60 protein-coding genes and 1 pseudogene (1 of these 61 only partly in view) are annotated in these 55,245 nt (G+C 58.9%); 42 read left to right on the forward strand and 19 right to left on the reverse strand.

The features are described 5' to 3' along the window. Positions 1–233 precede the first annotated feature (233 nt). Together BN1128_RS13015 and BN1128_RS13020 are read left to right on the forward strand one after the other, a co-directional pair. Positions 234–647, forward strand: a complete 414-nt coding sequence (locus BN1128_RS13015; protein ID WP_065403763.1) for an SMR family transporter — start codon at positions 234–236, stop codon at positions 645–647. Continuing rightward, on the forward strand, positions 635–955 hold the full coding sequence (locus BN1128_RS13020) for an SMR family transporter (protein ID WP_042869414.1): 321 nt from the start codon (positions 635–637) through the stop codon (positions 953–955). Before BN1128_RS13015 ends, BN1128_RS13020 begins: the two co-directional genes overlap by 13 nt. A gap of 82 nt (positions 956–1,037) precedes the next feature. Here the strand turns inward: BN1128_RS13020 and gloA2 are convergent, their stop codons facing one another. From gloA2 to hrpB, 3 genes are all read right to left on the reverse strand, one after another. Next, positions 1,038–1,439 carry an SMU1112c/YaeR family gloxylase I-like metalloprotein gene (gloA2, locus tag BN1128_RS13025; protein WP_042869416.1) on the reverse strand — a complete coding sequence of 134 codons (402 nt, stop codon included), beginning with the start codon at positions 1,437–1,439 and terminating at the stop codon, positions 1,038–1,040. A gap of 45 nt (positions 1,440–1,484) precedes the next feature. After that, positions 1,485–3,800, reverse strand: a complete 2,316-nt coding sequence (gene mrcB / locus BN1128_RS13030) for a penicillin-binding protein 1B (RefSeq protein ID WP_042869417.1) — start codon at positions 3,798–3,800, stop codon at positions 1,485–1,487. 147 nt (positions 3,801–3,947) lie between these two features. Further along, positions 3,948–6,407 carry an ATP-dependent helicase HrpB gene (gene hrpB / locus BN1128_RS13035; protein ID WP_042869419.1) on the reverse strand — a complete coding sequence of 820 codons (2,460 nt, stop codon included), beginning with the start codon at positions 6,405–6,407 and terminating at the stop codon, positions 3,948–3,950. 156 nt (positions 6,408–6,563) lie between these two features. On the opposite strand from hrpB, the gene thpR reads away from it, so the two are divergent. The 10 genes from thpR to BN1128_RS13085 all read left to right on the forward strand — a co-directional run bounded on the left by thpR (position 6,564) and on the right by BN1128_RS13085 (position 15,314). Then, positions 6,564–7,091, forward strand: coding sequence for an RNA 2',3'-cyclic phosphodiesterase (gene thpR / locus BN1128_RS13040; RefSeq protein ID WP_042869421.1), 528 nt, complete (start codon positions 6,564–6,566; stop codon positions 7,089–7,091). 46 nt (positions 7,092–7,137) lie between these two features. Beyond that, a complete protein-coding gene (gene sfsA / locus BN1128_RS13045; protein ID WP_042869423.1) occupies positions 7,138–7,881 on the forward strand; it encodes a DNA/RNA nuclease SfsA in 744 nt (247 codons plus the stop codon). 119 nt (positions 7,882–8,000) lie between these two features. Beyond that, positions 8,001–8,450, forward strand: a complete 450-nt coding sequence (dksA, locus tag BN1128_RS13050; RefSeq protein WP_033137830.1) for an RNA polymerase-binding protein DksA — start codon at positions 8,001–8,003, stop codon at positions 8,448–8,450. A gap of 113 nt (positions 8,451–8,563) precedes the next feature. After that, positions 8,564–9,499, forward strand: coding sequence for a tRNA glutamyl-Q(34) synthetase GluQRS (gene gluQRS, locus BN1128_RS13055; RefSeq protein WP_042869427.1), 936 nt, complete (start codon positions 8,564–8,566; stop codon positions 9,497–9,499). Positions 9,500–9,632: 133 nt separating this feature from the next. Beyond that, entirely contained in the window at positions 9,633–11,108 is a 1,476-nt protein-coding gene (gene pcnB / locus BN1128_RS13060) for a polynucleotide adenylyltransferase PcnB (RefSeq protein ID WP_042869538.1), read from the forward strand. A gap of 11 nt (positions 11,109–11,119) precedes the next feature. Beyond that, positions 11,120–11,626: a 2-amino-4-hydroxy-6-hydroxymethyldihydropteridine diphosphokinase gene (folK, locus tag BN1128_RS13065; protein WP_042869540.1), complete on the forward strand. Its 507-nt coding sequence runs from the start codon at positions 11,120–11,122 to the stop codon at positions 11,624–11,626. Between the two features lie 63 nt (positions 11,627–11,689). After that, positions 11,690–12,484: a 3-methyl-2-oxobutanoate hydroxymethyltransferase gene (panB, locus tag BN1128_RS13070; RefSeq protein ID WP_042869429.1), complete on the forward strand. Its 795-nt coding sequence runs from the start codon at positions 11,690–11,692 to the stop codon at positions 12,482–12,484. Between the two features lie 106 nt (positions 12,485–12,590). Then, positions 12,591–13,448: a pantoate--beta-alanine ligase gene (gene panC, locus BN1128_RS13075; RefSeq protein WP_042869431.1), complete on the forward strand. Its 858-nt coding sequence runs from the start codon at positions 12,591–12,593 to the stop codon at positions 13,446–13,448. Between the two features lie 24 nt (positions 13,449–13,472). After that, positions 13,473–13,823: a putative quinol monooxygenase gene (locus BN1128_RS13080; RefSeq protein ID WP_042869432.1), complete on the forward strand. Its 351-nt coding sequence runs from the start codon at positions 13,473–13,475 to the stop codon at positions 13,821–13,823. A 144-nt stretch (positions 13,824–13,967) separates the two neighbouring features. Continuing rightward, the gene (locus tag BN1128_RS13085) at positions 13,968–15,314 is read left to right on the forward strand and encodes a cation:dicarboxylate symporter family transporter (protein WP_042869434.1); all 1,347 of its coding nucleotides are present in this window, start codon (positions 13,968–13,970) and stop codon (positions 15,312–15,314) included. A 107-nt stretch (positions 15,315–15,421) separates the two neighbouring features. Here BN1128_RS13085 and BN1128_RS13090 read toward each other — a convergent pair whose 3' ends face one another. From BN1128_RS13090 to BN1128_RS13100, 3 genes are all read right to left on the reverse strand, one after another. Beyond that, complete coding sequence (locus BN1128_RS13090) at positions 15,422–15,949, reverse strand: rhodanese-like domain-containing protein (protein ID WP_042869436.1); 528 nt, start codon at positions 15,947–15,949, stop codon at positions 15,422–15,424. Positions 15,950–15,953: 4 nt separating this feature from the next. Then, positions 15,954–16,373, reverse strand: a complete 420-nt coding sequence (locus BN1128_RS13095) for a MauE/DoxX family redox-associated membrane protein (RefSeq protein WP_042869438.1) — start codon at positions 16,371–16,373, stop codon at positions 15,954–15,956. 121 nt (positions 16,374–16,494) lie between these two features. Further along, entirely contained in the window at positions 16,495–16,902 is a 408-nt protein-coding gene (locus BN1128_RS13100) for a type III secretion system chaperone family protein (RefSeq protein ID WP_042869440.1), read from the reverse strand. A 245-nt stretch (positions 16,903–17,147) separates the two neighbouring features. On the opposite strand from BN1128_RS13100, the gene BN1128_RS13105 reads away from it, so the two are divergent. Continuing rightward, positions 17,148–19,250, forward strand: a complete 2,103-nt coding sequence (locus tag BN1128_RS13105) for a hypothetical protein (protein ID WP_042869442.1) — start codon at positions 17,148–17,150, stop codon at positions 19,248–19,250. 109 nt (positions 19,251–19,359) lie between these two features. On the opposite strand, the gene BN1128_RS13110 is transcribed toward BN1128_RS13105, so the two are convergent. From BN1128_RS13110 to hpt, 3 genes are all read right to left on the reverse strand, one after another. Continuing rightward, a complete protein-coding gene (locus tag BN1128_RS13110) occupies positions 19,360–20,133 on the reverse strand; it encodes an ABC transporter permease (RefSeq protein ID WP_042869444.1) in 774 nt (257 codons plus the stop codon). Continuing rightward, positions 20,130–21,047, reverse strand: coding sequence for an ABC transporter ATP-binding protein (locus BN1128_RS13115; protein WP_042869446.1), 918 nt, complete (start codon positions 21,045–21,047; stop codon positions 20,130–20,132). Before BN1128_RS13115 ends, BN1128_RS13110 begins: the two co-directional genes overlap by 4 nt. Before the next feature lie 112 nt (positions 21,048–21,159). Beyond that, on the reverse strand, positions 21,160–21,690 hold the full coding sequence (gene hpt / locus BN1128_RS13120) for a hypoxanthine phosphoribosyltransferase (RefSeq protein ID WP_042869448.1): 531 nt from the start codon (positions 21,688–21,690) through the stop codon (positions 21,160–21,162). Between the two features lie 200 nt (positions 21,691–21,890). Here hpt and BN1128_RS13125 point away from each other — a divergent pair, with 200 nt between their 5' ends. Continuing rightward, positions 21,891–22,505 (forward strand): TetR/AcrR family transcriptional regulator, encoded by a 615-nt coding sequence (locus BN1128_RS13125; RefSeq protein WP_042869451.1) that lies wholly within the window; start codon positions 21,891–21,893, stop codon positions 22,503–22,505. Between the two features lie 120 nt (positions 22,506–22,625). Here the strand turns inward: BN1128_RS13125 and BN1128_RS13130 are convergent, their stop codons facing one another. Beyond that, positions 22,626–23,237, reverse strand: coding sequence for a flavin prenyltransferase UbiX (locus BN1128_RS13130; protein ID WP_042869453.1), 612 nt, complete (start codon positions 23,235–23,237; stop codon positions 22,626–22,628). Further along, complete coding sequence (gene mpl / locus BN1128_RS13135; protein ID WP_042869455.1) at positions 23,234–24,604, reverse strand: UDP-N-acetylmuramate:L-alanyl-gamma-D-glutamyl-meso-diaminopimelate ligase; 1,371 nt, start codon at positions 24,602–24,604, stop codon at positions 23,234–23,236. The genes BN1128_RS13130 and mpl overlap by 4 nt, the downstream gene beginning before the upstream one ends. Before the next feature lie 234 nt (positions 24,605–24,838). On the opposite strand from mpl, the gene ppa reads away from it, so the two are divergent. Then, positions 24,839–25,369 (forward strand): inorganic diphosphatase, encoded by a 531-nt coding sequence (gene ppa, locus BN1128_RS13140; protein ID WP_042869457.1) that lies wholly within the window; start codon positions 24,839–24,841, stop codon positions 25,367–25,369. A gap of 24 nt (positions 25,370–25,393) precedes the next feature. Here the strand turns inward: ppa and BN1128_RS13145 are convergent, their stop codons facing one another. Then, positions 25,394–25,756, reverse strand: a complete 363-nt coding sequence (locus BN1128_RS13145) for a hypothetical protein (protein ID WP_209428570.1) — start codon at positions 25,754–25,756, stop codon at positions 25,394–25,396. 124 nt (positions 25,757–25,880) lie between these two features. On the opposite strand from BN1128_RS13145, the gene BN1128_RS13150 reads away from it, so the two are divergent. The 11 genes from BN1128_RS13150 to BN1128_RS26050 all read left to right on the forward strand — a co-directional run bounded on the left by BN1128_RS13150 (position 25,881) and on the right by BN1128_RS26050 (position 35,982). Next, a complete protein-coding gene (locus BN1128_RS13150) occupies positions 25,881–26,759 on the forward strand; it encodes a hypothetical protein (RefSeq protein WP_042869461.1) in 879 nt (292 codons plus the stop codon). A gap of 264 nt (positions 26,760–27,023) precedes the next feature. Continuing rightward, positions 27,024–27,566, forward strand: coding sequence for a YtfJ family protein (locus tag BN1128_RS13155; RefSeq protein ID WP_042037275.1), 543 nt, complete (start codon positions 27,024–27,026; stop codon positions 27,564–27,566). 44 nt (positions 27,567–27,610) lie between these two features. Further along, on the forward strand, positions 27,611–27,901 hold the full coding sequence (locus BN1128_RS13160; RefSeq protein ID WP_042869464.1) for a hypothetical protein: 291 nt from the start codon (positions 27,611–27,613) through the stop codon (positions 27,899–27,901). Between the two features lie 36 nt (positions 27,902–27,937). Next, the gene (locus tag BN1128_RS13165; protein ID WP_042869466.1) at positions 27,938–28,540 is read left to right on the forward strand and encodes a DUF2796 domain-containing protein; all 603 of its coding nucleotides are present in this window, start codon (positions 27,938–27,940) and stop codon (positions 28,538–28,540) included. 4 nt (positions 28,541–28,544) lie between these two features. Then, positions 28,545–29,234 carry an ABC transporter ATP-binding protein gene (locus BN1128_RS13170; protein WP_042869467.1) on the forward strand — a complete coding sequence of 230 codons (690 nt, stop codon included), beginning with the start codon at positions 28,545–28,547 and terminating at the stop codon, positions 29,232–29,234. A gap of 76 nt (positions 29,235–29,310) precedes the next feature. Beyond that, positions 29,311–30,558, forward strand: a complete 1,248-nt coding sequence (locus BN1128_RS13175) for an ABC transporter permease (RefSeq protein WP_042869469.1) — start codon at positions 29,311–29,313, stop codon at positions 30,556–30,558. 32 nt (positions 30,559–30,590) lie between these two features. Beyond that, positions 30,591–31,070, forward strand: a complete 480-nt coding sequence (locus BN1128_RS13180; protein ID WP_042869471.1) for a DUF3299 domain-containing protein — start codon at positions 30,591–30,593, stop codon at positions 31,068–31,070. A gap of 290 nt (positions 31,071–31,360) precedes the next feature. Continuing rightward, positions 31,361–32,215 (forward strand): TIGR03899 family protein, encoded by an 855-nt coding sequence (locus BN1128_RS13185; protein WP_042869472.1) that lies wholly within the window; start codon positions 31,361–31,363, stop codon positions 32,213–32,215. 296 nt (positions 32,216–32,511) lie between these two features. Continuing rightward, complete coding sequence (locus BN1128_RS13190; protein ID WP_042869474.1) at positions 32,512–34,149, forward strand: methyl-accepting chemotaxis protein; 1,638 nt, start codon at positions 32,512–32,514, stop codon at positions 34,147–34,149. A 546-nt stretch (positions 34,150–34,695) separates the two neighbouring features. Continuing rightward, complete coding sequence (locus tag BN1128_RS24130; protein ID WP_156140317.1) at positions 34,696–35,691, forward strand: hypothetical protein; 996 nt, start codon at positions 34,696–34,698, stop codon at positions 35,689–35,691. 108 nt (positions 35,692–35,799) lie between these two features. After that, positions 35,800–35,982, forward strand: a complete 183-nt coding sequence (locus BN1128_RS26050) for a hypothetical protein (protein WP_209428569.1) — start codon at positions 35,800–35,802, stop codon at positions 35,980–35,982. A 444-nt stretch (positions 35,983–36,426) separates the two neighbouring features. On the opposite strand, the pseudogene BN1128_RS26240 reads toward BN1128_RS26050, so the two are convergent. Continuing rightward, a pseudogene (locus BN1128_RS26240) lies at positions 36,427–36,561 on the reverse strand (alpha-amylase family glycosyl hydrolase); the annotation flags it as partial. A gap of 285 nt (positions 36,562–36,846) precedes the next feature. Here BN1128_RS26240 and BN1128_RS13205 point away from each other — a divergent pair. Beyond that, positions 36,847–37,341 (forward strand): AbaSI family restriction endonuclease, encoded by a 495-nt coding sequence (locus BN1128_RS13205; protein ID WP_042869476.1) that lies wholly within the window; start codon positions 36,847–36,849, stop codon positions 37,339–37,341. Between the two features lie 402 nt (positions 37,342–37,743). Here the strand turns inward: BN1128_RS13205 and cysC are convergent, their stop codons facing one another. The 4 genes from cysC to cysG form a co-directional block, all read right to left on the reverse strand. Further along, entirely contained in the window at positions 37,744–38,328 is a 585-nt protein-coding gene (cysC, locus tag BN1128_RS13210; RefSeq protein ID WP_042869478.1) for an adenylyl-sulfate kinase, read from the reverse strand. Between the two features lie 116 nt (positions 38,329–38,444). After that, a complete protein-coding gene (gene cysN, locus BN1128_RS13215; protein ID WP_042869479.1) occupies positions 38,445–39,887 on the reverse strand; it encodes a sulfate adenylyltransferase subunit CysN in 1,443 nt (480 codons plus the stop codon). A gap of 11 nt (positions 39,888–39,898) precedes the next feature. Next, a complete protein-coding gene (gene cysD, locus BN1128_RS13220) occupies positions 39,899–40,843 on the reverse strand; it encodes a sulfate adenylyltransferase subunit CysD (RefSeq protein ID WP_257982474.1) in 945 nt (314 codons plus the stop codon). A gap of 68 nt (positions 40,844–40,911) precedes the next feature. Continuing rightward, positions 40,912–42,348, reverse strand: a complete 1,437-nt coding sequence (gene cysG, locus BN1128_RS13225; protein ID WP_082030416.1) for a siroheme synthase CysG — start codon at positions 42,346–42,348, stop codon at positions 40,912–40,914. A gap of 197 nt (positions 42,349–42,545) precedes the next feature. Between cysG and BN1128_RS13230 the strand changes: the two genes are divergently transcribed. Both BN1128_RS13230 and BN1128_RS13235 read left to right on the forward strand, forming a co-directional pair. Continuing rightward, complete coding sequence (locus tag BN1128_RS13230) at positions 42,546–43,469, forward strand: SPFH domain-containing protein (RefSeq protein ID WP_042869486.1); 924 nt, start codon at positions 42,546–42,548, stop codon at positions 43,467–43,469. After that, positions 43,466–43,921, forward strand: coding sequence for an NfeD family protein (locus BN1128_RS13235; RefSeq protein ID WP_042869488.1), 456 nt, complete (start codon positions 43,466–43,468; stop codon positions 43,919–43,921). Before BN1128_RS13230 ends, BN1128_RS13235 begins: the two co-directional genes overlap by 4 nt. Before the next feature lie 82 nt (positions 43,922–44,003). Here the strand turns inward: BN1128_RS13235 and BN1128_RS13240 are convergent, their stop codons facing one another. Beyond that, complete coding sequence (locus tag BN1128_RS13240) at positions 44,004–44,414, reverse strand: CBS domain-containing protein (RefSeq protein ID WP_042869490.1); 411 nt, start codon at positions 44,412–44,414, stop codon at positions 44,004–44,006. A 153-nt stretch (positions 44,415–44,567) separates the two neighbouring features. Between BN1128_RS13240 and BN1128_RS13245 the strand changes: the two genes are divergently transcribed. The 13 genes from BN1128_RS13245 to BN1128_RS13300 all read left to right on the forward strand — a co-directional run bounded on the left by BN1128_RS13245 (position 44,568) and on the right by BN1128_RS13300 (position 55,140). Further along, a complete protein-coding gene (locus BN1128_RS13245) occupies positions 44,568–46,478 on the forward strand; it encodes an ABC transporter ATP-binding protein (protein ID WP_042869493.1) in 1,911 nt (636 codons plus the stop codon). Beyond that, positions 46,471–46,932, forward strand: coding sequence for a DUF2390 domain-containing protein (locus tag BN1128_RS13250; RefSeq protein WP_042869494.1), 462 nt, complete (start codon positions 46,471–46,473; stop codon positions 46,930–46,932). The genes BN1128_RS13245 and BN1128_RS13250 overlap by 8 nt, the downstream gene beginning before the upstream one ends. Next, positions 46,926–47,795, forward strand: coding sequence for a 23S rRNA (adenine(2030)-N(6))-methyltransferase RlmJ (locus tag BN1128_RS13255; protein ID WP_042869496.1), 870 nt, complete (start codon positions 46,926–46,928; stop codon positions 47,793–47,795). The genes BN1128_RS13250 and BN1128_RS13255 overlap by 7 nt, the downstream gene beginning before the upstream one ends. A 227-nt stretch (positions 47,796–48,022) precedes the next feature. Further along, complete coding sequence (locus BN1128_RS13260; protein WP_042869498.1) at positions 48,023–48,385, forward strand: DUF2061 domain-containing protein; 363 nt, start codon at positions 48,023–48,025, stop codon at positions 48,383–48,385. 124 nt (positions 48,386–48,509) lie between these two features. After that, entirely contained in the window at positions 48,510–49,109 is a 600-nt protein-coding gene (locus tag BN1128_RS13265; RefSeq protein WP_042869500.1) for an MliC family protein, read from the forward strand. A 573-nt stretch (positions 49,110–49,682) separates the two neighbouring features. Beyond that, on the forward strand, positions 49,683–50,039 hold the full coding sequence (locus BN1128_RS25430) for a hypothetical protein (RefSeq protein ID WP_156140319.1): 357 nt from the start codon (positions 49,683–49,685) through the stop codon (positions 50,037–50,039). A gap of 503 nt (positions 50,040–50,542) precedes the next feature. Then, positions 50,543–50,923, forward strand: a complete 381-nt coding sequence (locus BN1128_RS24705; protein ID WP_082030417.1) for a DUF6896 domain-containing protein — start codon at positions 50,543–50,545, stop codon at positions 50,921–50,923. A gap of 86 nt (positions 50,924–51,009) precedes the next feature. Further along, positions 51,010–51,693 carry a DUF1963 domain-containing protein gene (locus tag BN1128_RS13270; protein WP_082030418.1) on the forward strand — a complete coding sequence of 228 codons (684 nt, stop codon included), beginning with the start codon at positions 51,010–51,012 and terminating at the stop codon, positions 51,691–51,693. Between the two features lie 102 nt (positions 51,694–51,795). Continuing rightward, complete coding sequence (locus BN1128_RS13275) at positions 51,796–52,116, forward strand: hypothetical protein (protein ID WP_042869501.1); 321 nt, start codon at positions 51,796–51,798, stop codon at positions 52,114–52,116. 269 nt (positions 52,117–52,385) lie between these two features. Continuing rightward, entirely contained in the window at positions 52,386–52,688 is a 303-nt protein-coding gene (locus tag BN1128_RS13280) for a hypothetical protein (protein WP_042869504.1), read from the forward strand. 415 nt (positions 52,689–53,103) lie between these two features. Beyond that, complete coding sequence (locus tag BN1128_RS13285) at positions 53,104–53,499, forward strand: ribonuclease E inhibitor RraB (protein WP_042869506.1); 396 nt, start codon at positions 53,104–53,106, stop codon at positions 53,497–53,499. A 525-nt stretch (positions 53,500–54,024) separates the two neighbouring features. Further along, positions 54,025–54,402, forward strand: coding sequence for a MerR family transcriptional regulator (locus BN1128_RS13295; RefSeq protein ID WP_042869510.1), 378 nt, complete (start codon positions 54,025–54,027; stop codon positions 54,400–54,402). Between the two features lie 135 nt (positions 54,403–54,537). Continuing rightward, positions 54,538–55,140 (forward strand): NAD(P)H-dependent oxidoreductase, encoded by a 603-nt coding sequence (locus BN1128_RS13300; protein WP_042869512.1) that lies wholly within the window; start codon positions 54,538–54,540, stop codon positions 55,138–55,140. Positions 55,141–55,185: 45 nt separating this feature from the next. Here the strand turns inward: BN1128_RS13300 and putP are convergent, their stop codons facing one another. After that, positions 55,186–55,245, reverse strand: the 3' end of a protein-coding gene (putP, locus tag BN1128_RS13305; RefSeq protein WP_042869514.1) for a sodium/proline symporter PutP. It continues 1,458 nt past the right edge of the window; the window shows 60 of its 1,518 coding nt (coding positions 1,459–1,518); the start codon falls outside the window, past its right edge; it ends in the stop codon at positions 55,186–55,188.

The following is a 55,245-nucleotide window of genomic DNA, read 5'->3' on the forward strand; positions in this document are numbered from 1 at the left end:
CAATACGGCGCGCCGTATTGGCGATGGAGCCGCTGCTGGCGGACTCGACAAAGAGTTGTATCTGATAAAGCTTCATGACCGGGGCCGATGACGGAGGATCCTATATTCACATTACCTCGCCCCTCCTCGGCAAGGCAAACCTTCAGCATCTGAATAGTCGACGCTCAGCGATTGCTGCACCCGGTCGCACTGCGGCTATCATCTTCCTCGTCGTAGCCACAGAAGGAAATTTTATGTTATTCAGTCGCATGCTCTTAGCTCGCATGTTTTTGACCGGCGCCATCCTGACCGAGGTGGCTGGCACCTCCAGCATGGCCCTGATCCCGGAAAACGAGGCCGGATGGCTCAACTATCTGCCGATGTGGATCCTCATCTCTTTCTCGTATCTGCTGCTGGCCAAAGCCGCCAAAACAATCTCCATTGGTATTGCGTTTGCACTGTGGGAAGGCTTGGGGATCGGCCTGATCACCCTGGTCTCCATCCTGTTTCTGGGTTACGACATAGGCACCCAGGAGCTGATAGGTCTGGTGCTGGCAATAGTGGGTATTGTTATGGTGACAATGGGTGAAACCCACGATGAGCCGGTTGCCCGCCCACGTGGCACGGCCAACCTGAGCAAGATAGAGGAGGCCACATGCACCCGTTGATTATCGTGCTCGGCGCGGCCTTGCTGGATATAGGCGCCAACATGGCGATCAACCGCTCGGTGGGTTTCCGCTACAAGGGCTGGGGTTTTCTCGGCATCCTGCTGGTGCTTTGCGCCTTTACCCTGCTCTCGGAAGCCGTGAGCACCGGCAAGATTGACCTGGCTGTCGCCTATGCCACCTGGGGTGCCATCGGCATTCTCGGTACCGCGCTCGGTGGCCTGCTGCTGTTTGGCGAGCGCCTCAAGCCCATCGGCTGGGTCGGCATGGTGGTGATGGCCGTTGCGGTGGCGCTGCTGACCACGGCTTGATCCCCTCCTCTCACACAATAAAAAAAGCCGCCCGGTTCGCCGGGCGGCTTTTTTGCGAATGGCAACAGGCTGCCAAGCTGAGTTAACGGGCCGTTTCGTACAGCTCCAGCGGCAGACCATCGGGGTCGGCGAAGAAGGTGAAGCGCTTGCCGGTCAGTTCATCCACCCGCACCGGCTCCACCTCAATCTGATGGATCTGCAGATGCCGGATGACGCGGTCGAGCTCGCTGACCCGGAAGGCCAGGTGGCGCAGACCGCAGGCCTCCGGTCTCGAGGGACGCGCGGGAGGTGCCGGGAAGCTGAACAGCTCCAGCTGGCTGCCATCGGGCAGGCCCAGATCCAGCTTCCAGGATTGACGTGCCTCGCGCAGGGTTTCAGCAATGATGGGCAGTCCCAGCACCTGGTGATAGAAGTGGCGCGAGCGGTCATAGTCGCTGGCGATGATGGCCACATGATGGATGGCGTCAAACAATGGGAAAGTCATATGCACTCCACGCAAACGGGCAGCCAGGGCTGCCCGTTTCGTCTATCAGTTGAAGAAGCCGCCGAACCAGTCATCCAGCGCGCTGCGCGGTGAAGGGCTGCCACAGCTCATGGGCTCAGCCAGCCCGGCCAGTTTGGCCGGCACCTGCAGGCTGCCCGGACAGTCGCTGACCACGCGGGATCCGCTGGCGCGGGAAAAGTTGGCCCAGCTCACCCCTTGCGGCATCTTCAGCGCCAGGCTGTTGACGCCGCGCTGGCTCATGTAGCCACTGAACAACTGCAAGGCGCCGCTGGACCCCGTCAGCCCTGCGGACGTGTTGTCGTCACGGCCCACCCAGATACTGACCAGCTCGTTGTTGTCCAGTCCGGCAAACCAGGAGTCGCGCAGCTCGTTGGTGGTGCCCGTCTTGGCCGCCATGGTGGCGCCGGGGAACTTGGCATTCAGCGCGCGGGCCGTGCCCTGGCTCACCGTCTTGGTCATGGCAAACAGGGTCAGCCAGCTGGCTTGCTCGTCGGTGACCCGCTTGGCGGTCTGATCATGCTGATAGAGAGTGCTGCCATCGCTGTTGACCACGGCGCGGATCGCCGACAGCGGCTGGGTCAGCCCCTGGTTGGCGATGGGCAGGTACATCTGGTTCACCTCCATGGGAGACAGGGCCACGGCCCCCAGCACCAGCGACGGATAGGGCTGGATCTCCTGCTCGACCCCCAGCTTGTGCAAGGTATCCACCACCTTGTCCAGCCCCACCTGCAGACCCAGATTGACGGTCGGCACGTTGAGGGAGCTGGCCAGCGCATCCATCAGCGGTACGCTCTGGCGGAACTTTCGATCATAGTTCTGCGGCGTCCAGATCTGGCCATCCTTGCCACGGATGCGGATCGGCTGATCCTTGAGCGGGCTCGCCAGGGTCAGGCCGTTGGAGAGGCCGGTCAGGTAGACGGCCGGCTTGACCAGGGAACCAATCTGGCGACGGGCATCCAGCGCCCGGTTGAAGCCGGCGTAGCGGGGATCCCGCCCCCCCACCAGCGCAACCACTTCGCCCTTGTGCCAGTCGGAGACCACCATGGCCGCTTCCAGCCTCTTCTTGCCGCGCTGCTTCTCGATGAGCGTCAGGCCCGATGCCACCGCCTGCTCGGCGGCGTGCTGGGCGATGGGATCCAAGCTGGTGAAGATCTTGAGACCGGACTGCTTGAGCAGATCGGCACCGAAACGGCTCTGGATCTCGCGCTTGAGCAGCCCCATGAAGGCCGGGGTGCGGCCATAGCTCATCTGGCCACGGGTGATGATGCCAAGCGGCTGCTTGCTGGCGAGTTCGTACTCGGCCGGCTGCAGGCTGCCGTGATCCATCAGCAGCTTGAGCACCAGATCACGCCGGGTCTTGGCCCGCTCGGGGAAGCGCCAGGGATCGTAATAGGAAGGTCCCTTCACCAATCCCACCAGCAAAGCCACCTGATCGATATCCAGCTCGTTGACCGGAATGCCGAAGTAGAAATAGGAGGCGAGCCCGAAACCGTACACCCCTTGCGAGAAGTTCTGCCCCAGATAGACCTCGTTGAGGTAGGCCTCCAGGATCTCGTCCTTGCTGTAGCGATAGTCGATCAGCACCGCCATGTAGGCTTCCTGCAGCTTGCGCCACAGGCTGCGTTCGCGGGTCAGGAAGAAGTTCTTGGCCAACTGCTGAGTGAGGGTACTGCCCCCCTGCACGGTGCGACCGGCCAGCACGTTGGCCGCCATGGCGCGCAGTATGGCCACCGGCGAAACGCCGCCGTGCTGGTAGAAGTCGCGATCTTCGGTGGTGAGCAGGGTCACCAGCAGGCTGTCGGGCACCTCGGCGATGCGCACCAGCAGGCGATCCTCCCGATCCTCGGTGTTGAGGCGGTCGAGCAGCACAGGGTCCATCTGGGCGTAGCCAAGCTGGCGCTGGTTCTCCAGCGACTGGATCCCCTCCAGCCGCGCGCCGTTGAAGGTAAGGCGCAGGCCGCGGGCACCGTCGGCGCCATCGTGGAAGGCGAACGGGCGGCGGATCAACTCGATGCGGTTGCCGTTGATCGCATACTCGCCCGGCGTGTGAGGCTGGCGCACCTGCTTGTAGCTCAGCATGTTGAGCTCACGCAGCATCTGGGTCTGGGAGAGGCGCTGACTGGGGTAGAGCTCCAGCGGACGGCTGTAGACCATCACCGGCAGTTGCCACTTCTCGCCATCGAAGCGCTCGCGCACCTTGGTATCCAGGTAGATGCCAAACACCACCATGAAGGCGGCCACCACCAGGGAGAGCTTGAAGCCAAGCCAGAACAGCTTGCGCCAGATGGTGCGTTTGGGCGCCACCTTCTTGGGTGCGCGCTTGCGTCGTTGCGTTGCCATGAATCCTCTTTGCTATTCGTTATGTCGCCATCGCGGGCGTAATCATTATCTCATTGGTCTTGGCGAGCGCCGCAGGCTGATTAACCGCGCAGCGCCCTAGTCGAACGGTCGTGATCCACAGGTTCGCTCAGGCTGCGCCAATCACAGCTAGATGCCCATCTTCTTCTTGGTCACCCGGGTCGGCATCGCCTCCAGCGGGTTGTCCGGCCAGTAGTGACGGGGATAACGCCCCTTCATCTCTTTTTTTACCAGCTCGTAGGAACCGGCCCAGAAGGCGGCGAGATCGGCGGTGATCTGCAGCGGCCGCTGGGCCGGCGAGAGCAGCTCCACCACCAGCGCTACCCGGCCGTCGGCCACGCACGGGGTCGTGCCTTGCCCGAACATCTCCTGAATGCGCACCGGGATCACAGGTGCCTGACCCGGCTGATAGCGAATGCGCACCCGGCTGCCGGTCGGCGCCGTGAAGTGGCTCGGCAACGCCTCGTCCAGCCGTTTTGGCAGCGGCCAAGGCAGGGATTGACGCAGGATGTCGTTGAGGTTGAGCCGCTTCAGCTGCTCCAGCCGGGTCATGCCGCTCAGGGCAGGCAACAACCACTCTTCCAGCCGAGCCAGCAGACTTTCGTCGTCCATGGCGGGCCAGCCGTCATCTGGCAACCAGTCGCGGGCACAGCGCAGACGGGCCAGCAGCCCTTCGCTGTGCTCATCCCAGGGCAGCACATGCAACCCCTTGCGGCGGATCCCCTGCAGCAGACAGCGCCCCTTCTGCTCATCGGAGAGCTCGGTCAGCGGCCGCTGGCTCAGCACCAGCTCGCCGATCACCTGCTGGCGCTCGGCCCGCACCCGCTCCTCCCGCTCGTCCCAGTCGAACCACTGGCGCTCGCTTACCAGCTCCGGCAGCTGGCGCGCCAGCTCGTCCAACTCGACCGGTTCGGCGATGAAGATGCGACTGCCACGATCGTTTTGCCCCATCTCGATGGCAATCAGGGCCCCTTGCCCCTGGCATGGGTGACCTTCTACCAGATCGCAGCTCACCCCACCACTGAGTTGATAACGGCTGCCACTGCGCAACTTGCCGATCCTGTCCGGCCAGGCGAGGGCGCACAGCAGTCCCAGCCACTGCCCCTGTGCCTGACGTTGTGACGCGCCAGACCTGACACCGAGGCGCTCGAACCAGCGGGCCGCCCCCTGCCGCAGGGCGCCAAGCCGGCGGTGAAACAGCACGGAGAGACGTTCAGATCCTCGCAGATCTTCTTCCAGCAGCGCCACCAGGAAAGCGGCATCGGCGACAATCCCTGTCAGACCCTCGGCCTCCAGCGCGCGGGCCCGCAGCAGCATGCGCGCCAGCCGAGGGTGAGTGCCGAAGGCCGCCATGGCACGGCCAGCAGGGGTAAGTTGTTGCTCACCTTCGGGCGTCATGGCGCCCAGGCTGACCAGCAGCCGCTGGGCGCTGGCCACGGCGGCGGCGGGGGGCATGTCCAGCAGTGGCAGGCTCTCCACTTTGGCGCCCCACTGGGCGGCGTCCAGCAGCAGGCCGGTCAGCTCCTGCGTCAGTATGTCCGGCGGGCTCTGCTCGGCGAGACGCTCCTGCACCTCGCCGCTCCAAAGCCGGTAGCAGACGCCGGGACCGAGCCGGCCAGCGCGGCCCGCCCGCTGGGTAGCGGAAGCCCTGGCGATCTGGCGGGTCTCCAGCCGGGTGACGCCGCTTTTCAGATCAAAGCTGGCGCGCCGCTCCAGCCCGCTGTCGATGACCATGTGTATACCCTCTATGGTGAGGGAGGTCTCGGCCACATTGGTGGTGAGCACCAGCTTACGGTGGCCCGCAGGCGCCGGCTCGATGGCGGCCTGCTGCGCCGCTATGTCGAGACGGCCATAGAGCGGTGCGAGGCGCACGTCATCCGGCAACCGTCCCTCCAGCCACAGGGCAAGCCGCTCTATCTCCCCCTGCCCCGGCAGGAACACTAGGGCGCTGCCGACATGGCTGGCCAGCGCCTCCAGCACGACGGCGCCAACTTGCGGCTCCAGCCACTGCTGGCGATTGATGGGGCGATAGTGATAGTCGATGGGAAAGCCGCGCCCCTCGGAACGAATGACCGGGGCGTCCGGCAACAGGGCCTCGAGCGCCATGCCATCCAGGGTGGCGGACATGATGAGCAGCTTGAGATCGTCCCGCAACCCCTGCTGGCTCTCGATGGCAAAGGCCAGGGCGGTATCGGCGTGCAGGCTGCGCTCGTGGAACTCATCGAAGATGACGAGCGACACGCCCGCCAGCTCGGGATCCTGCTGCAGCATCCGGGTCAGCACCCCCTCGGTGACGATCTCGAGTCGGGTCCGGGCACTGGTGCGACTCTCACCCCTTACCCGCAGGCCGATGCGCTCGCCCACCGGCTCCCCCAGCTGTCGGGCCAGAAAACCCGCTATGTTGCGCGCCGCCAGACGCCGAGGCTCCAGCATGATGATGCGACCTGGCAGCCGATTCTGGCGGACCAGCTCCAGCGGCAGCAGGGTCGACTTGCCCGCGCCGGGCGGCGCCTGCAGGATCACGCTGGCATGACTGTCGATGGCGGCAAACAGCGCCGGCAACACGGACACTATGGGGAGTTGGGACAAAGCGACGAGCACCTTCTGTGATGACCTTAAAAACGGCGCCCATTCTGCCATAGCATCCGCCACCACCGTGAGCAGATGTCGCCAGCGAGACATGACCGCCACAGCTGCCATAGAATGGGGGCCATGTTATGAGCGTAAAAAGGCATCCTCACCAACATGGCCAAACTTTTCTTTGCCCTGCCTCTGCAACAGCTCGCCGCCGAGCTGATCGACTGGCGAGATCAACGCCCCTGGCCCGGCCAGCCGGTCCCCGCAGCGAACCTCCACCTGACGCTGGCCTTTCTCGGTGAAGCAGATCAGGTCACCACAGCCCGCCTGATAGCCGCCGCCGAGCGGCAGCACTGTCCGCCGCTGACCATCAGGCTGGATGAGACCGGCTGGTTCAGCCGTGCCAAGGCGGCCTGGGTGGGGCCGGGTGACTGGCCGAACGAGCTGAACGTACTGGCCAGGGCACTGCGTCGCCACGGCGAGAAGCTGGGGCTTGGCAACGGCGAGCAGGGCTATCGTCCCCACGTCACCCTGTCGCGCAAGGCGAGCGAGGCGCCCGACAGCTTGCCGGCGCCGGATTTTTTGCTGCATGCGGACCACTTCTGCCTCTATCAGTCGGTCACGACGCCGGACGGGGTTCGCTATGAACCGCTCGCCTGCTGGCCCCTGCGCGCCAGAGAGAAGATGGCATCGTGACAGTCTATCGCCCTCGCTTCCTGCCTATAAAAGAGAGAACAGCACCATGATTTTCGATCCCCCCCTGCAGTCCGGGCAGCTCATATCCCGCTACAAGCGCTTCCTGACCGATGTGCGGCTCGACAATGGCGAGGTGATCACCATTCACTGCGCCAATACCGGCGCCATGACCGGCTGCGCCGAGCCGGGCACCCGGGTCTGGTACTCCACCTCCGACAACCCCAAACGCAAGCTGCCCCACAGTTGGGAAATTGCCGAGAGCCCGGCGGGTCACTTCATCTGCGTCAACACGGCGCGTGCCAACCAGATCGCCCGCGAGCTGATCGAACAGGGGGCGCTGGCCCCGCTCGCCGGCTACGCCAGGCTGCGCACAGAAGTGAAATACGGCGAAGAGAACAGTCGCATCGATCTGCTGCTGGAGGATGACCACAGGCCCTCATGCTACATAGAAGTGAAATCCGTGACCCTGCTCGATGAGCGCGAGCAAGCCGGCATGGGCTACTTTCCCGACGCAGTCACCAGTCGTGGCGCCAAGCATTTGCGTGAATTGATGGCCATGAAGGCGGCAGGGCACAGAGCCGTGCTGCTATTTATGGTTTTGCACTCCGGAATAGTGAGAATGCGCCCTGCAGCACACATAGATCCGCACTATAGTCTGCTTATTGAGCAAGCGATTGCGGCAGGGGTTGAAATTTTATGCTATCGACCCCATGTTGGGGTGCAGAGCATGGTGGCCCAAGATTTTATCCCGTTTGAATCTTGTCACCTGCTACCCGAGGGCAGCGAATAAATGTTGGGATGGGTAACATAATTGGTACGGCTTGTTTGCCTACGCGTTACCCTTCTGCTATAGATGTCGCCCTCAATTTATGGATGGCACGGGTAGCGTGCTGAATTAGGAGACAGGGCATGCCAACAGGCGAAAACAGGAAATCTCTGGGCCCCCTGGCCATTGCGGGTGTGGCGCCTTACCAGGAAAAACCGGGTGAGGAGTACATGAATGACCAACAAAAGGCACATTTTCGCAAGATCCTGGGAGCCTGGCGCAACCAACTGATGCAGGAAGTTGACCGCACCGTTGACCACATGAAGGATGAGGCAGCCAACTTTCCGGATCCCGTGGATCGCGCCGCGCAAGAAGAAGAGTTCGCTCTTGAATTGCGTACCCGCGACCGTGAACGCAAGCTGATCAAGAAGATCGAGAAGACCTTGGTGCTGCTTGAAGACGATGACTTCGGTTACTGCGAGCATTGCGGTATCGAGATCGGTATCCGTCGTCTGGAAGCCCGTCCGACAGCCGACCTCTGTGTCGACTGCAAGACACTCGCTGAAATCAAGGAAAAACAGATGGCCGGTTGATACCGACCACTGGCATAACTGAAAAAAGGGAGCTCGCGGGCTCCCTTTTTTATTGAGCTTTTGGTCTGGGCGTCCCAGAATGCAGCCTCAATGAATCGCTTGCCCTGATTGCCATGCCCGTGAATACAGTCCCGTCGCCCCAGACTCGCTCCTATACAGGTCGCTTTGCCCCCTCCCCGTCAGGCCCGCTCCATTTTGGCTCCCTGATTGCGGCGCTCGGCAGTTTCTTGCAGGCCAGGGCGCAACAGGGACGTTGGCTGGTGCGGATCGAAGACATAGATCCGCCACGGGAGATGGCCGGTGCCGCCCCGCTCATACTGCAGACATTGGCGGCCCATGGCCTGGAGTGGGATGGGGAAGTGATGTACCAGAGCCGGCGTCATGGTCGTTATGACGAGATCATCGGGCAGCTCTATCAGGCTGGCGATCTCTACTGGTGCCGCTGTACCCGGCGCGAGATCATGGCGGGCGGCGGCTTGTACCACGGCCACTGTCGCGATCTTGGGCTCGGAGCCGAGGGATGCGCCGCCCGGCTGCGCCAGCACCATCCGGTCTACCATTTCGAGGATGGGTTGCAGGGCCACATTGCGGTTCCTGCGGCGCTGGCCGAAGAGGACTTCATCATACGCCGCCGGGATGGCCTCTACGCCTATAACCTAGCGGTGGTGGTGGACGACATGGACAGCGGCATCACAGAAATAGTGCGGGGTGCCGATCTGCTGGAGCCCACGGTGCGCCAGGTTGCCCTCTACCAGACGCTGGGGGCCAGCGTCCCCGCCTGGGTGCATCTGCCACTGGCGGTGCTGGCGGATGGCCACAAACTGTCTAAGCAGAACCATGCGCCGGCACTGACGCTGGACGAAGTCAGGCCGGCCCTGTGGCAGGCGTTGCACTTTCTCGGTCAATGTCCGCCCCCCGAGCTGATGGCGAGCCGCATTGACGAGATCATCGGCTGGGGCATTGCCCACTGGCGGCTCGACCGGGTTCCATCCAGAGAGAAGATCAGCCTGGAACAGGGATCACCGGGCTTTGCATTGAGTCAGGCCTGAGCGCGCTGACATGGAGAACACAATTTTTGTTTAGCCAAGCCTGAACTTTTTGAATGAACCACATCGTTTTTCATTTGGTCAGGCCTGAGCTATGATAGGCCGCTATTTTTTGGCCTCCCGTCAATTTGAAGTCATGAAGAGGTGTACCATTTTTTCCCAGATCGCAAACTTTTGCCGCAAGGTGCTCGGCAAGGAAGACGGCGAGCAGTCGGTGGAGTCTCCCATCCCAGCCCACGTAACCGGGCAACGCCGTACCTTAAGCCGTGACCAGCACCCCATCTCGCGCAAAGAGATCAGCGAGAATGCGCTCAAGGTGCTCTATCGCCTGAACAAGGGTGGCTATGATGCCTACCTGGTCGGCGGGGGTGTCCGGGATATACTGCTCGGGAAGACGCCAAAGGATTTCGACATCGCTACCAACGCGACGCCGGAGCAGATCAAGGCGCTGTTCAGCAACTGCCGCCTGATTGGCCGCCGCTTCCGCCTGGCCCACATCGTCTTTGGTCGTGACGTGATCGAAGTGGCCACCTTCCGGGGTCACCACCATCAGGTCAATACCAGCAAGCATGTGTCGGCCCAGTCTGATGAAGGCATGCTGCTGCGCGACAACGTCTACGGCACCATCGAAGAGGATGCCGAGCGTCGCGATTTCACCGTCAACGCCCTCTACTACAGTGCCAGGGATTTCACCCTGCACGATTTCGAGGGTGGCATCGAGGATCTCGCCCAGCGCAAGCTGGAGCTGATTGGCGACCCCGAGACCCGCTATCGCGAGGATCCGGTGCGCATGCTGCGCGCCGTGCGTTTCGCCGCCAAGCTGGACATGACCATAAGCCCGCGCAGTGCCGCCCCCATCAAGGAGCTGGCATCCCTGCTGCAGGACATCCCCGCCGCCCGCCTGTTTGAGGAGACCCTCAAGCTGTTCCTGGCTGGCGATGGCCTCGCGACCTACAAGCTGATGCGCGAATACGGGCTGTTCCAGCCGCTGTTCCCGCAGGTGGCCGCCCTGTTCACACCCCACGGTACCTCGCCGTTCGAGCAGTTCATCGAACTGGCGCTGCTCGATACCGACACCCGGGTGCGGGCAGACAAGCGGGTCACCCCGGCCTTCCTCTACGCCACTCTGCTGTGGGGTTGTGTCGAAGCCCGCGCCCGCGTGCTGGAAAACGAGAGCGGCCTGCCCTGGCACGACGCCTTCATGCTGGCCATCAACGAGGTGCTGGACAACCAGGTGCGGATCATCGCCGTACCGCGCCGTTTCACCACAGATGTGCGCGATATCTGGGCCCTGCAACAGCGACTGACCCGCCGTCAGGGTCGTCACCCAGAGCGGGCCATGGAGCACCCGAAATTCCGCGCAGCCTACGACTTCCTGTTGCTGCGCAACCGGGTCGAGCGCGGCCTCGGCGAGCTCGCCAGCTGGTGGGAGCGCTATGTGGAGTCCAATCCGGACGTGCGCCCGCAACTGCAACGGGAAGCGACCCGCCGCCCTGCTAGCAGCGAGCATGCCCAAGCCGGTGAACCCCGCAGCGGTGACGGCGAGAAACGTGATAGCAACAGTCGCAGCCGTCGTCGCCCGCGCCGTCGCAAACCGAAAACGGCGCAGTGACCACCAACGTCATGACGGAGGTCTTCGTTGCCATCGGCTCCAATCTGGCTGACCCGCTCGGCCAGGCTCGCCGCGCCGTCGTCGCACTGGCGGCGCTGCCGGAGTCCGAGTTGCAGCAGGCCTCCTCGTTTTACAGCAGCCGCCCCATGGGCCCTGCGGATCAGCCGGACTACGTCAATGTCGTGGTGCTGCTGAACACCCGGCTCGGCCCCTTGGCCTTGCTGGATCAACTGCAAAAAATCGAGCTGGAACAGGGACGTGTGCGCAAGGATGAACGTTGGGGCCCCAGAACCCTGGATCTCGATCTGCTACTCTATGGCGATCGGATCATCGGGCATGAGCGTCTCGTCGTTCCCCATTACGGCATGAAGGAGCGGGAGTTCGTGCTGCTGCCCCTTGCCGAGATTGCGCCCGCTCTGGTGCTGCCCTGCGGCACCCCGCTCGCACAACTGGTTGCCCGCTGCCCGCACAATGATCTTGCCATCATTGCTCCCGTGGCAGAACTTGGGAAACCCTGATGAGCAGAGCCATCAACGCCCTTGTGATCCTCACGGACACACGCGGCGAGTAGGAGCAACGTTATGAGCAAGATCACCACCGCCAGCCTGCTGAAGATGAAGCAGGAAGGGCAACGCATCACCGCCATCACCGCCTATGATGCCAGCTTCGCCAAGCTGTTCGACGACGAGGGCGCCCATGTGCTGCTCATCGGCGATTCGCTGGGCATGGTGCTGCAAGGGGGCCAGGACACGCTGGCGGTCAGCATGGATGAGATGGTCTATCACACCCGTTGTGTGGTGCGCGGCACCACCAATGCGCTGGTGGTGACCGACATGCCGTTCATGAGCTATGCCACCCCGGAACAGACCTACCAGAACGCCGCCCGGCTGATGGCCGCCGGTGCCCGCATGGTGAAGATGGAAGGAGGCGACTGGCTGTGTGACAGCATTCGCCACCTGACTCGCAATGGCGTGCCTGTCTGTGGCCACCTCGGCCTCACCCCGCAATCCGTTCATGTGTTTGGCGGTTTCAAGGTGCAGGGGCGCGACGAGTTCCAGGCCCAGGAGATCTACCGCCAGGCACTCTGCCTGCAGGAAGCCGGCATCCAGATGCTGGTGCTCGAGTGCGTGCCGGTCGCCCTGGCCGAGCGCATCACCAAGGCGCTGCGCATCCCGGTGATCGGCATAGGTGCCGGTCCCGCCACCGATGGCCAGATCCTGGTGATGCACGATGCCTTCGGCATCACCTCAGGTTACGTGCCCAAGTTCACCAAGAACTTCCTGGCCGAAACCGGTGACATGCATGCCGCCATCCGGCTCTATGTGCAACAGGTGAGCGAGGGCACCTTCCCCGGCCCCGAACACTGCTTCAACTGATCCGGCGGTATGGATGAGAACGGGGGCCCAGGCCCCCGTTTCGCCACCCCTTTCCCGCCGATGCAACCCGTTTTCTCTCTTTGATATTTCCGAAGGTGAACTGCCGATGTTGGTCGTTAACAATCCTGCCGCTCTGCGTGAACAGATCGGCCAATGGCGCCGTGAAGGGCGTACCATCGCATTCGTGCCCACCATGGGCAACCTGCATCAGGGTCACCTGACCCTGGTGAAAGAGGCGCACAGCCACGCCGATAAGGTGGTGGTCAGCATCTTCGTCAACCCGATGCAGTTCGACAAGGCCGAGGATCTCGTCAACTACCCGCGCACCCTGAAGCAGGATTGCGCTGCGCTGGAAGCAGCTGGCGTCGATCTGGTGTTCACCCCGACCCCGGAGATCATGTATCCGCAAGGGCTGGCCAGCCAGACCTTCGTCGAGGTGCCGGGCCTCTCCGGCCTGCTGGAAGGGGCGCTGCGCCCGGGTCATTTCCGTGGCGTCAGCACAGTTGTCACCAAGCTGTTCAATCTGGTACAGCCGGATGTGGCCTGTTTCGGCCAGAAGGATTACCAGCAGTTGGCGCTCATTCGCAAGATGGTGGCCGACATGGCCATGCCCATCGAGATCGTCGGCGTGCCCACGGTGCGGGCCGAGGACGGGCTGGCACTGTCGTCGCGCAACGGCTACCTGACTGCCGCCGAGCGGGCGCTGGCCCCCGAGCTGGCACGCACCATGAACTGGCTCGCCGGACAGATTGAAGCGGGGGATCACCACCTGCCCTCCCTGGTGGCACAGGCCAGCCAGCGCCTCGACAACGCAGGTTTCCGTACCGATGCCATCGACATCGTTGATGCCGCCACCCTCGAATCCGCCACTGACGAGAGCGCGCAGCTGGTGATCCTGATGGCCGCCTATCTCGGCAAGGCCCGCCTCATCGACAACCGAGTGGTCACGCTTCAGCAAGCCTGAATCAGCCACAACCAGGAGAGTCTCATGTCCAAGAAGGTTTATTGCATCGCCCAGTTCCTGCCGAAACCCGGTCAGGAGCAGGCCCTGTTTCAGGTGCTGCAGGCCCTCGAGCCCAATACCCTGCGCGAAGATGGCTGTCTGCAATATCGGGTGACCCGCCACATCGCCAGCCCCTTCGCCGAGGGGGAGAGTTTCCCTATCGTCTTCAACGAAATCTGGTGTGACATGGCCAGCTTCGAGGCCCACTGCCAGCGCGCCGAGATCACCGCGTTCTTCGAGCGTTACTGCCTGGCGGAAGATGGTTTGGCCGCCAAGTGGAACGTCTGCGTCTATAGTGACGAACCCGAACAGTACGACGCTCCCGTAAAGAAGTAATTCCCCCGGTTACCAGCGGACGCCCCATCGGGCGTCCGTTGCTTTTTCACGCCTGCAATTCGGCGTATTCCCCCGCGACCCTGCTCGCACCCTCTGTTTTCTCTCTCCACAATCGGCCCTGATGGCCGCTACAGGTGTTTATTTATGTTTACCTTGTTTGCTTCGTTGCTCTTCTGTCTGCTCTGTTTCGCCCTGACCCGGCTGCCCGCCACTGTGCCGTTGTCGCGCAAGGTGCTCGCTGGTCTGCTGCTTGGCGCCCTGTTCGGGCTGGCTCTGCAACTGGGGTGGGGCGCCGATGATGCCGGTGTCCAGCAGACTCTGGAGTGGGTCAATATCGTTGGTGGCGGCTATGTCAGCCTGCTCAAGGTGGTGATGATGCCGCTGGTGTTTACCTCCATTCTCTCCGCCATCAACAAGCTGGAGCAGGCCCAGTCCCTCGGCAAGATCAGCGCCGTGCTGATCGGCACCATGCTGACCCTGGTGATGATTGCCGGTGTGGTGGGGATGACTATCACCCACCTGAGCGGCCTCACCGCCGAGGGGCTGCTGAGCCATGGTAGCGACAGCGCCGCCCTGCAACAGAGCATGAGCACCATCGACAGTGCCCAGACGTTGCCTGCCCTGCTACTCTCGCTGGTGCCCACCAACTTTGCCGCCGATATGGCGGGTAGCCGCAGCCTCTCGGTGATCGGGGTGGTGATTTTCACCGTGCTGGCGGGGGTTGCTCTGCTCCAGATGAAAGCGGAGCACCCGGAGGCGGGGGCTCGCGCGGCCGTGGCCATCGATACCCTGCAACTGTGGGTGATGAAGATGGTGCGGGTGGTGATTGCGCTCACCCCCTATGGCGTGATGGCGCTGATCGCCCGGGTGGTGGCCCACTATCCGCTGAGCGAGATCCTCAGCCTGTTCGGCTTTATTCTGGTCTGCTACGTCGCCATTCTGGCGATGTTTGCGGTACACATGGTGATCTTGCTGCTGATCGGCCAGAACCCGCTGCACTATCTGCGCGAGGTGTGGGGCGTGCTCACCTTCGCTTTTGTCTCCCGCAGCAGCGCGGCTTCCATCCCGCTCAGCATCGAGACCCAGCAGCGCCTTGGGGTGCCCGCCAGCATCGCCAACTTTGCCGCCTCCTTTGGTGCCAATCTGGGGCAGAACGGCTGTGCCGGCATCTATCCGGCCATGATGGTGGCGATGATTGCCCCCATGCTCGGCATCAACCCGTTTGACCCGCTGTTCCTGCTGACCCTGCTGCCGGTCATCGCGCTCGGCTCCATCGGGGTGGCTGGTGTCGGCGGTGGCGGGACGTTCGCCGCGCTGATCGTGCTCTCCACCCTCAACTTCCCGATTGCGCTGGTGGGGGTGATGATCGCCATCGAGCCGCTGGTGGATATGGGTCGTACCGCCCTCAACGTCAACGGCTCCATCATGGCGGCAATGATCACCAAGCGGTTGCTGGGCAAACAGCAGCTGGCCCAAGTGGAGACGGCATAGACGCTGGAACAGCAGGCCGTCAGCTAACCCTGAGCGTTACGCAATATGAAAAAAGCCCGCAGTAGCGGGCTTTTTTCATATCGGCTGTGTTGCCTTGTGGACTGGGGTTACTCGGCAGAGACGGGGTAACCGGCCCCTTTCCAGGCGAAGATACCGCCCGGCACTCGATAGACCTGCTGATAGCCCTGAGTCACCGCCCAGGCGGCGGCGTTGTGGCTGCGACCGCACTTGACGAAACCGCAGTAGATCACCACGGGGCGGGTCTTGTCATCCCCCAGCAGCGCCTGGAACTGCTCAGGCGTGCCGCTCCCCTCCACGATCTGGCTCCAGTTGTCGCCGGACTTGGCCTCTTTCACGAAGACGAAGTTCTTGGCCCCCGGGATGTGCTCCTTCTTGAAGGAGTCCTCATAGGGCATGGTGTCGATGATCACCAGCGCCTCCCCCTTGTCCATCCGGATCTTCAGCTCGGCCACGGTCAACAACTGATAACCCCCCTGTTGGGCCTCCTGGGCAAGCTGCACCGCCGCCTGCTCCAGCTTGGTCTCCTGCTCGAACTGATTGTCACCGCAGCCACTCAGGGCAAAGCTGGCGGCGATCAGCGAGGCAACCAGGGTGCGGGATCGCAATCTCATCATGTCACTACTCCTTGCTAACGATTGAAACGGGACGGGAGCGTCGCAGCAGGGCGCCCGCGAGCGTCAGTAGCAGCAGATCCCGCAGTATGGCCTGTGGCAGCGAGCCAAGATCGGCACGGCCCAGACAGCCACAAGAGATGTCGAGCCCGATGGCGATGCCATAGCCCAGCACGGGGATGAACAATGCCAGCAGGGCAACCACCAGCCAGAGCCCCCAGCGCCGGTTTGCGATCACCGCCAGCCCGGCACAGAACTCAAGCACGATCAGCCCCCAGGCAACCGCCGGGATCAGCGACGACCAGACCAGGCTGAAGGCACCGATCTGCTCGACGAACAACGCCGGGGATGCCAGCTTGAAAACCGCCGAGGCCATGAAGAATCCCCCCAGGGCCAGATTGGCCAACATGCGCAGTAACGCAGGCATGTTCTACCTCTTTATAGAGAGGGGTAAATTCTAACAATTCCCGATTGAGCCGCAATGACTAAACCCATGCCGAACAAGATAAATCTCGATTTTGCGGGGCAGTGACCAGAATGGGGGGGCGCTAAACCCTGATGGTGGCAGTTGTGGAGGCGGGTTGCTGTGATTGTATCGATTGTTCCCGGTCGTGCTGGTGGGTCAGCAGTTCGGCAGCCAGCTCGATGGCCCGCTCGAGCAGTACCAGCAGGCTGTCGATCGTCAGGTGATCGAGCCACTCTCGGGCCCAGATCAGGGTCTCTCCCTGTTCGGTCTGATCCAGCAGGAAGGCCGGGTCGTCACCGAGGTGGTTGAGCAGGGGCGTGTTGGGCATGGCGTGGCCCGGTAACAGCAGATAGATCACCAGATGGCCCTCATCCTCTGCCAGCGTCAACACCAGCTCGTCGTTGATAGCCAAGGTGGTGGCGGTCTGTTCGGCCACCGGGAGCGGGAGTCCAAGTTGTGTGTACAGGGCGGTGATGAGTGCGTGATACATGGCCAAACCTCGGGCAGGGGGAGAGTGACACCCTATGTGGCAGATCGGTGGCTGCTTATCACTTATCGTCATTTTTTTATCGTTTTTGGTCGGAGGGGCAAGTGGTTGTGCCGAAACTGTGAACTGACAGACATCTTGTACGGGTCAGTCCGAATCCTAAAAAAGCGGGACCATCGCTGACAGGGTGGTAGGGGCGGGGGGCGTACGCTGGGGGTCTTCTCTCTCATCAGTGCAGGATCCTCGCCATGAAAATTGCCTCACCGGATATCGATGCCACCCGCCATCAGCCGCAAACCCCTGACGCGACAACACCGGCCACCGCTCGCCTTGGCAATGCCAGATTGCGGCTGCTGGATGCCGGTAACCGGGAGTTTGAAAAGGGGATCCGCCGTGGTGTTGGCCATCAACAGAGCCCGGAGCTCAAGGCGGTCAAGCAGGCGGTGCGGCATTATCAGGCCCAGCCAGCCCCTTCACTGGCCGGGCTGACGAAGATCGAGCAGGCGCTGCAGTTCTGGATCGACTCGGGCAAGAACCGCTCCCGTCAGCAGGATCCCGTATTGCAAAAACTGGTCGATGACATCGCCGCCCGCCGTCAGGCGTTGCAGCAGGGTGGCAAGTCCCCCTCATTCCAGCTGGCGTGGGTCTGCGACGAGCAGGGGCGGGTTAACCAGCCGGTCGAGAGTAACCAGCAGATCCGCCAGTGGTGCAGTGAGTTGGCTCGCCTGCAACAGGAGGGGGCCAACGACCTGTTTAAGCGGGAGCTGCAAGGGGGGCTCGATCTGATGTTCGGGGTGAGTGAGGGAATGATGGCGCGGCGGTTGGAGCGGGCACCGACCCGGGAGGAGGTCGCAGCGAGTCACGAGTGGCAGGTGTTCTGCGGCACCTTGCGTCAGGCGTTGCCCGCACTGGGCGAGCTCAAGCCACAAACCACCGCCGAGGAGAATGGCCGCGACATCCTGCTGACTCACAGCCAACTGCTGGAGATGAGCCACCTCAAGGAGGTACTGGCGCTCAGCCTGAGCCAAAAAGTGAGCCTACAGGGGGAAATAGGCCTGCTCAGAACCGAGCTGCTGACTGCGCTGGTGGACGGACTGGATGAGCCCTATCTGGCCAGGACAGAACGGGAGTCAGCCCTCTGGCTGGGTGAACAGAAGTCTGGAAAGAGCTATCAAACCGGGGTGCGGGCCGAGCTCAAGAGCCCGCAGACAACAACCAGCCAGGAGCTAAAACCCGGCCAGCCAGCCAACCAGAAGGCGTTCAGCGGGATGGGCCTGGTTAGTGCCAGTGCGCTGGTAGAGGCCTTCGCCAAGATCGAAATCGGCAAGTGGGAGGTAAACCGCGAGACCCCGATCGGCGAATTCTCCGCCAAAGCAACTCTGAGCCAGGAGAACAAGGCTAGTACCAAGGCTGAGCTGGTGATCAGCAAAGCGGAGGGATCGCTGGCCTTCAATCCCCCCCCCAAGCTCCTGAACGAGACTGAAGGTGAGCGCTACAAACCTGGCCCCCATGATCTGAGCCTGCTACGCATCGGTGCCAGCGCCGAGCTGGTGAGCAAACTTGGGCTATCGGTGGAGGGAAGCTGGACGATCGGCAACCTGCTCAATGCCAAGCTGACGGGCGCTGCCGAGGTGGGGGTCAATGCCAAGCTGGAGGCTGGGGCTACAGTGATCATGACCCCGGCGGGGCCCATGGCCAGCGTGACCGCCAGTGCATCAGCCTTTGCGGGGTTGAAAGCGGAGGGAAGTGCTCAGCTCAACCTGCTCAAGAGCCAATATGCCGATGCTTATAGCCTCTCGGCCAAGGTGCGTGCCTCTGCCAATCTGGGGATTGGTGCATCAGCCGGAGCCACCGCAGCCATCGGCCCTGAGGGTGCCAAGTTTCATACAACCCTCGGCGTAACACTGGGAGTCGGCTCCGATATTGGTTGGGAAGGAGGGGTCAACGCCATGGCTACCAAGGCCTATGCGCTGGAGCTGGCGGCCCGCGCCGTGACAAACTTTGACCAGAGCAAAGGGCAGTATCTCGATGGACTGGCGATGGCTGCAGGTACCGAGAGTCGTCTCAATGAGCTGACGCAGCGGATCGACGATCGTCTTGCTACCCTTGGTGCTGCGCTGGATGAGCTGCAACTGGCAGCCAGCGAGAATCGGATACGTCTGCAGGATAGCGTGACAGACCCCGATGTCGAAATCGGTCGCAGTGCCATGACTCAGGCCATAGATGATGCCTTCGGTCAGGATCGAACGGATGAACATGGCATCATCACCATCCCCGAGCGGGCGATAGAGCGTAACGACAAGCTGGAGCTCACAGCGCGTTTGCTGAAAGATCACCACATCAGAGTCTGATCTGCTGGCAAATAAAATAGATAAGGGCCCACTGATGGGCCCTTATCTTATTGCTTGCAGTGAGTACAGGGCAGCAGCTACAAATCTCAACTGAGCCCGACCAAATAATTCAGTGCCGCAGCCCGGTGCCGCGCGAGATGAGCCACCAGGCCAGACCGTAGAGGGCCACGATGAAGCCGATGATGATGAGGTAGGCGGTGCCGAGCGGCACGTCCGAGATGCCGAGGAAGCCGTAGCGGAACGCGTTCACCATGTAGATGATGGGGTTCACCTGGGAGACGCCCTGCCAGAAAGGGGGCAGCAGGCTGATGGAGTAGAATACCCCGCCCAGATAGGTGAGCGGCGTCAGCACGAAGGTGGGGATGATGCTGATGTCGTCGAAGGTCTTGGCAAACACGGCGTTGATCAGCCCCCCCAGCGAAAAGAGGATGGCGGTCAGCAGCACGGTGAAGCAGACACTGAACAGGTGGTGGATCTGCAGCGGCACGAAGAACAGCGACACCAGGGTGACGATGAGGCCGACGCAGAGGCCTCGGGCCACGCCGCCGCCCACGTAACCGGCGATGATGACGTAGTTGGGCACGGGCGCTACCAGCAGCTCCTCCACGTTGCGCTGGAACTTGGCGCTGAAGAAGGAGGAGGCGACGTTGGAGTAGGAGTTGGTGATCACCGACATCATGATGAGGCCGGGCACGATGAACTCCATGTAGCTGAAGCCACCCATGTCACCGATGCGCGAGCCGATGAGGTTGCCGAAGATGACAAAATAGAGGCTCATGGTGATGGCAGGCGGCACCAGGGTCTGGATCCAGATCCGGGTGAAGCGACTCACCTCCTTGGCCAGAATGCTCTTGAAGGCGATGTAATAAGTGGTCAGATTCATGCTTTTCTCCCCTCCTCGACCAGGCTGACGAACAGCTCTTCCAGCCGATTGGCCTTGTTGCGCATGCTCAGCACCTGCACCTGCTGGCCCGACAGCTGCTCGAACAGGCTGTTGAGAGACTGGCTCTTGTCCAGATCCACTTCTAGGGTGCGCTCGTCCTGCATGCGGCCGTTGAACTCGGGCACGTTCGGCACGGCGGAGCCGGGTGCCAGATCCAGCATGAAGGTCTCGCGGCTCAGCTTGCCGAGCAGCTTCTTCATGCTGGTGTTTTCAATCAGCCGCCCCTTGTCGATGATGCCTATGTTGCGGCACAACATCTCGGCCTCTTCCAGATAGTGAGTGGTGAGTATGATGGTGACCCCCTGCTCGTTGAGCTCTTTGAGGAAGGTCCACATGGAGCGGCGGATCTCGATATCCACCCCGGCGGTCGGTTCGTCCAGGATCAGCAGTCTGGGCTCGTGCATCAGGGCGCGGGCTATCATCAGCCGGCGCTTCATGCCGCCGGAGAGGGTGCGGGCCGGCATGTCACGCTTGTCCCACAGATCGAGCTGACGCAGGTACTTCTCGGCGCGGATCTTGGCTTCCGCCCTGGGCACGCCATAGAAACCGGCCTGATGAATGACGATCTGGCTCACCTTCTCGAACTGGCTGAAGTTGAACTCCTGCGGCACCAGGCCGAGCTGGGCCTTGGCTTGTTCCAGCTGGTTGTCTATGTCGTAGCCGAACACCTTCACTTTGCCGGCGCTCTTGTTCACCAGCGAGCTGATGATGCCTATGGTAGTGGACTTGCCTGCCCCATTGGGGCCGAGCAGAGCGAAGAAATCCCCCTGCTTGACGGTCAGATCTATGCCTTTAAGGGCTTCGACGCCCCCCTGATAGGTCTTTTTCAGGCCGCTGATTTCCAGTGCGTTCATTGCAACCCCTGTGATGGCGGATCCCATCTCGATACAGAAAAGGCGGCCGGGGCCGCCTTGCAGACAAAAAATGGCGCTTGGCCACCTCGCCCGTGATATTCCTGGACCTTGCTTACTCTTGCGGTACTACCTTGCCGATGAAGGGCAGATTGCGGTACTTCTGGGCGTAGTCGATACCACAACCCACCACGAATTCGTCAGGAATGGAGAAACCGATCCAGTCCACCGGCACCTGTACCTCGCGACGGGACGGTTTGTCCAGCAGGGTGCAGATGGCGAGGGATTTCGGCTCGCGCAGTGACAGAATTTCACGCACCTTGTTGAGGGTGTAGCCGGTGTCGATGATGTCTTCGACGATCAGTACGTCCTTGCCCTTGATGTCGTCATCCAGATCTTTGAGGATGCGAACGTCACGGGTACTGCGCATGCCGGAGCCATAGCTGGAGGCGGTCATAAAATCCAGGGTGACGGGCAGCGGGGTCTGGCGGCACAGATCGGCCAGGAAGACGCAGGAGCCACGCAGCAGGCCAATCATGACCACTTCGTCAGAACCCTGATAACGGGCGGTGATCTCTTCACCCAATTTGGCGATCCGGGCGGCTACTTCAGCCTCGGAGATCATCACCTCGACAGTGTGTTTCATCACTTACTCCCTCATGGCCAAGGGGGATTTGGCCGTTCATTAACGTCAAAACCGAGGATTCTACCATCCAAGCCGAGAGGCGTCAGGCATACGTGATGCTTTTATCGGCTTATTTTAATTGATAGAGTTAGCAGGCCCTCGGGCATTATCGGTGACAATACTATAAACACCATAATCAATAACTATTAGATGAAAAAACTATGGAACCACGCGCAGAAATAAGACGTCGAACCCGGCTTTCTCCGGAAGCTCGTCGCAATCAATTGATGGAATGTGCCATCGAGGTGTTCTCCCGTCGCGGCATAGGCCGTGCGGGTCACGCCGAGATAGCAGAACAGGCCAAAGTCTCGGTAGCTACCGTGTTCAACTATTTCAACACCCGTGAAGAGCTGGTGGATGAAGTGTTGGCCGAGATCGAACGTTTCGTTCACCAGATGCTGGAACAGGCCTATACCGGCCAGGGTCCGATCAACGACAGCATTCGCCGTCACGTGAAGCTGTTTGTCGATGCCGCCTACGATCAACCCGACCACGCCAGCATCTGGCTGGAGTGGAGTTCATCGGTGCGGGAAGAAGTCTGGCCCCGTTATGCCAAGCTGCTGGACAAGGTATTGGAGCGCATCGCGCCCCATTTGCAACGTGCCATGGATGCCGGTGAAATCCGGAGTGTGCTGTCCGCCCAGGACTTGGCTCGCTCCCTGACCGGTTTTGGTTACGTCATGATGCAGATGATCAATCAGCCACAACGCCCGTCACGGGAAGATGTGACCGATTTTCTGTTCAAGTACGTGACGGCCCCCATCCAGGCCGCATAACCCGCCTCGTGAATGACAAGCGGCGCCGGACTGTTCAGGTCGGCGCCGCTTTTGTTTGTCCGTTTGCTGCCGGTTCAGGCTCTGTCGCGAGCGATCGCCGGCAAGGTGATGCACCACAGGTCAGGAGTTGGCGTAACCCCAGCGACTGGTCAGCGCGTGCTCGACCCCGAGGTGATCCAGGATCCGCGCCACCATGAAGTCCACCAGATCCTCGATGCTTTTCGGCTCATGATAGAAACCGGGCGCGGCTGGCATTATGGTCACCCCGAGTCGCGCCAGTTTGAGCATGTTCTCCAGATGGATGGCGGAGAAGGGGCTCTCGCGGGGCACCAGGATCAACTGGCCCCGCTCCTTGATCACCACATCTGCCGCCCGCTCCAGCAGGTTGTCGGAGGCGCCGTTGGCGATGGCCGACACTGTGCCCATGGAGCAGGGGCAGACTACCATCTGCTTGGGCGCCGCCGACCCCGAGGCCACCGGCGAGAACCACTCCTCCTTGCCGCAGGCGACTATCTGACCTTCTTCAGCACCATATTGGCGACAGAGATAAGCCGATAGCTCCTTCGGTGAGCCCGGCCACTCCTGCTGCTGCTCGGTCTTGAGTACCACACGGGCGGCGGAGGAGGCCAGCAGATAGACTTGGTAGTCCGCCTGCACCAGACACTCAAGCAGGCGCAGGGCGTAGGGGGCGCCGGAGGCACCGGTCAGCGCCAGGGTGATCGTTTTTTTCATAGTTCGCCGTGGTAATCCTTGAGGCGGGCGATCAGCTTGTCATGAATGCCGCCGAAGCCGCCGTTGCTCATGATCAGAATATGGTCGCCATCGCGACTCTCGGCCACCAGCCGGTTGATCAGGGTCTCCAGATCGTTGAACACCTTGGCCGGTCGGCTCATGTGAGCTGTCACCTGGCCGAGATCCCAGCCGATATTGGGCGGCTGGAAAAAGAACACCTCGTCGGCACCGTCGAAGCAACCTGCCAGCTCTTCTTTGTGCACCCCCAGCTTCATGGTGTTGGAGCGCGGCTCCAGCACCGCCAGGATACGGGCTTTGCCCACCTTGGCGCGCAGACCGCCGAGGGTGGTCTCGATGGCGGTCGGGTGGTGGGCAAAATCATCATAGACGCTGATGCCAGCCACCTCGCCCTTGAGCTCCATCCGCCGCTTGGGAGATTTGAACTGACAGAGGGCGGCTATGCCGTGCTCCACCATGACACCGGCGTGACGGGCGGCGGCGATGGCCATCAGGCCGTTGTTGACGTTGTGCTCGCCGATGCACTCCCAGCGCACCTCGCCCTGCTTGCTCCCATCCAGCCACACCTCGAAGGCGGAGCCGTCGTCGGCCAGCTTGACCGCCTTCCACTTGGCATCGTCCTGACCCACCAGCTCGACTTCACTCCAGCAGCCCATCTTGCGCACCGCGGTGAGGTTGTCATCGGCCTGCGGGAACAGCACCCGGCCATTGCTCGGCACGGTACGCATCAGGTGGTGGAACTGGCGCTGGATGGCGGCCAGATCCGGGAATATATCCGCGTGGTCGAACTCCAGGTTGTTCATCACCAGGGTGCGCGGATGGTAGTGGACGAACTTGGAACGCTTGTCGAAGAAGGCGCAGTCATACTCGTCCGCCTCGATGACGAAGAAGGGGGCAGAGCCGAGACGGGCGGAAACCGGGAAGTTGCCCGGCACACCACCGATGAGGAAACCCGGCTCCAGCTTGGCGTATTCGAGCACCCAGGCCAGCATGCTGGCGGTGGTGGTCTTGCCATGGGTGCCCGCCACGGCCAGCACCCAGCGATCCTGCAGCACATGCTCCAGCAGCCACTGGGGGCCTGAGATGTAGGGCAGATTGCGGTCCAGCACATATTCAACACAGGGGTTGCCGCGGCTCATGGCGTTGCCAATCACCACCAGATCCGGTGCAGGATCGAGCTGGGAGGGGTCATAGCCTTCGGTCAGCTCTATGCCCTGTTGCTCGAGCTGGGTACTCATGGGGGGATAAACGTTGGCATCCGAGCCGGTGACTCGATAACCAAGCTGTTTTGCCAACACCGCCAGACCACCCATGAAGGTGCCGCAGATCCCGAGGATGTGAATGTGCATACCGCTGCCTTTTCCAGTAAAGGGAGTGCGCATTCTAGGGTCTGTTGAGGTTTGGTCGCAAGCCGCGGGCGTGACGAGACATCAATCGACCCAGACAAGCGGGCTGCCATTTGGCCGGCCCGGGCTGCACCGCATCAGCCAAGGCTGTCACCACGCCCTTGAAATATGGTCATTTGACGCGACATCGCTATAATATCGGCCTGCAAACTTGACTCCAACACTGAAGGAAACGTCATGAGCCTGAACCTGGTACCGGCTGGCAAGAGCCTGCCCGACGACATCTACGTCATCATCGAAATCCCGCAGAATGCCGACCCGATCAAATACGAAGTCGACAAGGACAGCGGTGCCATCTTCGTTGATCGCTTCATGTCGACCCCTATGTTCTACCCGTGCAACTACGGCTACGTGAACGCCACCCTGTCTCTGGATGGTGATCCGGTCGACGTGCTGGTTCCGACTCCCTACCCGCTGCTGGCTGGCTCCGTCATTCGCTGCCGCCCGGTTGGCGTGCTGAAGATGACCGACGAATCTGGCGAAGATGCCAAGATCGTGGCCGTGCCGCACTCCAAGCTGACCAAGCAGTATGACCACATCAAGGATGTGAACGATCTGCCCGAGCTGCTGCGCGCCCAGATCCAGCACTTCTTCGAGCGCTACAAAGAGCTGGAAGCGGGCAAGTGGGTCAAGGTGGAAGGTTGGGGCGACAAGGCTGCTGCCGAAGCCGAGATCGTTACCTCTGCCGAGCGTTACGCTGCCAAGTAAGCGTACCCTCGCAAAAAAGGCGCCTCAGGGCGCCTTTTCTATTGGCTGTTGCGGGCGCTGACCGGGTGTCTCGCCGGCAGGATCCCCCTGGATGTAGATGTCACGGCCATCCTGCTGATAGGGCCGGTAATAGTCACCACCGCAGCGATAACCCCCACCCTGCTCACTCATCAGCTCGCAGTTGACCGGCAACACCTCCAGCCACTTGATGGCCTGCTGGAAACGCAGCCACTCCTGCCATTCATGCTCCCGCGCCAGCTTGTCCCGCAGGGCAAAGGTATCCGCGCTGGACATCCCCTTGTTGACGATCACCTGGCCCGCCGCCGCAGGCAAGGCGGCCAACAGCAACAACAGCTGTGGAATTCGCTTCATGACGGTTTCCTGTATGACTTATTTCCAGAATTAAATTTAAAGCATTATCAGACTGTTACCCAGATCATCAAAACTAAGCTCATCCAAATCCGGCCGGCTCACCTAGTTGTTTATTATCACCCCGAGCAGGATGCACATCATGAAACTGGCACAAAGTCTGTTGTTGAGTCTAGTGTTCGCATCCACGGTCGGCGCCAACGAAGTCAACCTGAGCTGGCAGTGGCAGTCTGCCGACGGCCAGCAGAAGCACCTGCAACTGAATGCGGACGAGCGCATCATGTCCGCCAGCCGCCACGAGATGACCCTGCTCGATGCCTCCCTCAACTATCCGCTGGAGACACTCTACTCCTACATCAGCCCGCGCCTTTACAACAGCATCAACCTGATCAACCAGACCAGTCCCGAAACCGCCACCAAGTTTCGCAATCTGGAGCAGGCCTTCACCCTGCACGACGACAGCATGGAGTCGACCCTGTTCTGGCAGGCCTACCAGCAATATCAGGAAGATGCCTTCTACCAGATGCGGGTGGTGCCCTGCGTGCATCCGGCCAATCGCAAGCTGCCCTGCGTGCGCCCCAACTACTCCCAGCTGTTCTACCAGTTCAAGGGAGACCTCAGGCCGCTGGCGAAGCAGTTTTCCGCCAAGGATCTGGCCACCAGCGTCGGTCTGCTGCAGGAGTGGCTGAGCGCCATCCCCACTCCCCCCGAGCAGATGGATCACTTCGCCCCACCCCTGCAGGCCTTGCAGGACAACAAGGCCGACAGCGACGAGAAGGCACTGCTGATGGCAAGCCTCTTGGCCGAGCTGGCGCCGCAATACATGCTCAGCATCATATACCCCAACATCAGCATCGGCAGCGTCTCGCCAGCCTGGCTGGCCATCACGGCCGACAGCGGCCTGAAGGGCGATCCCCTGGTGATCGGCAATCAACGCCACATCTTGCTGACCGGCTCGCCCCTGCTGGCCCAGCAGATGACCATGGCCAAGATCCCGCTGATCAGCGAACCCTTGTATTGAGACACGCCCGCCATGCCAGTTGAACCGCAACCGGTTCAACTGAAGCACACTCCTCAAACCAGTTGATAACTAATTGATTTTTATCGACTGCGTGCCATCCTAGCCGCCTTTGCCAGCCGCTGCCTGCGCTGGCGGGCAGCCCGCTCGGCTCACTCGCGAGCTTATTTAACACTTTTTAAACAGATCCGATCAGTTTAGGATGAGTTCTGCCCCATTCCCTCAAGTGAAAAATCGTTATAACATAACAAAAGGAGTGTCATCAGGATGAAACATCTCGTACTTACTCTGGCGCTGCTGCCAACACTGGTCATGGCTCACAACATCAAGGAGTCTGCCCAGGTGCCGCTGGTCAACATCAGCGACAAGGGTGAACTGGTACTGCAAGAGAAAGAGGTCAGCTACCAACCTTGGCAAAGCAAGGTACTGACTGGCAAAGTCTTTTTGATCCAGCACATCGCGGGTCGCTCCAGTGCCAAGGAGCTGAACGCCCCCATGATCGAGGCGATCAAGGCAGCCAAGCTGCCCCACGACAAGTACCAGACAGTCACCATCATCAACAGCAATGACGCCATCTGGGGCACCTCCGGTTTTGTGAAGAGCAGTGCCGAAGACAGCAAGAAAGAGTTCCCCTGGTCCGCCATGGTGCTGGATGCCAAGGGCATGGCCCGCAACGCCTGGGATCTCGCGCCGGAAAGCTCGGCCATCATACTGCTGGATAAAGAGGGCAAGGTGCTGTTTGCCAAAGATGGCCAGCTCGATGCCAACAATATTGCTACCGTGATGGGGCTCATCCAGTCCCATCTCTGAATCAGAGAGAAGGGGCGCTGATGGCGCCCCTTTCATAAGGGTCTATGGGTCGTTTCAAGCTGAAAATCTGGTTGTTGCTGCTGGGCTGGTTGTGGTTGCAACCAGCGCTGGCACAACACCCGCTGGAAGCGGACCTGCCCGGTCATAGCCATACGTGCGTCCTCTGCGCCCTCCATCTCGATGGCAAGCTGGCACTGACGCCCAACTTGCCCATCCCAGTCCCGCATGTGGTCATCGGCAAGCTAGCTGATACCGCCTTGCCCGCCATCGATTCCACCCCTTCAGGCCAGTGTCGCATTCGGGCCCCGCCGCACTTTCATTGCTTCTCCCACTGAACATTTCTCTTATCAATTGTTTCAAAAGGATTAACGATGAAAGCAGTCACCCTGTTACTGGCGGCAGCCGCCTTTGGCGTGCAAGCAAATCACGACGAGCATGAGAGTCACGGCCACGGTGCCCACGAGCACGGCCACGGCCACCTCAACCTGGTGCTCGATGGCAACCAGTTGATGCTCGAGCTGCAGGCTCCCGCCGCGGATCTGGTGGGCTTCGAGCACGCCGCCAAGAGCGACGAGGAGAAGGCGCAATACGCCAAGGCCATGGCTCAGCTCAAGCAACCCGATGCCCTGTTTCGCTTCGACCCGGCGGCCGGCTGCAAGCTGACCCAGCAGGAACTCAATGCGGCCAAGGAAGATCATGATCACGACCATGACCATGACCATGACCATGACCATGACCATGACCATGAAAAGGCTGGCAGCAGTCATGATGACCACCACCATGATGATGCGGGTCACGCCGATGTGGGCGCCATGTACACCTACACCTGTGAGGCTCCGGCCAAGCTGACCGGACTGGAAGCCACTCTGTTCAGCGTCTATCCAAGCCTGGAGAAGCTGAGCGTGCAGGGCATACTGCCCACCGGCCAGACTGCGGCCGAGCTGACCCCATCCGCCAACAAGCTGAGCTGGTAATCCCATGAAAAAAGCCGTGGTTGAGATCCGCGATCTGGCCTTTGCCTGGCCGGATCACGAGCCTGTACTCGATCTGCCTGCCCTTACCATCGGCGCGGGGGAGCGGGTGTTCATCAAGGGGCCATCGGGCTCCGGCAAGTCGACCCTGCTTGGCTTGCTTGCCGGGATCCAGACCGCCAACCACGGCACTCTGGACGTGCTGGGCCAGCCATTGGCCCAGCTCTCCGGCCGTGCCCGTGACCACTTCCGGGCGGCCAATCTGGGTTATATCTTCCAGCAGTTCAATCTGCTGCCATTTTTATCCGTGCTGGACAACGTCACCGCCGCCCTCACCTTCTCGCCCGAGAAGCGGGCTCGTCTGCAGGGGAGTCCCGAGCAGGAGGCGCGCCGCCTGCTGGCGGAGCTGCAACTGCCGGCCGAGGCGCTGCACAGGCAGGTTCACGCCCTCAGCATAGGCCAGCAACAGCGGGTGGCCGCCGCGCGAGCGCTGATCGGCTCGCCACCGCTGGTGATCGCCGATGAACCCACCTCGGCTCTCGATACCGACAACCGGGCCGCCTTCATCAAGCTGTTGTTCGAGGAGTGCGACAAGCAAGGATCGACCCTCATCTTCGTCAGTCACGATCCCTATCTCGAGCCGCTCTTCCCGCGAGTGGAGAATCTGCAACTGCTCAACCGGAGGGCCATATGCTGACTCCATTTGACCACGGTGACCGTATCGCCACATCCGCCCCAAAGGGTGCATCACAACCACAACACCGGAGGCCAGTATGCTGAAGCTCGCCCTGCAAAGTCTCTGGGCCCGTCGCCTCACAGCCGGGCTGACCCTGCTGGCCGTGGCCATCAGCGTCACCCTGCTGCTCGGAGTGGAGCGGGTCCGCACCCAGGCCCGCGAGAGCTTTTCCAATACGGTCTCGGGCACAGACCTTATCGTCGGCGCCCGCTCCGGCCAGGTTAACCTGCTGCTCTACTCGGTATTTCGCATCGGCAACCCCACCAACAACGTGGGCTGGGAGGCCTATCAGGCCATCAAGACAAAACCCGGCGTCGCCTGGACCATCCCCCTATCCCTCGGGGATTCTCACAAGGGCTTTCGGGTACTCGGCACCAATGGCGACTACTTCACCCACCTGAAGTACGGTCAGCAACAATCGCTGCAACTGCGGGAGGGGCGGCCGTTCGACACGCCATTCGAGGCTGTGCTCGGTGCCCAGGTGGCCGAGAAGCTCGGCTACCGGCTGGATCAGTCCATCGTCATCGCCCACGGCGCCGGCAACACTTCCTTCAGCCAGCACGACAACCTGCCGTTCAAGGTAGTGGGGATACTGGCACCGACCGGCACCCCCATAGACAGAACCATCCACGTGCCGCTGGCCGGTATCGAGGCGATCCACCTGGGCTGGGACACGGGCCGGCACAGCAAGAACGTGACCGCCGAACAGGCGCTGGCGCAGGATCTGACACCCAAAACCATCACCGCCTTCATGGTGGGCTTAAGCAATCGCATCCTGGCGTTCCAGCTGCAGCGCAGCGTCAATACCTACCGGGGCGAGCCGCTGATGGCAATCCTGCCGGGGGCTGCCCTGCAGGAGTTGTGGAGCCTAATGAGCGTGGCGGAAACCGCGCTCTCGGTGATCGCCGGCTTCGTGGTGGTGGCGGGCCTCATCGGCATGCTGACCACCTTGCTGGCGGGGCTCAACGAGCGGCGGCGCGAGCTGGCCATCCTGCGCTCCCTGGGGGCAGGCCCCGCCCACCTGTTCCTGTTGCTGGCGCTGGAGGCAATGGCCCTCACCACGGCAGGCATAGCCCTCGGGGTGGCCGCGCTCTATCTGGGACAGGGGCTTGCTACCCCCTGGCTGCTCAGCCACTATGGCCTGCAATTGAGCCTGGGGCTGCCGAGCGCCTACGAATGGCAGTTGCTGGGGCTGGTGTGGCTGGCGGGCATGGTGATAGGCCTGCTGCCCGCGGCCCGGGCCTATCGCTACAGCCTGAGTGATGGCATGAGCATTCGCGTCTAGCGACTCGCCCGCATAACAAGAGAGAAGGACAGATGATGAAGTGGAAAATTGTGGCGCTGCTGGCCAGCCTGCTGGCGCTGCAGGCCCTGGCCGCCGATTACAAGACCATCGACTGGGACGTACTGATCCCGCAAGGGGAGCGGCTGTTGCCACCGCCCCAGGTGAGCCACGATGGCGATTTCTCCTCGGTGCCACAGCCGGTGGGCGGGGTCAACCAGAAGCTGGATCAACAGAACGTGCGGATCCCGGGGTTTGTAGTCCCGCTGGAGGGGGATGCCAAGAAGATCACCGCCTTCCTGCTGGTGCCCTACTTCGGCGCCTGCATCCATGTGCCGCCGCCCCCCACCAACCAGGTGGTCTATGTGAGCTACCCCAAGGGCGCCCCCGTGGATGATCTGTGGGATGCCATCTGGGTGAAGGGCAAGATGCGCACCATCAGTTCCAGCCACGAGATGGCCACCGCCTCCTACTCCATGGAGGCGGTCGAGGTCAGCGTCTACGAAGAGGAATAAGTCAGACATCATGATGCGCGTCTGATGAGTTCCAGCCACGAGATGGCCACCGCCTCCTACTCCATGGAGGCGGTCGAGGTCAGCGTCTACGAAGAGGAATAAGTCAGACATCATGATGCGCGCCCGCCTCCCCGGGCCGAACTTAGCATCCAGCAACAGTGGCTTTCGAACGAAGGCCACTTTTTTATCCCCTTGCCCGCCGAAACCGAGATCAGCCCCTGCTTGAGGGATTGCCCGCCATCCCGGTTGGAGTAACATTCAAGACTAGACCTTGCGATCACGGAGCCAGTATGGCTGACCTGCCCCCGCCCAAGAAAGAGAGTTCCATCCTGAGCAGCCAGGAGCAGACCCTGCGCCTGGCCCGCAGTCGCGGCATAGACGGCATGCTCACCCGCAACAGCGACAGCACCTTCGAACAGCGCGCCACCTTTCGCCATCTGGCGGATCAGGCCGCTCGCCAGCGCAATCTGGAAGCCATCATGGTGATGGCCTCCCGCCACTGCGAAGAGACGGCCGCCGGCGGCGAGATGGACAGCGACTGGCTGACCCGCTTCCTGCAACTGGCGGAAGACATCAGCATGGTGCCCATGCAGCAGCTGTGGGGCCGCATCTTCGCCATCGAGATCGCCACTCCAGGCCGTTTCTCCATTCGCGCCCTCACCACCCTCAAGGAGATGACCCAGCGCGAGGCCCAGCTGTTCCAGCGGATCTGCGCCCTCGCCTGCCACTATGCGGGCAGCGATGAGCAGCGCCTGCTGCTGGGGCTGCACAAGGGGGCCAGCCTGCTCAGCCGCGCCAAGGTGACCCGGCTTGGTCTGGGCAAATACCGATTGCCCTACAATGCCCTGTTGCAGCTGTTCGAGCTCGGCCTGCTGCACAAGGGAGAGCTGGAATCCGGCCCGCTGCCCGCCGACGGGGTCGAGCTGGAGTTCGGCAACCAGCGCTGGCGCCTGCAGCGCAAGCAGAGCAATATCACCCTGCTCTACTACCGGCTTACCCCGGTAGGCAACGAGATCGCCCAGCTGTTGCAGGAGCCGCCGCTGGAGGAGTACCTGCAGGATCTGAAAACCGTGCTGGTGCAGGGGATCCAGATCGAAGTGATGCAGCTGGTCAGCGAGCCACCCGCTCCCGACCCACTCCCCTGATCTTTAGCGGGGCAGCTCATGCCGCCCCGTCTGTTCTTGGCTCCTTCGCACCAAACTCCTGGCACCTGGCTCCTTGGCTCATGACCTCATGGGCCTGGCCAGAATGAGTTGCAAATTGCAGATCCCGCAGGGGCACACCCCGTCAGATCCGTTGCAGATTGCAAACAGCCGCGCTCTTTTCCTGCCCAAAAGCCACTAATAACACATTCGTCATTAGTTTTTGCCAGCTGGCCCGCCCTTTGCACTAGATCTTGATGCAGATCAAAATTCAACCACCACAGCTCGGGAGCAAGGCCATGAGAATCAATCAACCGGTTACCCAAAGAGAACGCCTCTATCCAGACCACCAGAGCCTGATCTCCACCACGGATCTGGAGAGTCGCATCACCTATGCCAACGAGGAGTTCTGCGACATTGCAGGCTTCTCGCTCGACGAGCTGACAGGGGAACACCACAATCTGGTACGCCACCCGGACATGCCGAAACAGGCCTTTGCCGATCTGTGGGGTCACATCAGAGATGGCAAGAGCTGGATGGGACCGGTGAAAAACCGCTGCAAGAATGGCGACCACTACTGGGTCAGCGCGTTTGTCACCCCCATCAAGGATGCCAGTGGCCGGGTGGTTGAATATCAGTCGGTGCGCACCGCCCCGAGCGAGGAGATCAAGCAGCGGGCCGAGAAGGTCTATGCCGACCTTCGCAACAACAAGCTGCCGCTGGCGCTCAAATTGCCCACCTTCTCCCATACCCTGGTGACCATGCTCTGCCTGCTGCTGAGTCTGGCGGCCATGGTCGCGCTGGGATACCACCACGACATGGGCTGGCAACTGGCGCTGGCCGCCCTCCCGCTGGCGGTGGCCGCCATCACCCTCAATGCCCTCTCTCGCCGCCTCGGCAAGCTCAACAAGATGGCCCGTAGCCGCTTCGACAACCCGCTGATGCAACTGCTCTACACCAACAAGGTGGACAACATCGCCGCCATCGAACTCTCGATGGTGATGAACCAGGCCGAGTTCAACGCCGTGCTGGCCCGCACCCAGCAGACTTGCAGCCGGATCCTGCAGGCCGCCGAGGGGGATCTGCGCAACGCCGAGTCCATCACCGACAACCTGCAACAGCAGCAAGCAGAGACCAATCAGGTGGCGACTGCCATCACCCAGATGTCCGAGTCCATTCGCGAGGTTTCGCAAAGTTCGACCGACTCCTCCAGCCTGTTGGACGAGACCACAGATCTGTTCAAGAGCGGCAACAGCAGCGTGGCAGAGACGGTGGCCGCCGTAGCCGGTATGAACAGCGAGCTGACCACCTCCAAAACCGTCATCAGCGCGCTGGTCGGCCACTGCCGCGATATCGACGGCATCCTCGATGTGATCAACAACATAGCCAACCAGACCAACCTGCTGGCCCTCAATGCCGCCATCGAAGCGGCCCGGGCTGGCGAAGCGGGGCGCGGTTTCTCGGTAGTGGCCGATGAGATCCGCTCGCTCGCCATCAAGACCCAATCCTCGACCAGCGAAATCCAGAAGATGATCACCGAGCTGCAAACCAGCGCAGGGGATGCTGAGCAGGCGATGGAGAAGGGCTGCCAGCTCTCCGAGAGCTGCCAGCAAAAAGCCTCGGCGACCGGCACCATACTCCAGCAGATCAACAACATGCTGCAGCAAGTGGCCTCCGGCAGCGGCCAGATTGCCCAGGCGGTACAGGAGCAGTTCCACGTCACCGCCGAGATCAACCGCAACGTGCTCAGCATCAAGACCCTGGCCGATGACTCCAGCGTCGGCAGCCAGCACGCCGTGCACGGCATCACCCAGCTGGTAAACCAGTTGAGCGATCTCGACCGGCTGGTGCGCCAGTTCCAGAAAACCGCCCCGGCCACCCAAAACCGCTATGAAGCAGCGGCCACCCGCGCCGTCCCGCTGCGCCAAGCCAGATAACCACCACACACAAGCAATCACCGCAGAAAAACCCTATGGGCCCGCAGGCCCATAGGGTTTTTTAATGCCCGCTAACAAGAGGGCCGCACCGCCGTTTCCCCGTCCAATCTCCCTCTGCGCTGATGGCCGCCGCTATTGAACGGCCATATCCCAACCCATTACTGATTAAATTATTGAGCTTGCTCAGAAATTTTCCCGCTTCCACTTTCATCCCCAGCCCCGTTCGGTAACATAGCCGCTTGGCAACCTCTCGTTGGAGTCAGCCATGAGCCAAGCCAGTGTCAAAACGCAGGTAAAAAGCAGCAAACTGGAGGCTGAAATTCAGGGGCGGTAGCGTGGTTTTTGTAAGTTGATCCAGAGCGTAGCGAAGCCCAACAGACGAGCATTATTACGCCAACCATAGCGGGATAAATATGGATTTGGCCGAACGGTAAAACAAATTTGCAGATACGTTTCGTGGTAAACGTTGGGCTTCACTTCGTTCAGCACCAAGCTACGATTGTTAGCCCAACATACGAGATGTTAAGCATTCAAAAAGGTTTTCAAATGGGTTTCGAAGATATAGTAAGCGTGTCAACGGTCATAATTGGCTCAATTGGGAGTGCAGGTGCAATAATTTTTGGACTGTCATCTTGGCTGGGAAAAGTGTGGGCAAATCACTTGATGAATACTGAGAAGTTTAAACATCAGCAAGAGCTTCTAGTCATTACTGAAGAGATTAAAAATAAAAATATTGTTGCATTAGAAAAACTAAAAGCTCAAATAGAATCAACCTCTCATATCGAAAAGCTTGATAAAACTCATGAACATGAGCAAAGGAAGAAAATTAAAGAAGTTATCTCAAAAAACAAGGTAAATATCATTGACGCTGCAGAATCATTAAACCACAGAATGTGGAACTTTGGTGATAATTATTCAGAGGGCTGGCATGTTAAAAATGATAGGAAGATAGACAGCCAATATTATCTATATTCTTTTGCTTACAGGTTGTTAGCTTTTTTTTCATGGTGCGATAAAGTTGAGAAAGAAATGATTTATTTAGATTCGACAATTGCAGAAGAAAAAGATCTTAATTTTGTTAAATTCCTAAAACTGTTTCCACAGTTAATGTGTGATGCATCTTTATTTAAAGACTTAGAATACGATTATAGCCATGACACTGACCACTTTTATAAGAACAACTTTCAATCATCTATAAATCAAATCAGTAGAAAAGATGGGGTAATAACCTTCGAAGATTTTAAAAGTAAAATAGAGAAAAATGAAATTAATGTAGATAAAGTTATCGACTTTTTATCTGGTATAAACCCGAATGAGAACAGATTGCGTTGGTTCCGTTTAGAGTCGATGCATTTTGTATTGTTGATGTTTATAAATACCTTTGGCTATGATTTTCAATATACTGACATTGAAAAGATTCGGGGTTTGTTGAAAAAACATAAAGACAATCCAACATTTCCAAACTTAAATAGAATGATATGTGATTTTAAGTTACAAGATAGCTCTGAGGTTAAATTTATTTCTTCAGAGCTAAACTCCTAACAAGCACTTTAAGTCTGAACTCCAATAGCTGGCTGAATTTCGCTGCGTTAGGTATTTTAGCCGACTATTTTCGTCCGTTTAAGTTGGCGTTAAATACCAAGGAGAGTCATGAATAAGCCAAACCAAAGGATAGGAGCAAAATCCAATGCTCATGTAGGAAGAGATTTTGAGCTGGCTGCGAAAAGCTTCTTTACCAATGAAGGACTTTCTCTTGATACTAACATAAAGATACCGATTGGTATTAGTGGGCTTAAGAAGGTCCATGCTTTTGATTTAGGCAGCCTAAATTGAAAAATTTTAATTGAATGCAAATCGCACAAATGGACAGCACCGAATGACAACGTCCCCAGTGCTAAACTGACAGTTTGGAACGAAGCTATGTATTATTTTTTAGCAGCTCCTTCTGACTACCGAAAAATAATGTTCGTACTCCGTGACTATAGTGAAAAACGCAAGGAAACGTTGGCGGAATACTATATTCGCACTTATCGCCATTTGATTCCAGAAGGTGTCGAGCTGTGGGAGTACGATGAATCAAACATGTCAGCCCGTAGATTCAAATAGCGCAGCGTATTCGGACAATCGCGAATAACTCCACAGAGATATAAGCAAGGATCGGAAGATCCTCTTGCGGGGTTGCTATCGACCGCTTTGGAATGGCTCAAGACTCGCTGGTGCCACTATAAGCTGGATTTATGGGTTTTCCGATAATGACCCAACTTTTGCTTATAGTGGCTGGCGCCGGTGCTCATAGCTATTGCCAGAATGCATATCTTGTCCACACAAGAAGGCCCGCCGCACACAACGGCTGACCACATGGTAATAGGGTGTATCTTGCAGGCTAATCTGGCGTGAACGAGCGATGGTCATGGCACACTCCTCGACTGGCTACCCATCAAGAGAAGCAGCATGCTACGCTGCAGTCAAATTGGTGGGTGTCCCAGATTTCCCCACCTACTTAATGTGAATGTATAATACTATGACAATAGACATAATGGCGGGCAAGCAATAAAAACATGGGGGAGCACCCAATTCCCCCCTATCTGTTATCACCCTCAATAAGGGTGGAACTCCAATATTTCTCATTGAAATAGTTAAGACTTATTACATCCAATTTAGAGTACAGATAACACAGTTATACAGAGAATTAAACTTATGAGCACTCAAGTGGAAAAGTTCATTTTCAACAATACAAGAACAAGCCATAAACGATGGGAATCCATTGTTATGTATGCACTTCATTATGCTCTTAGCGATGTAAAGCTCATGTCTCAATATCCTGTCGACAAATACTTTATCGACGGATATTTTCCTGACTTGAAGATCGCAGTAGAAATTGATGAACCATATCACAACCGGCAAAAAGAAGATGATTCAAAAAGAGAATCCTACATAAAAGCAGAGCTTGATTGTGAATTTTTTAGAATCAATGTTAGCGAGCCTGTATATGAGCAAATTGACAACTTGGTTGATAAAATAAGAGCTTTATCACCTCCAAAATGGGAAATCAAGGAACGACCAGCGAGAGCGATTAGCGGCGAGTTTTCACAAGACAAGATAGATGGATTGACTGCAACAAATGCATTTGAATTTTTAGATGGCATACAAGAAGAGCTAGAACAATTAGGTTTATCTGTAGACACTAAATAATTAAATCCAAATACCTTGCCAAGTAATGGAATGATAGGTTTTGATGTCATTTTAGACGAACTTAGATTAACGGTATTTACTCGAAGCACATGCAAACCAAAAATAATTATTTCGAAATATGATGCTAATACTCTAAGGGAATTAGGCGTAGACTGTTCAGAACCATCCAAAACCAAGCCACCATATTGGAAAATCATGGATATGGACAAACAACTTACCAGAGAAGAGACGGTTACCTATTTGTTGAATCTCTCAAGGAAACTTAAGCATAAGTAAAAATATTTACTACATCTTAAACACGCATGTTCGATAAATGACAGCAAAAATACATTGCTGATAAATAAGGGGGAAATTGCCCCCCTTATTTATCAAAGTTCGATACTGATAATCAACCTCAATCGATCAGCCCCTCCGCCTTAGAGCAGTAAGCAACTCATCCACCAACACTTCCACCGGTTTGCCGGCGTTAAGCAGATGAATTTCCGGCTGCTCCGGCGCCTCATAAGCCGAATCGATACCGGTAAAGTTGCGAATTTCCCCGGCCCGCGCCTTCTTGTAGAGCCCCTTGGGGTCGCGCTCTTCACAGACGGCGAGGGGCGCATCGACAAACACCTCGACAAACTCGTCCGGCCCCAAGAGATTGCGCACCAGCTCCCGTTCGGCACGGAACGGAGAGATAAAGGCGGTGAGCACGATAAGGCCCGCATCCACCATCAGTTTGGCCACTTCGCCGACCCGGCGGATATTCTCCTGACGGGCCGCATCATCGAAACCGAGATCGCCGCACAGGCCGTGGCGCACATTGTCCCCATCCAGCAGATAGGTGTGCTTGCCCTCGGCCGCCAGCGCCTGTTCCAACGCCCCCGCCAGGGTGGATTTTCCCGCCCCCGACAGCCCGGTGAACCAGATCACCAGCGGCTTCTGCCCCTTTAATTCGGCCCGGCTTGCCTTGTTCACGGCATGGTCATGCCACACAACGTTATTCATCCAGACTCCTTCTTTTCGTCGGCGCGATCAGGCCCCTCATCCCCTCTCCCGGAAGGAGAGGGAATATTTGCCCCCTTCTCCCTCTCTTTTTAATCGGCGGGAGAGGGTACCTGGCTCTACTGCTTGCCGCTGTCGTTGCCGATGGCCAGCGCCTGCCAGTGCGGGAAGTGCTTGCGTACCAGGGCGTTGAGCTCGATTTCAAACTCGCTGTACTGCTCCGCTTTGCCACCAAGAGTCACCACTTTCGCGGCCAAGCCTTCCACTATCATACCCGCCCCGACGGTGACGTTGGTCAGCCGGTCGATCAGGATGAAGCTGCCGGTGTCGCGGATATCGGTGTATGGATCGAACGCCACAGGGTCAGTCAGGCTCACTTCGCACAAGCCAATCTCGTTGAGATTCAGTTCGCTGGCATCCAGCTCGTCCAGCTTGTTGATTTCGATGCGATGACGGATGACTTCCACCTGACCACGGGTCTTCTTGGTGGCCAGCTTGACGTCATAGACCCGGCCCGGTTGCAAGGACTCCTCCCCCATCCAGACGATATGGGCCAGCACGTTCTGGGTCACCTGGGGCTTTCTGGCGGCATCCACCAGCAGATCGCCGCGGCTGATGTCGATTTCATCGGCAAAGGTGACAGTAATGGCCTGACCCGGCAGGGCGTATTCCAGATCCCCGTCGAAGGTGACGATGCGGGTCACAGTGCTCTCTTTGCCAGACGGCAGCACCGCCAGCTTGTCGCCCACCCGCAGGATGCCGGCCGCGAGCGTGCCCGCGAAGCCGCGAAAATCCAGGTTGGGGCGGTTCACGTACTGCACCGGCAGGCGTACCGGATGACGCTCCAGCTCGCGCTCCACCTCGGCATTTTCCAGCAGGGAGAGCAGGGTCTCCCCCTGATACCAGGCCAGCTTGTCGCTCGGGTTGACCACGTTGTCACCGTCCAGCGCCGAGACAGGCACTATCTGTATGGTGTCGACGCTGAGCTTCTTGGCGAATTCGCGGTAATCGGCACTGATGCGCTCGAACACCTCCTGACTGAACTCCACCAGATCCATCTTGTTGACCGCCACCACGAACTGCTTGATGCCGAGCAGGCTGGCGATAAAGCTGTGACGACGGGTCTGATCCAGTACCCCCTTGCGGGCGTCGATCAGGATGATGGCCAGATCGCAGGTGGAGGCGCCGGTGGCCATGTTGCGGGTGTACTGCTCGTGGCCCGGGGTATCCGAGATGATAAATTTGCGCTTGGCGGTGGAGAAATAGCGGTAGGCCACGTCTATGGTGATGCCCTGCTCGCGCTCGGCCTGCAGGCCGTCCACCAGCAGCGCCAGGTCCAGCTTCTCGCCCGTGGTGCCGAGCTTCTGGCTGTCGGACTCCAGGGCCTTGAGCTGATCTTCATAGATCTGCTGGGAGTCATGCAGCAGACGACCGATCAGGGTGCTCTTGCCGTCGTCCACGCTGCCGCAGGTGAGAAAACGCAGCAGGCTCTTGTGCTGCTGGGCGTGCAGGTAGGCTTCAATGCCCTGTTCGCTGATGGCGGTCTGAATATGGTTGTTCATGATGCGATTCCTTAGAAATATCCCTGACGCTTCTTCTGCTCCATGGAGCCTGCCTGATCGTGGTCAATCAGCCGCCCTTGCCGCTCGCTCGAGGTGGTAAGCAGCATCTCTTCGATGATCTCCGGCAGCGTGGTGGCATCGGACTCGATGGCCCCGGTCAGCGGGTAGCAGCCGAGGGTGCGGAAGCGCACCAGCTCCTGCTTCACTTCATCTTCAGGGCCTATGGGCATGCGCTCGTCATCCACCATGATCTTGATGCCATTGCGCTCAACGACCGGGCGCACGGCCGCGAAGTAGAGCGGCACTATGTCGATGTTCTCGAGATAGATGTATTGCCAGATATCCAGCTCGGTCCAGTTGGAGAGCGGGAACACCCGGATGCTCTCCCCCTTGTTGACCTGGCTGTTGTAGACGCGCCACAGCTCGGGTCTCTGGTTCTTTGGATCCCAGCGGTGAGACTTGTCACGGAAGGAGTAGACCCGCTCCTTGGCACGGGACTTCTCCTCGTCACGACGGGCACCACCAAAGGCGGCATCGAAGCCGTGCTGGTTGAGCGCCTGCTTGAGCCCTTCTGTCTTCATGATGTCGGTGTGCTTGCCGCTGCCGTGCACGAAAGGGTTTATCCCCATGGCGAGGCCGTCCGGGTTCTTGTGGACGATGAGATCCAGCCCGTACTTTTTGGCGGTCTCGTCGCGAAACTTGATCATCTCCTTGAACTTCCAGTCGGTGTCGACGTGCAGCAAGGGGAAAGGGATCTTGCCCGGATAGAAGGCCTTGCGGGCCAGGTGCAGCATGACGGAGGAGTCCTTGCCGATGGAGTACATCATCACCGGGTTTTCAAATTCGGCAGCCACCTCGCGGATGATATGGATGCTCTCGGCCTCCAGCTGCTGCAGATGTGTCAGTCTTTCACGGTCCATGTCGGGTCCTCTGGTCTGGCTAACGCGCCGGGTCAGGGCGCGGTTCGGGTTCAGGTCGGTGCCGCTGTCGCAGCACCGTCAAATCGATTCTTTGCTCTGCAGACTCACGCCAGGTGCACCAGCTTGAGATCACTGCCATTCAGGTCGCCGCTGTTACCCGCCTCATCGCCACGCTTTTCCCCAAACCAGGCCAGCTGTTTATGTAGAGCAACCACTTCACCGATGACGATGAGCGACGGGCTCACTGCCTGCTGGGCCAGCACAGCCAACTCAGCCAGGGTGCCGGTCAGCACGCGCTGACGGGCCGTTGTGCCCCGCTCTATGATGGCGATGGGGGTTTGGCTGCTGCGACCATGGCTCACCAGCTGCTGCTGGATATGTTCGGAGCGCATCAGCCCCATGTAGATAACCAGGGTCTGCTGGGTCATGGCGAGCTGCTGCCAGTCGGGCTCCTTGCCCTCTTTCTGGCAGTGGCCCGTGATGAAGACGGCACTCTGGGCGTGGTCGCGGTGGGTAAGCGGGATACCGGCATAAGCGGTGGCGCCAGCGGCGGCCGTGATGCCGGGCACCACCGAGAAGGGGATCCCCTCTGCCGCCAGCACCTCCAGCTCCTCGCCGCCACGGCCAAACATGAAGGGATCACCGCCCTTGAGGCGCACCACTCGATTACCTGCGCGGGCATGTTCCACCAGCAGGCGATTGGTCTCCTCCTGGGGCACGCTGTGGGCACCGGCCTTCTTGCCGACCGAGACCAGAGTCGCATCGCGGCGCACCAGATCCAGGATCTCCGGGGATACCAGCTGGTCATAGAGCACCACTTCCGCCTGCTGAATTTGTTGCAGCGCCTTGAGGGTCAAGAGACCAGGATCACCGGGGCCCGCTCCCACCAGCACCACCTCACCCACCTCGCTCTGGGCTTTGTCGAGCCCGTCATTTAGCCAGGTTTCGGCACTCTGCCAATCCTGCTTTTCGATGAGGCCGGCCAGAGTGTTGGAGGCAAACGCCCGCTCCCAGAAGCGGCGACGATCGGAGATGGAAGAGAGCACCTGCTTGGCCTTGTCACGCACCCGACCGGAGAGCTCGGTGAGCCCCCCCAGGTGGCGGGGCAGCAGGCTCTCCAGCCGCTCGCGCAACAGGCGCACCAGCACAGGGGCCTTGCCACCGCTGGAGACGGCGACCATCAGGGGAGAGCGGTCGATGATGGAGGGAAAGATGAAGCTGGAGCGCTTGGGGTCATCCACCACATTGACGAACAGACCGAGCTGGTTGGCGCTCTGATAGACGAGGGCGTTGACCTCGAGATCGTCGGTGGCGGCCACCACCAGGATCTGGCCGGTCAGATGAGCCGGGGTGAAACGCTCGACCAGATGGGTGAAACGGCCGGCAAATTCGGCGAATTCGGGTTCAATCTCGGGAGAGACCAGGGTCAGCCGGGCACCTGCTGCCAGCAGCAGGCGCGCCTTGCGCAGGGCTACCTCACCCCCGCCTACCAGCAACACGGGGCGGCCTTCCAACCTGGCAAACATAGGTAAATAATCCATTTCGGCCCATCCCTTGGAACACGACTAATATGGGGCGACTATAGGCAGGGCTGCTTATCCCTCAAAATAATAAAAAATGCTTTTTAATGCGTTTTAGTAATTAGCAAAGCCGTATGATGACAAAGGCGAGCGAACATCCTTGTGGTGCTCGGCGCCAGGCCATAGGCTAGTGAAAGTGTTTCATAAGGAGCTTAATAATGAATGAGTCATTGATTGTGCTGGGGATCTTCGTGTTCCTGGTGATCATCACCCTGAGTGCCGGGATCAAGATAGTACCGCAGGGCTACAACTGGACAGTGGAGCGCTTCGGCCGCTACACCCGCACCCTCTCCCCCGGCCTCAACCTGCTGATCCCCTATGTGGATAGGGTCGGCCACAAGATCATCATGATGGAGCAGGTGCTGGACATCCCGGCGCAGGAGGTGATCTCCCGCGACAACGCCAACGTCACCATAGACGCGATCAGCTTCGTGCAGGTAGTGGATGCCCGCAAAGCGGCCTATGAGGTCAACGATCTCACCAGCGCCATCCGCAATCTCACCATGACCAACATGCGGACCGTGCTCGGCGCCATGGAGCTGGATGAGATGCTCTCCCAGCGCGACACCATCAACGAGAAGCTGCTGCGCACCATGGATGCGGCCACCGCCCCCTGGGGCATCAAGGTGACCCGCATCGAGATCAAGGATGTACGTCCGCCGCTGGCGCTGGTAGAAGCCATGAACGCCCAGATGAAGGCCGAGCGCCAGAAACGGGCCGAGGTGCTGGAAGCCGAAGGGGTGCGCCAGTCCAAGATACTGAAAGCCGAAGGCGAGAAGCAGTCCCAGATCCTCAAGGCCGAGGGTGAGCGTCAGGCTGCCTTCCTCGCCGCCGAAGCGCGGGAGCGGGCCGCCGAGGCGGAAGCCAAGGCGACCCATATGGTCTCAAAAGCTATAGCGGAAGGGGATATGCAGGCCATCAACTACTTCGTTGCCCAGAAATACACGGAAGCACTGGCCCGCATAGGCGAAGGCCCCAACAGCAAGATCATCATGATGCCGCTGGAAGCGGGCAGCCTGATTGGCTCGGTAGCCGGTATGGCCGAGCTGTTCAACAAGGACGGCAAGAGTAGCAAGTCATGACAGCCCTGTTCGAGGGGCTGACCCACTGGCACTGGCTGGGACTCGGCTTCGTGCTGCTGGCCATCGAAGTGATGAGCTCGGTGGGTTTCCTGCTCTGGACCGGCATAGCCGCGCTGGAAGTCGGCCTGATCCTGCTGCTCTGGCCCTTCGGCTGGCAGGCGCAGCTGCTGCTGTTTGCGGTGCAATCCCTGCTCACCACCTGGGCCTGGTGGCGCTGGCAGCACCGGCAGGACAGCTCGGGTCAGGATGCGGCGGCCCCCATCAATGAGCGGATGCAGAGCTATCTGGGCCGTGAGTTGACCCTGCTGGATGATGTGGTGCAGGGAACAAGCCGGGTGCATCTGGATGACACCGTCTGGACGGTGCGCAGCCCAGTGCCGCTCACCGCAGGCAGCAGGGTCAAGGTGGTGGGTGCTGACTCCCACATCTTGCTGGTGGAGCCCCTGCCCTGACTCGGGCCAGCGATCACCACCTTGATGACACGAAAAAGGGCTCCGCGGAGCCCTTTTTACATGGGGTGGCACAGGCCAAAGCCTAGAAGGCGTCAGCGTCGAGGGCTGCGCGCAACAGATCCTTCCAGCTGATGATGCCGACCAGGGCGCCATTTTCCAGCACCGGCAGGCAGGAGACATTCTTCTCCAGCATGATTTTCACGCCATCGCGCACAGGCAGATGGGGGGCTATGGTAACGGGATGACGACTCATGATCTGGTGGGCGCGCCGATTGAGGGTCTCGGTATCTCGGCTCATCTCGGCCTCGGAATCGAGGTAAGGGCTGATGGCGCGGAACAGATCCCGGTCCGAGATGACCCCCACCAGCTCCTCTTCCTCCAGCACCAGCAGGTGGCGAAAGTGAGCCTGCTCGAAGATATCCTTGATGACAGTGAGTCTGTCATCCATGGAAACGGTGGCGACCCGGGTCGTCATTATGTCCCTGATAAGCATGCTAACCTCCCCAACCCTGACTGATTTCTCTGTTATGGCATGTTTTTGCCCCCCCAGCCAGTGGGAGCCCCCCACCTCAAGTGCAAATCTGCGCCATTTCACGTAAGATCCGCGCCAGTTTTTCTCCTCCATTTGAGCAAGCAGACCCCATCCATGATAGTTGCCAGTCAAATCGAACTGATCCGCGGCGGCCGCAAGCTGCTGGACAACGCCTCCGCCACCATACACCCGGGCCACAAGGTGGGCCTGGTGGGTAAAAACGGCTGTGGCAAGTCCACCTTTTTTGCACTGGTACGGGGCGAACTGGCCATCGACAGCGGCAGCTTCAGCCTGCCCGCCGGCTGGCAGATCGCCGGCGTCGCCCAGGAGACGCCGGCCCTTGACTGCTCCGCGCTGGAGTACGTGATTGACGGCGACAAGGAGTTCCGTTCGCTGGAGGCCCAGCTGGCCCAGGCCGAGCTGGATGACAACGGCATCCTGGTGGCCGAGCTGCACGGCAGGCTCGACACCATAGGCGCTTACAGCATTCGGGCCCGCGCCGCCGAGCTGCTGCACGGTCTCGGTTTCAGCGACGAGCAACTGGGTTCGCCGGTGCGCAGCTTCTCCGGTGGCTGGCGCATGCGCCTGAACCTGGCCCAGGCACTGCTCTGCCGCTCCGATCTGCTGCTGCTGGATGAACCGACCAACCACCTGGATCTCGATGCCGTCATCTGGCTGGAGAAGTGGCTCAAGGGCTATCAGGGCACGCTCGTGCTGATTTCGCACGACCGCGACTTCCTCGATTCGGTCATCAGCCGCATCATCCACATCGAGAACGGCAAGCTGAACGAATACACCGGTGGCTACTCCGACTTCGAACTGCAGCGCGCCGAGCAGCTGGCCCAGCAGCAGTCCATGTACGAGAAGCAGCAGCGGGAGGTGTCCCACATGCAGGCCTATGTGGACCGCTTCCGCTACAAGGCCTCCAAGGCCCGTCAGGCCCAGAGTCGCCTCAAAGCCATGGAGCGGATGGAGAAACTCCTGCCCGCCCACGCCGACTCCGAGTTCAGCTTCGAGTTTCGCGAGCCGTCGGCCCTGCCGACCCCGCTCATCGCCATGGAGAACCTCAGCGCTGGTTATGGCGACAAGGTGATCCTGGAGAAGATCAAGATGAACCTGGTGCCGGGTTCGCGCATCGGCCTGCTCGGTCGCAACGGCGCTGGCAAGTCCACCTTCATCAAGATGCTGTCGGGCACCAATCCGCCCCTGTCGGGCAAGCTGGAGGTGAGCGCAGGGGTCAGCATAGGCTACTTCGCCCAGCATCAGCTGGAGACCCTGCGGCTCGACGACACCCCCCTCGATCACCTGGCCCGCCTCGCACCGGACAAGTCCGAGCAGGAGCTGCGCAACTATCTGGGCAGCTTCGGCTTCCACGGTGACAAGGCGCTCGACAAGGTGGCCCCCTTCTCCGGCGGCGAGAAGGCGCGGCTGGTGCTGGCCCTCGTCACCTGGCAAAAACCGAACCTCCTGCTGCTGGATGAACCGACCAACCACCTGGATCTGGAGATGCGCCACGCCCTGACCATGGCGCTGCAAGGCTTCGAGGGCGCCATGGTGGTGGTCTCTCACGACCGGCACCTGCTGCGCACCACCACGGATGACTTCTATCTGGTGCACGGTGGCCGGGTCGAAGCCTTCGACGGTGATCTGGACGACTACCACAAGTGGCTCGGCGAGCAGGAAAAAGAGGCCAACGCCAAGCCCAGCGACGGCATCATCTCCGCCAACTCGGCGCTGGCGCGCAAGGATCAGAAGCGGCGCGAGGCGGAGTTCCGGCAAGCGACCCGCCCCCTGCGCCAGAAGCTGGAGAAGCTCGAAGCCAGCATGGAGAAACTGCAGACCCGGCTGGCCGCAGTGGAAGAACAGCTGGCCGATCCCGCCATCTACGAAGAGAGCGCCAAGAACAAGCTCTCCGAACTGCTCAAGTCCCAGGGCCCCATCAAGGAGGAGCTGGAAGGGGTGGAGCTGGAGTGGATGAGCCTCTCAGAGGAGCTGGAAACCATGGAGCAGGCCTTCTTTGCGTGACGAGCAGCTGATGGCAAGCGAACGGGTCGCGGTACACGAGTTGCCGACACCGCTGGGCTTCTGGCACTGGAGCGGCAAGGTCTATGGCGAGCGCAGCCAGGACTGGCTCACCGTGCAGGCGCTGGGGGGCAACGTCAATCTGGCACTGTTGCTGCACCGGCTGGATCAGCTCGGCATAGTGGTCGATCTGACCGATCTGCAACCTGCACTAGTGCAGACTGAAGCAGTACTGATCCCCTGGCGTACCCTGCGCCAGAGCGCCAAAGCGCGGCTGGATGAGGAAGAGTATCAGGCCATGCTGGCCCACGAACTGGAGCTGGAACGGCTGCAACAGGGGGTCCTGTTGCAGAGCCTACGCAGCCTCCCCCTGTTTCGCGGCAAGGGCCACAATTTGTTGAACTATCTATCGTTACTGGGTGCCCAGCAGGGCCCCCTCAGAGATCTAATATGCTGAGTTATCGCCACGCCTTTCACGCCGGCAACCACGCCGACGTGCTGAAACACGCCGTTCAGGCCCTGATCATCGAGTCCCTCAAGAAGAAGGAAAAACCCTTCATCGTGCTGGACACCCATGCCGGTGGCGGTCTCTACGACCTGCGCGGCGACTGGTCCCAGAAGAAGGCGGAATACGCCGACGGCATAGGCCGGCTGTGGGATGAACGGGCCCAGTGGTCTGCCATGGCCCCCTATCTCGGCGTCATCGAAGAGATGAACCCCGGTCAAGAAGGAAACGGTGGCGAGCTGCACTACTACCCAGGCTCCCCCGAACTGTCACGCCGTCTCGCCCGCGAGCAGGACAAGCTGGCGCTGATGGAGCTGCACAATAACGAGGTGGAAGACCTGCGCGCCAACATGGGCTACGACCCCCGCGTCGCCGTCCACCACCGCGACGGCTTCGAGGGGCTGGTGGCCCTGCTGCCGCCGACCCCGCGCCGTGGACTGGTGCTGATCGATCCGCCCTATGAGCTGAAGGAAGATTACTTCGCCGTGGTTGATACCCTCAAGAAAGCACAGAAGCGCTGGGCAACCGGCATCTATGCGCTCTGGTATCCCATCCTGGGTCAGGAAGCGGACAAGTCTCGCGACATGCTCAAGGCAATCAAGCGGGAGAACTTCGGCAACGTGCTGGTGGCCGAGCTGGAAGTGGCCGGTCAGACCGCCGATTGGGGCATGAATGGCTCAGGCATGCTGATCATCAGCCCCCCCTGGATGCTGGCCGAGCAGATTGAAGCCTTCTTGAAACCCTTGTGCGCCAAACTGGCACAGGGCGCCGGTGCCCAGTACAAGGTCGAGTGGCTCAACAAGGCCGCCGACTAAGCCCTCACCGGTCGCAAGAATGACAAAGCCCCGCAAGGGGCTTTTCTATTTCTGCCGTTACCGGTGGCGCGGGGTAAACGCTATGCCTCGGCGGGCGGAACGCCCCAGCATGGTGGCAGATCCATCACCCTTGATAGGTTCTCCCTATTCAATCACTAGATGAGAATAGTTTTCATTTAATGCAGTTGTGGCGGATACTGCTGTCATCACCAGAGGGAGTCACCATCATGAAAAAGACCATCAGCTTTGCCATCCTGCACTTCGGTGTCGCCTTTACCGTGGCTTACCTGCTGACCGGTGAGCTGCTGACCGCCAGCCTGATCGCCCTGATAGAGCCCGCCGTCAACACGGTCGCCTTCTACTTCCATGATCTGGGCTGGCACAAGTTCAAGCCCAGTCACAGCCTGCAGGCCAAGACCAGCAGCTTCGCCCTGGTACACTTCAGCGTGGCGTTTGCCGTCGCCTTCCTGCTGAGCGGCGAACTGCTCACCGGCGGCGTGATGGCCATCATAGAGCCTGCCATCAACACAGTTGTCTTCTTCTTCCACGAGCGGCTGTGGCGCGCCCGTCAGCCACTGGCGCTGGCATAAGTCCGGGCCTGCACCGGATCCGCTCCGCCAACCGGGGTCGCCAAGTGTGAAAAAGCGCTCGGCGGCCCTGCAACATTGTGCTCTAGTAGCCGGGTATCCCACTCGTTTTACTGGAGTCTTTCCGATGAACAAGCTGCTGCTTGGCCCCCTTCTCTTTGCCCCTCTGCTGGCCTGTGCCGCTACCCCTTCCTTCGACTGTGCCAAGGCCCACGGCGCCGCCGAACAACTTATCTGCGAGAATGCCGGGCTGGCGGCGCTGGATAACGAACTCGCGGCGCTCTACCCCAAGGCGATCGCCAATTTCTCCGCCGAACAGGTGAAGACGGAGAAGGCGATGCAGCGCGGCTGGATCAAAGGCCGCAACGAATGCTGGAAAGACAGGGATCCGCGTCAGTGCATCGACGCCAGCTACCAGATGCGCATCACCGAATTACAGGTGAAAGGTGGCCAGCTGACGGTGCCGACGCCGGTCGACTACCAGTGCGGCAAAAACGTCACCCTCTCCACCTACTTCTATAACGATGCCAAACTGCCCGCCGCCGTGATCAACCTGAGCGAAGGGGATAGCCAGCAACAGGTGCTCGCCTATGAAGCCCCCAGCGCCAGCGGCGCCCGTTATGAAGGCCAGAACCTCAGCCTCTTCACCAAGGGCACCGAGGCCAGCCTGGAGCGTTATGGCCAGCCGACGCTTAGCTGTACCGAGATCCCGACCAAGGGCAACTGACCGCAGTACGGGGGCCGCCAGCAAGCGGCCCCCTTGCCGACCACAATCGCGCCACCGCTATGCCAGAGAGTGGCATCAGCCATCCAGAGTCACGCACTCGCTAGCGCCGCCTTTCGAAAACGCCTTGCACAGCTCCCCACCATCTATCGATCAAACCGCCTTGTTCATTAATTTGTTGATCCTGCCCAGAGATCTTCCATCTCGTCCTTCCCCTCCGCACCAGGCCAGCTAACATACCCGACTGGCAACAAACGCCCCATCGGAGTCACCCATGAGCCATACCAGCCCTATCCCGTTGGTTAAAAGCAGCAGACTGGAAGCTGAAATTCAGGGGCGGTAGCCATGCCGGCGTTTGCCATGACCAAGGTCACACTGATTTTCTATACAGTCGTAACGGTTGTGTAAAAAGAAGAGGTCAAGCGAATACACTCAGTTTCAGAGTTAGGCAGATAAGTCATTGATTTAAAATGTTATTTATGAATTGCTGAATCAAAATGAAGCGGAGTTAGATAGAAGGCGGTATTAATGTGTTAGTACCGCCCTCCATCTAATTACTGTTAAATTGGGCACAAAATGGAAGTAGCAGAAAATTTTAGAACTGAATTGGCTCTTGCTTTAGATCTTCTCGCTGAAGACGAGTGGGCTATAACAAAAGCTAGAGAAAGAACTATTGATAAAATTGAGCAGCCTCATATTGCTTTTGAGTCAATCGTTCCAGTGTTGAATCTAGCTATTGAACAACAAGACGAATACGCTTTTATGTCATGTTGTTGGCTGGCTTTACAACTTGCACAAAAAGCTAATACAACTGAATTGCCAATTAAGCTACCAGAGACCCTAAAATCACTTACATTATTTTCTGCCAGGTTTTCACCTGCAGCTTTAAATGAAGTTAACGCAGTCGAAAAGTGGTTTCGCATAAATATCTAGGCATTAAATAATATTTTTATGTTAGTAGCTATTAGGTAGCTAAAGAGCCAAAAATTTAACAAGGCGTTGTAGCATCAGTCGCTTCGCTCCTTGGACAGTTTGTAAGTTGCGCTGAACTTGGCGTTAGCAGGTTTTCGGGTTTTAATGGTTTTAGTCAGCAGTTTTGTTTCGGTTCTGCTTGCGTTTCGCGCTCTTAGCGGCCGCGCCAAAAGGTAAAGTTCGCCAGTTTGTGGGTTTGCAGCAAACGGTGGTGGCTGTAGCGTTGTTCTTCGTGGCTTCGCTTAAATGGCTTATAGACTCCGATTTGGTCGCTTCGTCGCAGTTAACCGGTTTAGTTTTTAATTAAAAGCAGTCTGCCGTTGTTCGGGTTTGCCAGTGCGGTAAGCCGCCAAAGTTCGGTGTGGGCTGCTAACAAGGCGCAACACTCGCGGCCTGCTTCCGCTGGGATGCCAACCGCTACGCGGTCGTCACCCGTGTGCTTTGCGTTATGCATTAAGGATGTCATGAGTATTAATCCAATCAAAGCAGTGATTCCATTATGGTATGCCCAAATGAGTTGGGCTAAGGAGCTAATTCGGCTTGGATTCGGACTATCGAAAGCAGAAGATATACTTTCTAGAGAAAATCGTGGCTGCAAATTGGTGCCAGGAACAACTTGGTATATTCGCACTCATGGCATCGGTGTAGATGTTTTTAAAACTCCTGATGTTGGAGGTATCGATTTTGATTTTGACAAACCCGACCCAGACCCATGGCGTATGCAGATCTTTGTTGAGAGACAAGTCAATGATGGAAACTTGCCCTATGAGAACTATCGTGAATTACTTGATGATGAAGAGCTAATGAAAAAAGCCATTTCTGAAGCATTGTCACAAAGTGCATAACAAACGCCAGCACACCGCGCCTTCGGCGCTCGACTCGCAACAAGTTGCTCGCGTGTGTGGCGGGCGTTATGTGCTCCAGGAACGTTATGGAAGAGATTAGAGAGAAACTGAAGCGGCAGGCCATCGTCTTCGAGATCGGCGGGTTCAAGGCATCCGATGACCCATTAGAAAGCTGGTTCGGAAAAGTAAACGTCTGCTCCCCGTGGGAAGTGTGGCCATCCATGGATGGCGCTCCGATGCGAGCGCTTTGCCAGATCAACCTAGCCAACCTACCTTTTCGCCCGTCGGGGCTGACAAACATCGAGTTCATTACACTGTTCATCGACCCAAAAGAACTTCCCTCGAATGCGCCCAACGGACAAAAATGGTGCCTCAGGACATACCAATCGCTGTCTGTGCTAGTTCCTATTGGCCAGCCCGATACGAAATCGATGGTCAAGGCGTTTCCGATGCGGCCTCGAGTAGTGGAAGAGGACTTCCCGTGCTGGGAAGGCCTACCATTTGATATTCCTGAGAGCGTTCAAGACAACTATGAAGATTTGTTTTCGAACGTGTCTGGCTTAAAGCTTGGTGGGTGGCCGACACTGATCCAATCGGAGATATTCTGGGCTCCTTGGAATCAGCATCCGGCGGCTCCGGAGTACGTATTTCAAGTTGACTCCGAACCGAAAGCTAATTGGAACTGGGGCGATGGTGGGGTTGGCTATTTTGGTCGAGGAACTGCCAAAGGCAAAGAAGACGATTGGGCGTGCGAGTGGCAATGTTACTAAGTCCGCACATAACTAGGCGCTCCAAGCGACGGTCAAAAGGCTGTCGCCTTTCGCCCGCGCTTGAGCTTAGTCGTTATGTCGTATGAATAGAGGACAAGCGAAGTGAACGTGAGCCAGCCAGCGGAGATGCCTTTCACTAGGGAGGCCGCGATTCAAATGCTGAAGTGGGGAGCGATGCCCGAGCCGTCTCCTTACTCTCATAAGGCAATCGCGGAGTGGTGTGATCGGTTTTGGTGCCAGTACCTTGAGGTCGATGCGGAGCCTGAAATTGAGAAGCTACTTCCGATCCTCACCGATGTCGAAACACAGTGGGACTTGTACTTGGCCAATACCTATTCAATTGACGAATTAAGATCCGGTAATTTTGAGCAAGTGCGGATTCCGACGGAGTGGTTCCATGAATGGCTGAGCCAAGCGGCATAACCCTTCATCGCAGTGGAGCTGCGCTAGCTGGCCCACTGAATTCAAACGTTATACGATTAGGAGTAAAAGTTGAACCAAATACCCGCTTCAACTAAGTGGACGTTAGATGCTGCAGGAGATACTGGCCGGTCATCAGTGAATACTGTGTATATGATAGCAGGATCCACAACCTTGGCATTTTGTGTTTTACTCAGGTTTAGTGTTTACAGCACAATAGGTTAGGTAGTAGCGTTGCTAATTACTTAACGAGGAATGATGAGTCTTGAGTTATGAAAAGCTTAATCGGTCAAAATGTAATTGAAATTTCGGCACCTCAAGACCGTAGTGAATTTACGATGAAGGTGATCGACGAGAATAGAAAAATAAGTACCATTCGTTTCGCTAATGATGACGGCTCTCAACTGAAGGTCGATATCTCGCATGTCTCTATCAGAATTATCTACGATCACGAAGGTAACGTAGCATCGTTGGGAGAGCTAGAAGAAGTCAATTGTATAGAAAATGGGTTTGAGATAGTCGGTGACTTCGGAATAATTTGGCTGGAGTGTAAGAAATGCACTCCAGCATTTTAACTTATTGCAAGGCCATTAATCCTCGGCCACATAGTAACTTGGACCTCGCTGCGCTCGGCCGGTTATGGCGGCAAAAATTGGGACACCCACCATCTCGATAGCAGACTTGCCTGACAAGCTGGGTGTCCTCTGTCAGTCATGACACAAATGATTTGGTAGAGTTACTGAATTTAAGTAAAAAAGATCTGCTCTGGGGTAACCTTAAGCGCTCGACTTTGTTGGATAAGTTAGTTGAAGTTAATGTACGAACCAAGTTCTTCGAGTCATGGGCAGTAGATTATAAAAGGTGCTTTGAACCCAAGGCATAACAAATTGCTTAATTTCGTTCCGGCCACAAAAAACGTGGCCTCCACTGGACTGCCTGCGCTATGCTGCGGCAGCCAATTAGCAAAGCGTTAAATTACTAAGGACAGTCATGCGAAAACTTCTAATTTCATTAATAGCCGCCCTTGGTTTCAGTGGATCTCAAGCAGCTGAATTTATACCGAATGTGGAAATTAATAAAAAAACAATCCAAGCACTTATTGATGCTGGTTCTGATCCAAACAAGCCGCACCCTCTTGAGCATCATTTTAACTGCTATAGCCCTGATTCACTCAAAGATCTCATAGCTAAAGGTGAGTCTCTTGGCTACCGTGCTGCCAATATTGGCGATAACGTACATGAAGGTACACATTATTGGTATGGCGACCTAATTAAGGAAGCTGCCTTAGATATTAAAACCATCAACAATGAAACCTATTTAATGCTGAAGTTGGCAAACAAATTTAGTGCTGACTATGACGGCTGGGGTACTCCAGTTGTTGAGTAATTTAACAAGTCAATTAACTTCGCGCCTACCGGAACAAAATTGGGACACTCACCATTCTGAGCGCCAGATAGCGGTCACGAGCTGACACCAGCCTCCTTCGCCACAGACGGGCACGGTATTGTTGCCCCCTGCAAGCCGCCGAGCCGAGTTTAGCGGGTCAAGAGCGCCGTCATGGACGACGGCGCAGCCGCAGGCGGCACAGGGATGTGCCGTGTGCGGCGATCCGTCCGACCCGATGAAGGAGGCGAGGGAATCCGCGAAGCGGACGGCTTGCCGGGGGAGAAGACCTTTGGTCTTACTTTTAATAAAAAGCGGGTCTTTCCAAAGTCACTCGCCCCGGCCCGAAGGGCGGGCGAAACCCCGTCGAGGACAAGGCCCTCGCATTCTATGGGGCAAAGCCACATCCAGAGCGCCATCGGCGCAATGCACTGCGCCGATGGCGCGCCCCTCCCCCACGGGGATTCTCTCCCGCCCGCCACTGACCTATAGTGAGCCCCTACTCGAACAACCTTTGCGAGCAGCAATATGTATATCGGCGAATTTGCCCGCCTGGCGGACACTACCCCCAAGGCGATCCGTCTCTATGAACAGATGGGGCTACTGCCCGAACCCAGGCGGCGCGGCAAGTATCGCGTCTACCGGGCGGAAGATCTGGAATGGGTCCAGATCATTCGTCAGGCCCAGCAGTTTGGCTGCAAACTCGGCGAGCTCAGATCCCTGCTGGCCGGCCTGACCGACATGGCGCAGTTTCCCTGGCAGGAGGCCGAACGCCTGATCGCCTGCAAGCTGGCCCAGCTCGCCGCCGAGACTGCCCGCCTGCAACACCAGCATCAGCAGCTGGAACAGTTCGCCGAGCTGCTGCAACAGCATCCCTGTCGCACGCCTGTCCCCCAGCCAGACTAAACCCGGGCAAACGCCCTTCAATGGCAGGCCGGTTGTACTGACCAGCGATCTCATGAAAGAGGGCAACTACCCCCTTGACTCTGTCCCATGGGACAGAGGGTCTAATACGGGCTCACCCCATCAGGAGCCCTGACCATGCCACCCCGTCTGCTTGTCATCAACGGCAATCCCAAACCCGACAGCTTCTGCCATGCCCTGGCCCGCGAGTATGCCCGCAGCGCCGAGGAGGCAGGCGCAGAGGTCACCCTGCTGCACGTGGGCGAGCTCGCCTTCGAGCCGGACTTGCGCCATGGCTATGACCTTATGCCGCCGCTGGAGCCGGATCTGCTAGCGTTGCAGCAGAGCCTGACTGCCGCTCATCATCTGGTGATCGTCTCCCCCCTCTGGTGGGGTGGCATGCCGGCCCGTCTCAAGGGCCTGCTGGATCGCACCCTGCTCTCCGGCTTCGCCTTTCAATATGTCAAGGGCAAGGCCCAGCCCCTGCGCCTGCTCGCAGGCAAAACGGCGCGCCTGCTGCTCACCATGGACAGCCCTGTCTGGTACTACCGCTGGTGGCTGGGAGATCCCGCCTCGCGCATCCTCGACAAGCAGGTACTGGGGCTGTGCGGCATCAGGCTCACCCACCGCCAATACCTGGGCCCCATGCACACGGCCAGCGATCAGGACAGGGCCCGCTGGCTGACAGAGACCTGTGCGGCGGCCCGCGCCGATGTGCACCGGCTAAGTCGCCGCCCATGAAAAAGCCCCGCATCGCGGGGCTTTTTGTTATCCAGGGTGATCGACTCAGTTGACGGCGACTGGCTGACCCAGCGCATCGGGCGGGGTCTGGAACTCCCGCTCGGC

The sequence above is a fragment of the Aeromonas piscicola genome (assembly GCF_000820005.1).
Lineage (GTDB): Bacteria > Pseudomonadota > Gammaproteobacteria > Enterobacterales > Aeromonadaceae > Aeromonas > Aeromonas piscicola.

Excerpts from the sequence above, each read along its gene's own strand:
- BN1128_RS13015 (WP_065403763.1), top strand. The coding sequence starts at position 234 with ATGTTATTCAGTCGCATGCTCTTAGCTCGCATGTTTTTGACCGGCGCC.
- BN1128_RS13020 (WP_042869414.1), top strand. The coding sequence starts at position 635 with ATGCACCCGTTGATTATCGTGCTCGGCGCGGCCTTGCTGGATATAGGC.
- gloA2 (WP_042869416.1), bottom strand. The coding sequence starts at position 1,439 with ATGACTTTCCCATTGTTTGACGCCATCCATCATGTGGCCATCATCGCC.
- mrcB (WP_042869417.1), bottom strand. The coding sequence starts at position 3,800 with ATGGCAACGCAACGACGCAAGCGCGCACCCAAGAAGGTGGCGCCCAAA.
- thpR (WP_042869421.1), top strand. The coding sequence starts at position 6,564 with ATGGCCAAACTTTTCTTTGCCCTGCCTCTGCAACAGCTCGCCGCCGAG.
- sfsA (WP_042869423.1), top strand. The coding sequence starts at position 7,138 with ATGATTTTCGATCCCCCCCTGCAGTCCGGGCAGCTCATATCCCGCTAC.
- dksA (WP_033137830.1), top strand. The coding sequence starts at position 8,001 with ATGCCAACAGGCGAAAACAGGAAATCTCTGGGCCCCCTGGCCATTGCG.
- gluQRS (WP_042869427.1), top strand. The coding sequence starts at position 8,564 with ATGCCCGTGAATACAGTCCCGTCGCCCCAGACTCGCTCCTATACAGGT.
- pcnB (WP_042869538.1), top strand. The coding sequence starts at position 9,633 with ATGAAGAGGTGTACCATTTTTTCCCAGATCGCAAACTTTTGCCGCAAG.
- folK (WP_042869540.1), top strand. The coding sequence starts at position 11,120 with ATGACGGAGGTCTTCGTTGCCATCGGCTCCAATCTGGCTGACCCGCTC.
- panB (WP_042869429.1), top strand. The coding sequence starts at position 11,690 with ATGAGCAAGATCACCACCGCCAGCCTGCTGAAGATGAAGCAGGAAGGG.
- panC (WP_042869431.1), top strand. The coding sequence starts at position 12,591 with ATGTTGGTCGTTAACAATCCTGCCGCTCTGCGTGAACAGATCGGCCAA.
- BN1128_RS13080 (WP_042869432.1), top strand. The coding sequence starts at position 13,473 with ATGTCCAAGAAGGTTTATTGCATCGCCCAGTTCCTGCCGAAACCCGGT.
- BN1128_RS13085 (WP_042869434.1), top strand. The coding sequence starts at position 13,968 with ATGTTTACCTTGTTTGCTTCGTTGCTCTTCTGTCTGCTCTGTTTCGCC.
- BN1128_RS13090 (WP_042869436.1), bottom strand. The coding sequence starts at position 15,949 with ATGATGAGATTGCGATCCCGCACCCTGGTTGCCTCGCTGATCGCCGCC.
- BN1128_RS13095 (WP_042869438.1), bottom strand. The coding sequence starts at position 16,373 with ATGCCTGCGTTACTGCGCATGTTGGCCAATCTGGCCCTGGGGGGATTC.
- BN1128_RS13100 (WP_042869440.1), bottom strand. The coding sequence starts at position 16,902 with ATGTATCACGCACTCATCACCGCCCTGTACACACAACTTGGACTCCCG.
- BN1128_RS13105 (WP_042869442.1), top strand. The coding sequence starts at position 17,148 with ATGAAAATTGCCTCACCGGATATCGATGCCACCCGCCATCAGCCGCAA.
- BN1128_RS13110 (WP_042869444.1), bottom strand. The coding sequence starts at position 20,133 with ATGAATCTGACCACTTATTACATCGCCTTCAAGAGCATTCTGGCCAAG.
- BN1128_RS13115 (WP_042869446.1), bottom strand. The coding sequence starts at position 21,047 with ATGAACGCACTGGAAATCAGCGGCCTGAAAAAGACCTATCAGGGGGGC.
- hpt (WP_042869448.1), bottom strand. The coding sequence starts at position 21,690 with ATGAAACACACTGTCGAGGTGATGATCTCCGAGGCTGAAGTAGCCGCC.
- BN1128_RS13125 (WP_042869451.1), top strand. The coding sequence starts at position 21,891 with ATGGAACCACGCGCAGAAATAAGACGTCGAACCCGGCTTTCTCCGGAA.
- BN1128_RS13130 (WP_042869453.1), bottom strand. The coding sequence starts at position 23,237 with ATGAAAAAAACGATCACCCTGGCGCTGACCGGTGCCTCCGGCGCCCCC.
- mpl (WP_042869455.1), bottom strand. The coding sequence starts at position 24,604 with ATGCACATTCACATCCTCGGGATCTGCGGCACCTTCATGGGTGGTCTG.
- ppa (WP_042869457.1), top strand. The coding sequence starts at position 24,839 with ATGAGCCTGAACCTGGTACCGGCTGGCAAGAGCCTGCCCGACGACATC.
- BN1128_RS13150 (WP_042869461.1), top strand. The coding sequence starts at position 25,881 with ATGAAACTGGCACAAAGTCTGTTGTTGAGTCTAGTGTTCGCATCCACG.
- BN1128_RS13155 (WP_042037275.1), top strand. The coding sequence starts at position 27,024 with ATGAAACATCTCGTACTTACTCTGGCGCTGCTGCCAACACTGGTCATG.
- BN1128_RS13160 (WP_042869464.1), top strand. The coding sequence starts at position 27,611 with ATGGGTCGTTTCAAGCTGAAAATCTGGTTGTTGCTGCTGGGCTGGTTG.
- BN1128_RS13165 (WP_042869466.1), top strand. The coding sequence starts at position 27,938 with ATGAAAGCAGTCACCCTGTTACTGGCGGCAGCCGCCTTTGGCGTGCAA.
- BN1128_RS13170 (WP_042869467.1), top strand. The coding sequence starts at position 28,545 with ATGAAAAAAGCCGTGGTTGAGATCCGCGATCTGGCCTTTGCCTGGCCG.
- BN1128_RS13175 (WP_042869469.1), top strand. The coding sequence starts at position 29,311 with ATGCTGAAGCTCGCCCTGCAAAGTCTCTGGGCCCGTCGCCTCACAGCC.
- BN1128_RS13180 (WP_042869471.1), top strand. The coding sequence starts at position 30,591 with ATGATGAAGTGGAAAATTGTGGCGCTGCTGGCCAGCCTGCTGGCGCTG.
- BN1128_RS13185 (WP_042869472.1), top strand. The coding sequence starts at position 31,361 with ATGGCTGACCTGCCCCCGCCCAAGAAAGAGAGTTCCATCCTGAGCAGC.
- BN1128_RS13190 (WP_042869474.1), top strand. The coding sequence starts at position 32,512 with ATGAGAATCAATCAACCGGTTACCCAAAGAGAACGCCTCTATCCAGAC.
- BN1128_RS24130 (WP_156140317.1), top strand. The coding sequence starts at position 34,696 with ATGGGTTTCGAAGATATAGTAAGCGTGTCAACGGTCATAATTGGCTCA.
- BN1128_RS26050 (WP_209428569.1), top strand. The coding sequence starts at position 35,800 with ATGAATAAGCCAAACCAAAGGATAGGAGCAAAATCCAATGCTCATGTA.
- BN1128_RS13205 (WP_042869476.1), top strand. The coding sequence starts at position 36,847 with ATGAGCACTCAAGTGGAAAAGTTCATTTTCAACAATACAAGAACAAGC.
- cysC (WP_042869478.1), bottom strand. The coding sequence starts at position 38,328 with ATGAATAACGTTGTGTGGCATGACCATGCCGTGAACAAGGCAAGCCGG.
- cysN (WP_042869479.1), bottom strand. The coding sequence starts at position 39,887 with ATGAACAACCATATTCAGACCGCCATCAGCGAACAGGGCATTGAAGCC.
- cysG (WP_082030416.1), bottom strand. The coding sequence starts at position 42,348 with ATGGATTATTTACCTATGTTTGCCAGGTTGGAAGGCCGCCCCGTGTTG.
- BN1128_RS13230 (WP_042869486.1), top strand. The coding sequence starts at position 42,546 with ATGAATGAGTCATTGATTGTGCTGGGGATCTTCGTGTTCCTGGTGATC.
- BN1128_RS13235 (WP_042869488.1), top strand. The coding sequence starts at position 43,466 with ATGACAGCCCTGTTCGAGGGGCTGACCCACTGGCACTGGCTGGGACTC.
- BN1128_RS13240 (WP_042869490.1), bottom strand. The coding sequence starts at position 44,414 with ATGCTTATCAGGGACATAATGACGACCCGGGTCGCCACCGTTTCCATG.
- BN1128_RS13245 (WP_042869493.1), top strand. The coding sequence starts at position 44,568 with ATGATAGTTGCCAGTCAAATCGAACTGATCCGCGGCGGCCGCAAGCTG.
- BN1128_RS13255 (WP_042869496.1), top strand. The coding sequence starts at position 46,926 with ATGCTGAGTTATCGCCACGCCTTTCACGCCGGCAACCACGCCGACGTG.
- BN1128_RS13260 (WP_042869498.1), top strand. The coding sequence starts at position 48,023 with ATGAAAAAGACCATCAGCTTTGCCATCCTGCACTTCGGTGTCGCCTTT.
- BN1128_RS13265 (WP_042869500.1), top strand. The coding sequence starts at position 48,510 with ATGAACAAGCTGCTGCTTGGCCCCCTTCTCTTTGCCCCTCTGCTGGCC.
- BN1128_RS25430 (WP_156140319.1), top strand. The coding sequence starts at position 49,683 with ATGGAAGTAGCAGAAAATTTTAGAACTGAATTGGCTCTTGCTTTAGAT.
- BN1128_RS24705 (WP_082030417.1), top strand. The coding sequence starts at position 50,543 with ATGAGTATTAATCCAATCAAAGCAGTGATTCCATTATGGTATGCCCAA.
- BN1128_RS13270 (WP_082030418.1), top strand. The coding sequence starts at position 51,010 with ATGGAAGAGATTAGAGAGAAACTGAAGCGGCAGGCCATCGTCTTCGAG.
- BN1128_RS13280 (WP_042869504.1), top strand. The coding sequence starts at position 52,386 with ATGAAAAGCTTAATCGGTCAAAATGTAATTGAAATTTCGGCACCTCAA.
- BN1128_RS13285 (WP_042869506.1), top strand. The coding sequence starts at position 53,104 with ATGCGAAAACTTCTAATTTCATTAATAGCCGCCCTTGGTTTCAGTGGA.
- BN1128_RS13295 (WP_042869510.1), top strand. The coding sequence starts at position 54,025 with ATGTATATCGGCGAATTTGCCCGCCTGGCGGACACTACCCCCAAGGCG.
- BN1128_RS13300 (WP_042869512.1), top strand. The coding sequence starts at position 54,538 with ATGCCACCCCGTCTGCTTGTCATCAACGGCAATCCCAAACCCGACAGC.